Source organism: Streptomyces sp. R35 (assembly GCF_041053035.1).
Lineage (GTDB): Bacteria > Actinomycetota > Actinomycetes > Streptomycetales > Streptomycetaceae > Streptomyces > Streptomyces lutosisoli.
Genome location: NZ_CP163440.1, coordinates 10,504,092 through 10,561,762, shown reverse-complemented (window position 1 = coordinate 10,561,762; position 57,671 = coordinate 10,504,092). Strand labels below are relative to the sequence as shown.

Annotated in this window: 49 protein-coding genes and 2 pseudogenes (2 of these 51 cut by a window edge); 27 read left to right on the top strand and 24 right to left on the bottom strand. The window is 70.3% G+C overall.

What is annotated here, in order from left to right:
• Together AB5J50_RS47540 and AB5J50_RS47535 are read left to right on the top strand one after the other, a co-directional pair.
• Positions 1-53 carry the 3' portion of a hypothetical protein gene (locus AB5J50_RS47540; protein WP_369264738.1) on the top strand. The gene continues 163 nt to the left of window position 1, outside the view, so only the last 53 of its 216 coding nucleotides appear in the window; the start codon falls outside the window, past its left edge; it ends in the stop codon at positions 51-53.
• A gap of 137 nt (positions 54-190) precedes the next feature.
• Positions 191-454, top strand: coding sequence for a hypothetical protein (locus tag AB5J50_RS47535; RefSeq protein ID WP_369264737.1), 264 nt, complete (start codon positions 191-193; stop codon positions 452-454).
• A gap of 3 nt (positions 455-457) precedes the next feature.
• Here the strand turns inward: AB5J50_RS47535 and AB5J50_RS47530 are convergent, their stop codons facing one another.
• Positions 458-925 (bottom strand): hypothetical protein, encoded by a 468-nt coding sequence (locus AB5J50_RS47530; protein ID WP_369264736.1) that lies wholly within the window; start codon positions 923-925, stop codon positions 458-460.
• A 155-nt stretch (positions 926-1,080) separates the two neighbouring features.
• The gene (locus tag AB5J50_RS47525) at positions 1,081-2,520 is read right to left on the bottom strand and encodes a serine hydrolase domain-containing protein (protein ID WP_369265710.1); all 1,440 of its coding nucleotides are present in this window, start codon (positions 2,518-2,520) and stop codon (positions 1,081-1,083) included.
• A gap of 248 nt (positions 2,521-2,768) precedes the next feature.
• Between AB5J50_RS47525 and AB5J50_RS47520 the strand changes: the two genes are divergently transcribed.
• Together AB5J50_RS47520 and AB5J50_RS47515 are read left to right on the top strand one after the other, a co-directional pair.
• Positions 2,769-3,974, top strand: coding sequence for a 4-hydroxybenzoate 3-monooxygenase (locus tag AB5J50_RS47520; RefSeq protein ID WP_369264735.1), 1,206 nt, complete (start codon positions 2,769-2,771; stop codon positions 3,972-3,974).
• Between the two features lie 165 nt (positions 3,975-4,139).
• Positions 4,140-5,765 (top strand): serine/threonine protein kinase, encoded by a 1,626-nt coding sequence (locus tag AB5J50_RS47515; RefSeq protein ID WP_369264734.1) that lies wholly within the window; start codon positions 4,140-4,142, stop codon positions 5,763-5,765.
• A 30-nt stretch (positions 5,766-5,795) separates the two neighbouring features.
• On the opposite strand, the gene tgmB is transcribed toward AB5J50_RS47515, so the two are convergent.
• Together tgmB and tgmA are read right to left on the bottom strand one after the other, a co-directional pair.
• The gene (gene tgmB, locus AB5J50_RS47510; RefSeq protein ID WP_369264733.1) at positions 5,796-6,749 is read right to left on the bottom strand and encodes an ATP-grasp ribosomal peptide maturase; all 954 of its coding nucleotides are present in this window, start codon (positions 6,747-6,749) and stop codon (positions 5,796-5,798) included.
• 15 nt (positions 6,750-6,764) lie between these two features.
• Entirely contained in the window at positions 6,765-6,956 is a 192-nt protein-coding gene (gene tgmA, locus AB5J50_RS47505; protein ID WP_028804150.1) for a putative ATP-grasp-modified RiPP, read from the bottom strand.
• 252 nt (positions 6,957-7,208) lie between these two features.
• On the opposite strand from tgmA, the gene AB5J50_RS47500 reads away from it, so the two are divergent.
• Positions 7,209-8,237, top strand: coding sequence for a hypothetical protein (locus tag AB5J50_RS47500; RefSeq protein ID WP_369264732.1), 1,029 nt, complete (start codon positions 7,209-7,211; stop codon positions 8,235-8,237).
• A 79-nt stretch (positions 8,238-8,316) separates the two neighbouring features.
• On the opposite strand, the gene AB5J50_RS47495 is transcribed toward AB5J50_RS47500, so the two are convergent.
• Both AB5J50_RS47495 and AB5J50_RS47490 read right to left on the bottom strand, forming a co-directional pair.
• The gene (locus tag AB5J50_RS47495; protein WP_369264731.1) at positions 8,317-9,471 is read right to left on the bottom strand and encodes an FAD-dependent oxidoreductase; all 1,155 of its coding nucleotides are present in this window, start codon (positions 9,469-9,471) and stop codon (positions 8,317-8,319) included.
• A gap of 70 nt (positions 9,472-9,541) precedes the next feature.
• The gene (locus AB5J50_RS47490) at positions 9,542-10,264 is read right to left on the bottom strand and encodes a TetR/AcrR family transcriptional regulator (RefSeq protein WP_369264730.1); all 723 of its coding nucleotides are present in this window, start codon (positions 10,262-10,264) and stop codon (positions 9,542-9,544) included.
• Positions 10,265-10,520: 256 nt separating this feature from the next.
• On the opposite strand from AB5J50_RS47490, the gene AB5J50_RS47485 reads away from it, so the two are divergent.
• Complete coding sequence (locus AB5J50_RS47485) at positions 10,521-11,186, top strand: DUF2238 domain-containing protein (RefSeq protein WP_369265709.1); 666 nt, start codon at positions 10,521-10,523, stop codon at positions 11,184-11,186.
• 72 nt (positions 11,187-11,258) lie between these two features.
• Here the strand turns inward: AB5J50_RS47485 and AB5J50_RS47480 are convergent, their stop codons facing one another.
• Positions 11,259-12,242 (bottom strand): aldo/keto reductase, encoded by a 984-nt coding sequence (locus AB5J50_RS47480; protein ID WP_369264729.1) that lies wholly within the window; start codon positions 12,240-12,242, stop codon positions 11,259-11,261.
• A gap of 183 nt (positions 12,243-12,425) precedes the next feature.
• Between AB5J50_RS47480 and AB5J50_RS47475 the strand changes: the two genes are divergently transcribed.
• The 4 genes from AB5J50_RS47475 to AB5J50_RS47460 all read left to right on the top strand — a co-directional run bounded on the left by AB5J50_RS47475 (position 12,426) and on the right by AB5J50_RS47460 (position 19,349).
• Positions 12,426-14,153 (top strand): cholesterol oxidase substrate-binding domain-containing protein, encoded by a 1,728-nt coding sequence (locus tag AB5J50_RS47475; protein ID WP_369264728.1) that lies wholly within the window; start codon positions 12,426-12,428, stop codon positions 14,151-14,153.
• 218 nt (positions 14,154-14,371) lie between these two features.
• Positions 14,372-15,757 carry a ricin-type beta-trefoil lectin domain protein gene (locus AB5J50_RS47470; protein ID WP_369264727.1) on the top strand — a complete coding sequence of 462 codons (1,386 nt, stop codon included), beginning with the start codon at positions 14,372-14,374 and terminating at the stop codon, positions 15,755-15,757.
• Positions 15,758-15,885: 128 nt separating this feature from the next.
• A complete protein-coding gene (locus tag AB5J50_RS47465; protein ID WP_369265708.1) occupies positions 15,886-18,030 on the top strand; it encodes an RICIN domain-containing protein in 2,145 nt (714 codons plus the stop codon).
• 26 nt (positions 18,031-18,056) lie between these two features.
• Positions 18,057-19,349 carry a ThuA domain-containing protein gene (locus AB5J50_RS47460; protein ID WP_369264726.1) on the top strand — a complete coding sequence of 431 codons (1,293 nt, stop codon included), beginning with the start codon at positions 18,057-18,059 and terminating at the stop codon, positions 19,347-19,349.
• A 59-nt stretch (positions 19,350-19,408) separates the two neighbouring features.
• Here the strand turns inward: AB5J50_RS47460 and AB5J50_RS47455 are convergent, their stop codons facing one another.
• Positions 19,409-20,557, bottom strand: coding sequence for a glycoside hydrolase family 88 protein (locus AB5J50_RS47455; protein ID WP_369264725.1), 1,149 nt, complete (start codon positions 20,555-20,557; stop codon positions 19,409-19,411).
• A gap of 228 nt (positions 20,558-20,785) precedes the next feature.
• Here AB5J50_RS47455 and AB5J50_RS47450 point away from each other — a divergent pair, with 228 nt between their 5' ends.
• From AB5J50_RS47450 to AB5J50_RS47420, 7 genes are all read left to right on the top strand, one after another.
• Positions 20,786-21,709: a MurR/RpiR family transcriptional regulator gene (locus AB5J50_RS47450; protein ID WP_369264724.1), complete on the top strand. Its 924-nt coding sequence runs from the start codon at positions 20,786-20,788 to the stop codon at positions 21,707-21,709.
• 392 nt (positions 21,710-22,101) lie between these two features.
• Positions 22,102-22,485 carry a hypothetical protein gene (locus tag AB5J50_RS47445; RefSeq protein ID WP_327434223.1) on the top strand — a complete coding sequence of 128 codons (384 nt, stop codon included), beginning with the start codon at positions 22,102-22,104 and terminating at the stop codon, positions 22,483-22,485.
• A 51-nt stretch (positions 22,486-22,536) separates the two neighbouring features.
• Complete coding sequence (locus AB5J50_RS47440) at positions 22,537-23,034, top strand: MBL fold metallo-hydrolase (RefSeq protein WP_369264723.1); 498 nt, start codon at positions 22,537-22,539, stop codon at positions 23,032-23,034.
• Positions 23,031-23,384 (top strand): hypothetical protein, encoded by a 354-nt coding sequence (locus tag AB5J50_RS47435; protein WP_369264722.1) that lies wholly within the window; start codon positions 23,031-23,033, stop codon positions 23,382-23,384. Before AB5J50_RS47440 ends, AB5J50_RS47435 begins: the two co-directional genes overlap by 4 nt.
• A 99-nt stretch (positions 23,385-23,483) precedes the next feature.
• On the top strand, positions 23,484-23,798 hold the full coding sequence (locus AB5J50_RS47430; protein ID WP_330309518.1) for a YkvA family protein: 315 nt from the start codon (positions 23,484-23,486) through the stop codon (positions 23,796-23,798).
• Between the two features lie 35 nt (positions 23,799-23,833).
• Entirely contained in the window at positions 23,834-25,174 is a 1,341-nt protein-coding gene (locus AB5J50_RS47425; protein ID WP_369264721.1) for a CAP domain-containing protein, read from the top strand.
• A gap of 181 nt (positions 25,175-25,355) precedes the next feature.
• Complete coding sequence (locus tag AB5J50_RS47420; RefSeq protein ID WP_369264720.1) at positions 25,356-26,603, top strand: serine hydrolase domain-containing protein; 1,248 nt, start codon at positions 25,356-25,358, stop codon at positions 26,601-26,603.
• Positions 26,604-26,713: 110 nt separating this feature from the next.
• Here AB5J50_RS47420 and AB5J50_RS47415 read toward each other — a convergent pair.
• Positions 26,714-27,005, bottom strand: a pseudogene (locus tag AB5J50_RS47415) (nuclear transport factor 2 family protein).
• A 135-nt stretch (positions 27,006-27,140) separates the two neighbouring features.
• On the opposite strand from AB5J50_RS47415, the gene AB5J50_RS47410 reads away from it, so the two are divergent.
• On the top strand, positions 27,141-27,836 hold the full coding sequence (locus AB5J50_RS47410) for a nucleoside/nucleotide kinase family protein (protein ID WP_369264719.1): 696 nt from the start codon (positions 27,141-27,143) through the stop codon (positions 27,834-27,836).
• Here the strand turns inward: AB5J50_RS47410 and AB5J50_RS47405 are convergent.
• The 5 genes from AB5J50_RS47405 to AB5J50_RS47385 all read right to left on the bottom strand — a co-directional run bounded on the left by AB5J50_RS47405 (position 27,766) and on the right by AB5J50_RS47385 (position 34,281).
• Positions 27,766-29,598 (bottom strand): hypothetical protein, encoded by a 1,833-nt coding sequence (locus AB5J50_RS47405; protein WP_369264718.1) that lies wholly within the window; start codon positions 29,596-29,598, stop codon positions 27,766-27,768. The two genes, AB5J50_RS47410 and AB5J50_RS47405, sit on opposite strands and share 71 nt — an antisense overlap.
• Positions 29,599-29,604: 6 nt before the next feature.
• Positions 29,605-30,483: a carbohydrate ABC transporter permease gene (locus AB5J50_RS47400; protein WP_369264717.1), complete on the bottom strand. Its 879-nt coding sequence runs from the start codon at positions 30,481-30,483 to the stop codon at positions 29,605-29,607.
• 25 nt (positions 30,484-30,508) lie between these two features.
• Positions 30,509-31,486 carry a carbohydrate ABC transporter permease gene (locus AB5J50_RS47395; protein ID WP_369264716.1) on the bottom strand — a complete coding sequence of 326 codons (978 nt, stop codon included), beginning with the start codon at positions 31,484-31,486 and terminating at the stop codon, positions 30,509-30,511.
• 61 nt (positions 31,487-31,547) lie between these two features.
• On the bottom strand, positions 31,548-32,879 hold the full coding sequence (locus tag AB5J50_RS47390) for an ABC transporter substrate-binding protein (protein ID WP_369264715.1): 1,332 nt from the start codon (positions 32,877-32,879) through the stop codon (positions 31,548-31,550).
• 271 nt (positions 32,880-33,150) lie between these two features.
• Positions 33,151-34,281, bottom strand: coding sequence for an ROK family transcriptional regulator (locus tag AB5J50_RS47385; protein ID WP_327434213.1), 1,131 nt, complete (start codon positions 34,279-34,281; stop codon positions 33,151-33,153).
• Positions 34,282-34,597: 316 nt separating this feature from the next.
• On the opposite strand from AB5J50_RS47385, the gene AB5J50_RS47380 reads away from it, so the two are divergent.
• The 3 genes from AB5J50_RS47380 (at position 34,598) to AB5J50_RS47370 (ending at position 38,295) form a co-directional block, all read left to right on the top strand.
• Complete coding sequence (locus AB5J50_RS47380; RefSeq protein ID WP_369264714.1) at positions 34,598-35,506, top strand: N-acetylglucosamine kinase; 909 nt, start codon at positions 34,598-34,600, stop codon at positions 35,504-35,506.
• A 181-nt stretch (positions 35,507-35,687) separates the two neighbouring features.
• Positions 35,688-37,631 carry a phosphatase PAP2 family protein gene (locus tag AB5J50_RS47375; protein ID WP_369264713.1) on the top strand — a complete coding sequence of 648 codons (1,944 nt, stop codon included), beginning with the start codon at positions 35,688-35,690 and terminating at the stop codon, positions 37,629-37,631.
• 169 nt (positions 37,632-37,800) lie between these two features.
• The gene (locus AB5J50_RS47370) at positions 37,801-38,295 is read left to right on the top strand and encodes a methylated-DNA--[protein]-cysteine S-methyltransferase (protein ID WP_369264712.1); all 495 of its coding nucleotides are present in this window, start codon (positions 37,801-37,803) and stop codon (positions 38,293-38,295) included.
• A gap of 43 nt (positions 38,296-38,338) precedes the next feature.
• Here AB5J50_RS47370 and AB5J50_RS47365 read toward each other — a convergent pair whose 3' ends face one another.
• The gene (locus AB5J50_RS47365) at positions 38,339-39,943 is read right to left on the bottom strand and encodes an alpha/beta fold hydrolase (protein ID WP_369264711.1); all 1,605 of its coding nucleotides are present in this window, start codon (positions 39,941-39,943) and stop codon (positions 38,339-38,341) included.
• A 12-nt stretch (positions 39,944-39,955) separates the two neighbouring features.
• A complete protein-coding gene (locus AB5J50_RS47360) occupies positions 39,956-41,509 on the bottom strand; it encodes an alpha/beta fold hydrolase (RefSeq protein WP_369264710.1) in 1,554 nt (517 codons plus the stop codon).
• A gap of 594 nt (positions 41,510-42,103) precedes the next feature.
• Here AB5J50_RS47360 and AB5J50_RS47355 point away from each other — a divergent pair.
• Positions 42,104-43,303: an RNA-guided endonuclease InsQ/TnpB family protein gene (locus AB5J50_RS47355; protein ID WP_369265707.1), complete on the top strand. Its 1,200-nt coding sequence runs from the start codon at positions 42,104-42,106 to the stop codon at positions 43,301-43,303.
• Between the two features lie 56 nt (positions 43,304-43,359).
• Here AB5J50_RS47355 and AB5J50_RS47350 read toward each other — a convergent pair whose 3' ends face one another.
• The 3 genes from AB5J50_RS47350 to AB5J50_RS47340 all read right to left on the bottom strand — a co-directional run bounded on the left by AB5J50_RS47350 (position 43,360) and on the right by AB5J50_RS47340 (position 45,636).
• A complete protein-coding gene (locus tag AB5J50_RS47350) occupies positions 43,360-43,890 on the bottom strand; it encodes a hypothetical protein (protein ID WP_369264709.1) in 531 nt (176 codons plus the stop codon).
• 227 nt (positions 43,891-44,117) lie between these two features.
• Positions 44,118-45,026, bottom strand: coding sequence for a GlxA family transcriptional regulator (locus tag AB5J50_RS47345; RefSeq protein WP_369264708.1), 909 nt, complete (start codon positions 45,024-45,026; stop codon positions 44,118-44,120).
• A gap of 10 nt (positions 45,027-45,036) precedes the next feature.
• Complete coding sequence (locus tag AB5J50_RS47340; RefSeq protein ID WP_369264707.1) at positions 45,037-45,636, bottom strand: isochorismatase family protein; 600 nt, start codon at positions 45,634-45,636, stop codon at positions 45,037-45,039.
• A 238-nt stretch (positions 45,637-45,874) separates the two neighbouring features.
• Here AB5J50_RS47340 and AB5J50_RS47335 point away from each other — a divergent pair, with 238 nt between their 5' ends.
• From AB5J50_RS47335 to AB5J50_RS47325, 3 genes are all read left to right on the top strand, one after another.
• Positions 45,875-47,263: an SGNH/GDSL hydrolase family protein gene (locus AB5J50_RS47335; RefSeq protein WP_369264706.1), complete on the top strand. Its 1,389-nt coding sequence runs from the start codon at positions 45,875-45,877 to the stop codon at positions 47,261-47,263.
• A gap of 62 nt (positions 47,264-47,325) precedes the next feature.
• On the top strand, positions 47,326-48,189 hold the full coding sequence (locus tag AB5J50_RS47330) for an alpha/beta fold hydrolase (RefSeq protein ID WP_369264705.1): 864 nt from the start codon (positions 47,326-47,328) through the stop codon (positions 48,187-48,189).
• Between the two features lie 75 nt (positions 48,190-48,264).
• A complete protein-coding gene (locus AB5J50_RS47325; protein ID WP_327434204.1) occupies positions 48,265-48,819 on the top strand; it encodes an isochorismatase family protein in 555 nt (184 codons plus the stop codon).
• Between the two features lie 45 nt (positions 48,820-48,864).
• Here AB5J50_RS47325 and AB5J50_RS47320 read toward each other — a convergent pair whose 3' ends face one another.
• Entirely contained in the window at positions 48,865-49,587 is a 723-nt protein-coding gene (locus AB5J50_RS47320) for a peptidoglycan-binding protein (RefSeq protein WP_369264704.1), read from the bottom strand.
• Positions 49,588-49,751: 164 nt separating this feature from the next.
• On the opposite strand from AB5J50_RS47320, the gene AB5J50_RS47315 reads away from it, so the two are divergent.
• On the top strand, positions 49,752-52,217 hold the full coding sequence (locus tag AB5J50_RS47315; RefSeq protein ID WP_369264703.1) for a polysaccharide lyase 8 family protein: 2,466 nt from the start codon (positions 49,752-49,754) through the stop codon (positions 52,215-52,217).
• 61 nt (positions 52,218-52,278) lie between these two features.
• Here AB5J50_RS47315 and AB5J50_RS47310 read toward each other — a convergent pair.
• Together AB5J50_RS47310 and AB5J50_RS47305 are read right to left on the bottom strand one after the other, a co-directional pair.
• A pseudogene (locus tag AB5J50_RS47310) lies at positions 52,279-53,109 on the bottom strand (alkaline phosphatase family protein); the annotation flags it as partial.
• 204 nt (positions 53,110-53,313) lie between these two features.
• Complete coding sequence (locus tag AB5J50_RS47305) at positions 53,314-54,405, bottom strand: substrate-binding domain-containing protein (RefSeq protein WP_369264702.1); 1,092 nt, start codon at positions 54,403-54,405, stop codon at positions 53,314-53,316.
• Between the two features lie 205 nt (positions 54,406-54,610).
• On the opposite strand from AB5J50_RS47305, the gene AB5J50_RS47300 reads away from it, so the two are divergent.
• Positions 54,611-57,073, top strand: a complete 2,463-nt coding sequence (locus tag AB5J50_RS47300) for a SpoIIE family protein phosphatase (protein WP_369264701.1) — start codon at positions 54,611-54,613, stop codon at positions 57,071-57,073.
• A gap of 52 nt (positions 57,074-57,125) precedes the next feature.
• Here AB5J50_RS47300 and AB5J50_RS47295 read toward each other — a convergent pair whose 3' ends face one another.
• Positions 57,126-57,518, bottom strand: coding sequence for an SCO5389 family protein (locus tag AB5J50_RS47295; RefSeq protein WP_369264700.1), 393 nt, complete (start codon positions 57,516-57,518; stop codon positions 57,126-57,128).
• Between the two features lie 49 nt (positions 57,519-57,567).
• Positions 57,568-57,671 carry the end of an ATP-binding protein gene (locus tag AB5J50_RS47290; protein ID WP_369264699.1) on the bottom strand. Its footprint extends 859 nt past the window's final position, so only the last 104 of its 963 coding nucleotides appear in the window; its start codon lies off the right edge, out of view; the stop codon is at positions 57,568-57,570.

Here is a 57,671-nt window from a genome sequence, read left to right as displayed (position 1 = left end):
CGGCCTGGGTGAAGTGGCGCGGGGGGCAGGCCCACTACTACGGTGCCGCATAGTAGCGAGGCGGGCGGGCCACCTACGGGGACGGCCGCGGGGCGAGCGCCTTACTCCGATCGGGGGGGCGCGCTCACCCCAATTGGTGGGCGGCGGCACGCACACGTACCACCGGCGTGCACGGAGACGTTGCCCCGGCATGGACACTCACACAGCACTGCGACCCGCCCCGAGCCGCGCGATCACGGGCGGCCCGTACGCGGAACTGACCAACGACTACCGGAGCCATCCGCCGATCTACGCGCAGCTCGTCGCGGAGTGGCGGGCCAAGGGCCGTGGGGTTCCGGAGCGTCGCGATGTCCGTGAGGTGCTGTGGGCTTCCTTCGCGGCACCGGCTCCGGAGACCCACGAAGCCGAACCCGTGCCCGCGGTGCCCGTGCCCCGTGGCCTCCCCGGCTGGTGAGGACTACTCCGCGCTGAGCGGCGCCAGGACGGCCAGTGTTCCGTTGGCCTGACGCAGCGCCAGCTCCAAGGGGACGGCGGGATGCAGGGCGCCCGTCCCGTCCGGAGGGATGATCCACTCCAGGAACCCCGCGGACCGGTACGGCGGCGGCACGGCGATCCATGAGCCCTTGCCGAGGTGGCGCAGTCCTGACCCCACCCAGCTGCTGGCCGGATCGGGCGCCAGGAAGAAGCCGACGCGATGGGCCGCGCAGTCCACCAGCGTGGGCCCCGGCACCTGAAGCGGATCGCACCACAGGATGTCCAGGGCGATCAGACCCAGTTGTTCGGGAACGCTGAGCACGTCCCAGAAGCGCCCGGCCTCCAGGAGCACACCCCCGCTCCCCTGATCCCACTCCCGTTTGCACGCCCGGGGGTCCGTGGCGGCCGCGGCCAGCCACTCCACACTCTGCATCCACATCGCGTTCGTCATCGCCCACCCCGGGGATATTCCACTCCGCGACAGGCGCGGAGAAAGACACGGCCAGCGGGGACTGCGATTGCCCATCAGCCCCTAGGCATATGCATGTTGGTAGATATTTCTAGGCGGCGGAAGGGGTGGCGCGGCCTGGCGTTTTCCGTCGGCCGTTACGGCACGTGCCGCGGTGCGTGAAGTGAGCGCAGTCGGCCGCCGTGCAGCGGGGTCGTGTGCCACCGCGCCGTGAACGTACGGTCCGGGAGCGAGCAGGTCACCGTCAGGCGGTGCGGGGTCTCCACGAACAGCACGTCGACGTGCAGGGTCTCCGGGTCGGTCCAGCCCCCGCTCACCGCCGTGGGAACCGGCCCCGGGTCGACGGTCCAGTCGGCTTCACCGAGCCGCAGGTCGAGTCGCCCGTCGCCCTCGGCCAGCGACACCCGCCAGCCCTCGTCGCCCGCCGCGACCGTCACTCCCGTCAGTGTCCGCTGATCCGCGCAGACGCCGCCCTCCGGAAGGAACTCGGCGCCCGCCCAGGCGTCGCCGCGCGCCGGGGGCTCCGGATGCGCCTTGACCGGAGGGAGGGCGAGCCCGGCGAGACGCCGCCGCAGCCCGTCGTCCTCCCTGCCCGGCAGCGGAGCGGCTGCGAACGCGGGCAGCAGGTGACGCCACACCAGGTTCAGGAGGTCCTGCATCTCCTCGGTGGCCGCGGTCGTCGCGATCACCGCGTCGTGCTCGGGCAGGACGACACAGAACTGCCCGTACGCCCCGTCGCCCCGGTATCCGTGCCGGGACCTCCAGAACTGGAATCCGTACCCCTGCTGCCAGTCCGACAGCGCCCCCTCGGCCGTACCGTCCGCGTTGGAGATGTGCGCGCGGGTGGCCTCCGCGATCCACGAGGACGCGAGCAGCCGCCGCCCCTCCCAGACGCCGTCCCGCAGATACAGCTGGCCGAGCCGGGCGATCGCGTCGGTCGCGGCGTGCAGGCCGCTGAAGCCGACGTCGCGTCCGGCAGGGCGCTGCTGCCAGGCGGTCTCGCCGATACCGAGGGGATCGAACAGCCGGGGCCGCAGATACGCCGTCAGCGACTGGCCGGTCACGCGCTGCACGATCGTGGCGAGCGTGTACGTGGCGGGGTTGTTGTACGCGAACACGGTGCCCGGGTCGCGGTCCGGCGGGATCAGCAGGAAGCCGCGTACGGCCTCCTTCCGGTCGAGCCGGAACGCCTCGGCGTAGGTCTCGGCGAGATGACCGCTGGCCATCGACGCGACATGCCGTACGAGCATGGCGCGGCTGCGCGGGTCGGTGATGTCGGCCTCGAACTCGGGGAAGTACGAGATCACGGGGTCGTCGAGACGCAACAGCCCCTCGGCGGCGGCGAATCCCGCGGCGGTGGACGTGAAGCTCTTGCTCAGCGAGTAGAGCAGCTGGAGGCCATCGGGGGTGTACGGCGCCCACCAGCCGGAGGCCACGACGTGGCCGTGGCGCAGGATCATCAGGCTGTGCGGTTCGATGTCCGGGGCGACCTCGACGGCATCGAGGAACGCGTGAACGCCCGACGCGTCGACGCCCTGCTCGCCGGGCGAGCTGACGGGCAGGGAACGTGCGCTCATACGGGCGGCCTCCGGGCGGCTCGGGGTGGCGTGCGGTGGTCCGGGCAGTGGTGCGGACGGCGCTCGGGCCGTGGCCTTGACGCGACGGACGGACACCATGTGCATGCACCATCCTTCCCGTTCGGGCTGCCGCGCGTCCATGGGGTCTCGGCGGAGTGAAATGGTGGTGCACGCGGGCGTGCGCGCCGACGGGGCGTCAACCCGCGGGCAGATGCAGGTTGTTGACGGGCCACCGCCATAATGCTCCGGTGATCACCCCCTCCCCCATACCCGTACAGCGCGTCCCCGTCGTCATCGTCGGCGCGGGACCGACCGGTCTCACCCTCGGCAACATCCTGCGCGCCGCGTCCGTCGACTGCGTGGTCCTGGAGACCGAGAGCCGGGAGTTCATCGAACAGCGGCCCCGGGCGGGGTTCATCGAGGAGTGGGCGGTACGCGCGCTGCGGCAGCGCGGGCTGGCCGACCGGCTGGTGGAGCGGGGGCAGCCGCACAGCGAGTGCGAGTTCCGGATCGACGGCGAACGTCACCGGTTCCGGTACGCCGAACTGACCGGGGACCGCCATTTCGTCTATCCGCAGCCGCTGCTGGTGACCGACCTGGTACGTGAGTACGCCGACGTGCGGGGCGGCGACATCCGGTTCGACGTACGGGACGTGGCCCTGCACGCCATCGACGGCGACCAGCCCTCGGTGCTGTACACGGACCCGGTGACGGGTGAACGCCGGCGTATCGAGTGCGAGGTGATCGCCGGCTGCGACGGCGCGCGCGGAGTGACCCGCACCTATGTGCCGCCGGAGCGCGGCTCGACGGCCCGGTACGACTACGGCGTCGGCTGGCTGGCGCTGCTCGCCGAGGCCCCGCCGTCCTCCGACTGCGTCGTCTTCGGTGTCCACCCGCGCGGATTCGCCGCGCACATGGCCCGCAGCCCCCAGGTCACCCGCTACTACCTGGAGGTGACGCCGGGCGAGGACCCGGAGAACTGGCCGCACGAACGGGTGTGGTCGGAGCTCCACGCCCGGCTGTCGGTCACGGGTGCCCCACCGCTCACCGAGGGACGGCTGATCGAGAAGCGGGTGCTCGACATGCACAGTTACGTCGTGGAGCCGATGACATACGGACGGCTGTTCCTGGCCGGCGACTCCGCCCACCTCGTGGCGCCGATCGCCGCGAAGGGCATGAACCTGGCGCTGTACGACGCGCTGCTCCTGGCGGACGCCCTTGTCGCCTACTTCGGGACGGGTGACGGCAGCGGGCTGCGCGACTACTCGGCGGCCTGTCTGCGGCGCGTGTGGGAGTACCAGGAATTCTCCCAGTGGTTCGCGGAGTTGCTGCACGGGCCCTCGTCGGGCGATCCCTTCCGGGCGGGGTCCGCGATCGCGCGGCTGCGGCGGATCCTCGGCTCACCCGCGGCGGCGGCCACCTTCGCGGACTCGTACATAGGCAGGGCACCGTGAGGTGAACCGCCGTGGACCGCTGGCCTGAACCTTTCGCACGCCTGGGCGACGGCGACGGAGCCGAGGAAAAACAGGCCCCTGGAACCGTCGGACGTTGAACACACAACGTCACACCCTCCGTACTTCCGGGAAAGGTGAGAGCCCGGTGCGCAGCGAGGGATGACCATGGTCAAGGTGCAGGACCCCACGGGCGAGTTGGTCGCCGGAAGATACCGGCTGATCGACCTCGTCCATCGGGAAGAGGGCCGCGACGGCTGGCTCGGTCAGGATGTCGACTTCGAGCGGCCGGTCACCCTGATCCGGTCGCGGCTCCCGGAGCATCGGCGCGAGGAGGCGGAGCGCGGTACCGCGGCCCGGATCCTGCGCGCGTCCGAGCGCCTGGCGCTGGTCTGCCCCGGCCGCGTGGCCACCGTCCTCGACGTGATCGAGGCGAACGACGTCGTCTGGACGGTGACGGAGCGGCCTGCGGGCGTCCCGCTGACCGAGCTGCTCGGGCGCGGCCCCGTGAACTACGTCCGGGTGGCCCGCATCGGGCTCGGCCTCCTCGATGTCCTCACGGCCGCCCATCTCGCGGGGGTGACGCACGGCGATCTCAGCCCCGGCCAGGTGTCCGTGGACGAGCGGGGCGCCGTCGTCGTGAGCGGATTCGGCCTCATGGGGGCCACTTCCTCGCCACGCGTCACCGCACCGTCGTACGCCTCCCCGGAGCAGGCCCGCGGCGAAGGCACCGGACCGGCGGCGGACCTGTGGGCGCTGGGCGCGATCATGTACGCGATGGTCGAGGGCCGGCCGCCGATCCGGGACCGGGGACGGCTCGACGCCACGCTCCGCGCCGTGGACCGGTTGCCCATCCGGGCCCCGCTGAACGCCGGACCGCTCGGACCTGCCATTCAGGGTCTGCTGCGCTGGGATCCCCTGGAACGGGTGCCCGAGCCGGTCGTACGCGAGGCCTTGACGCGCATCCTCAAGGAGGACCTCGACGATGCGACGCCCACGGAGCCGCTGCCTCCCTTCGAGGACATCGATGTCGCCGCCCGGCGCGCGGGACGGACCTGGGGCGGGCGGCATGTCAGCCGGCCGGTCGTGCTGGGCGGGGCGCTGGCCGTCACCGTCGTCTGTTTCGCCGTGCTCACCGCGGCGGGCGGACTGCCCGACGGGGATACGTCCGCATCCGGCGCGGCTCCGGAACGGACCGCTTCCGGCAGCCCGTCCGCCGGCCCCACCGACCCCGGCACGCTCCCCCAGCAAACTCCGTCGGCGTCGCCCACGGCCTCCCCGTCCTCCTCTCCCTCCCCCTCCCCCTCGTTCACCGTCGGAGAGAAGGTGCCGTCCGGCTTCTTCCGCTACAAGGCTCCCGAAGGCTTCTCCGTCGACCTCCCCAAGGGCTGGAAACCCGTCCGGACCACGAGCTCCGCCGACGGGTCCTACCGGGTGACCTTCGGCGCGATTGGTGACCCGCGCACGCTGGCCGTCACCTACAGCACGCAACTGGGACCGGATCCCGTCGCGGTCTGGAGCGCGCTGGAGCCGTCCCTGCGCAGCGAGTCCACCGGCTACGAGCGGGTGGGCGACATCCGCGCCGTGACCTATCGCGGCCGCGAGGGTGCCGACATGGAGTGGCTGTCGGTGTCCCAGGGGGTCCGCGAGCGCACGTACGGCCGGGGCTTCCTCATCGGAGACCACCGGGGGTTCTCCCTGCGCTGGACGACCCCGGCCGACGACTGGAACTCCTCCGCCAACCGGCGGGCGCTGGACGTCTTCTTCCAGTCCTTTCAGCCGGCTTCGCAGTGATGCCGGGCCACCCGCCGGTGAAGGCCGGCCTCAACGCCCCTCGGTGATGCGGAGTTCGGGTCTTCGCTGCGACAGCCACAGGGCGACCTCTTCGGCGATGGGCTGTCCGGTCTCCAGCTCGATGAAGCCGAACTGGCCTCCCTGGTTGCCCTCCAGGAACCACCAGACGCCGTCCTCGTCCTCGGCGAAGTCGAAGGCCGCGTACGCGAGTCCGGTGTAGACGAGGTAGTCATGGACCGCGCGGGCGATGCGGTCGGGCACCGCGGTGATCTCCCAGCCGTGTCCGGTGTCGCCGAACCGCCCGTCGATCTGTCCGGGCACGGCTGCCTTCCGGGCGGCGAACAGGCGGCTGCCGATGCCGGTCAGCCGGATGTCGGCGCGTTTGGGAATGTACTGCTGGAGGAGCGCCGGACCGGCCGCGACGCCCGAGAAGTCCGCGCCGGGTCCGATCAGGGTGGTGGGCAGGGCCGCCGACGGTTCGCCGGGCGGAGGCCCCGAGGCCGATTTGACCACGACGTCCCGGTACTCCTCGACGAACTGCTGGGCCACCCGCGGAGCCGTCGTGATGATGGTGGGCGGTACCGCGAAGCCGCTGCTGTGGGCGACCCGCAGCTGCCAGGGCTTGTGCCGGGCCTGCTCGGCACGACGCGGGTGGTTCATCCAGCGGGTCGACGCGGAGTAGAGCATGCCGAACAGGGCCTGCCGGGTCTCGGCGGTGAGCCATGGCGAGGGCTCGGCGGCGTGGGCGGCCGGCTCGCCCGGCCGGCGCACCCACACGGATCGCAGGCCGCCCATGCTGAGCACATGGCCGTTCACCGACAGATAGCCGTCGAAGTCACCATGGGCGTAGTCGGCGGACAGCACCGCCTTGCCCGGCAGATCGGCGGGGTCGAGGCGCACCATGGGCACGCCCCGCTCATGCAGTTTGGCCACCACCATGTCGGCGGTGACGTCCTGCTCGGCCGTGAGAATGAGAACAGTCATGTGCGCGGGCGGCCGTCAGTCGTCGAAATGCGTCTGGGAGCCGGCTGTGGACGTCGTGGTACCGGTGGCCATCAGCAGCGCGCGGTCGCTGACGGCCGGGCGGCCATCGGGCAGCACGTTCAATTGCAGGGACACATCGAAGTGGTACGGGGGTACTGCGGCCGACTGCCCCGTGGGCAAGGCGTAGTTGAGGGTGAACGGTCGCACGAAAGATCCTCCCGCGGTCTCACGATGCTCGACGCCCACCCGTACGTGTCATGACCGTAAGGAATTCATCACTTTCCGCCACATCGGGGTGAAGGTCATCACATCGCGTCGTTTCCCGCTTGCTCGTTTCCGGTTTACTGGGGTGTCCGCTTGGTTCCGGTCCAGTCGTTTGTCTGCTTGATCCCGACCAGACCTTGGCCAATGCTTCATCCTCAGTGACATGAACGCCGCACCATCCCAGGAGAGTTCCCGGTGACCGTAGCCATCGCCCCGTCCGAAGAATCCGCCGCGCGCCAGGGCGAGTTGGCCCCCGTCGCGCGGGACGCACGCGACTTCGGGGCCTACGCGCGGACCGGCGGCTGGGCCTTCGCGCTGAAGGTGGCGCGCAGTGTGCGTCCCGGCGGGCAGTCCGCCGACGAGACGCCGAAGGTGTCCGCGAAGGAATTCGCCGAGCTGGCCGGATGCTCGCCCGAGCGTGTGATGCGCTACTACAAGGCGTGGGACCGGGCCGCCGACGACGGTGTCGTCCCGCACTTCGAACTCCTGGTCCCCGGTGCGGACATCGAGCTGCCGGACGCCGAGGTGTGGCTCACCTACTACGTCTCGCGCTCCAGCGCCGCCTCGGAGCGCGGCACCGCCATCACTCAGGCCGCGGAGGCCGAGGGCATCCGTCCCACGAAGGCTCTGGAGGTCGCCGAGAACCCGACCGCGCTGCGCGCCGCGATCCTCGCCGACCCCTCCACCGCCCAGGCCGCGCGGCACGCGCTGCTCGACCGGGTGAAGGAAGACCCGGCGCTGCAGGCCGAGTTGGCCCGGGACATCGCCCGTACCGACGAACTGAAGAAGGCGGTCGCCACCGAGAGCAGGGCCGCCGACCGCATCGGCTATGTGCGCCAGATCGCGGAGAAGGGTCAGATCAGGACGCCTGCCGGGCAGACCCTGGACGCCCCGGCCGAGCTCCGCTCCGAGGCCGAGCGGCATCTGTCCCTGCTCGACGAGCTGGACGAGGGCGAGGACTCGGGTGAGTGGGCGACGGAGGCGTACGACACCATGAAGCACCTCGTCGTCGAGACCGTCGAGGCCGACCCCGAACTACGCGTCCAGGAACGGCGGACGAAGTTCTACAACAGCCTCCAGAAGGCCACGAAGGTCTTCGAGGAGCTGACCTTCGACGACGCCGACGACATCTACGAGGACGACATGGTGCAGCGCCTGGAGGACCTCCAGCAGGCGATCGGCTCCGCCATCGCGGCGCTGCGCGGGGCGGCTCCCCGGCAGTGACCAGGGGTGGCGCGTCCTCCTCGGCGGTGGGCGGTGCACACACGCCCGCCGCCTCGTGCCGCCGCACGGCCGCTCTCCCTCAGGCGGACTCGGCGCGGTAGCCGGCCATCAGGTCGACCAGGCTCTGCGGGGCGTCCGGACTGAAGCAGATGTCGAGGTTGACCGCGGACCCGGTCGCCGCCTCCTCGGCGCGCGGGAAGAGTGCCTCCTCGTACTCGGCCAGGGCCTTTTCCACGTCTTCGGGGTGGGCGGCGATCGCCGTCGCGAGCTCGGCGGCGTCGAGCATGGCGAGGTTGGCGCCCTCGCCCGCGAACGGGGACATCAGGTGGGCGGCGTCGCCGAGCAGGGTGACGCCGGGGGTGCGGTCCCACCGGTGGCCGACGGGCAGCGCGTGGATCGGCCGGGCGACGAGCGCGCCGTCGGCGTCGGCGATGAGGGACCGCAGGCGCTTGTCCCAGCCGTCGAAGTACTCCAGGACACTCTCCTTGGCCGCTTCGGTGTCGGCAAAGTCGACGGCGCCGGCGGTGGCCCAGTCGGCGGGCGTCCTCAGGGCGGCGTAGACGTGCAGCGAGCCGTCGGGGTCGCGGTGGGCGAGGAAGCCCTTCTCCTCACCGAGCGCGAACAGCATGCCTCCGCCGACGACGGCGGCGCTCTCGGGGTGGCGGGTGTCGGCGTCGAGGAGGTGCACCTCGACGAAGGAGATCCCGGAGTAGACGGGGGTGGCGTCCGAGACCAGGGGCCGCACCCTCGACCAGGCGCCGTCGGCGCCGATCAGCACATCGGCGGTGAACGTCTCCCCGTCGGCGAGCGTCACCTCGTGGCGGCCGTCGTCGAGCGTCCGTGTGCCGGTGGCCTTGGCGCCCCAGCGGACGGCGCCCTCGGGCAGGGAGCCCAGCAGGAGGTCGCGCAGGGCGCCCCGGGAGACCTCGGGGCGCGTGCCGCCGTCGCCGTCGTCCTCCATCCGGACGGTGGCGTCCTTGTCGAGGATGCGCATGGCCTCGCCGCCGGTGTGGATGATCGCGCGGAACTGCTCGTAGAGCCCGGCGGCCCGCAGTGCGGCCTGGCCGGAGTCCTCGTGCATGTCCAGCATGCCGCCCTGGGTACGGGCGGTCGGTGAGGCGTCGAGGTCGAAGACGGCGGCCTCGATGCCGTTCAGGCGCAGGACGCGGGCGAGCGTGAGGCCGCCGAGACCGGCGCCGATCACGGCTATGGGGTGGTGGGGAGGTGTCGGCATGGCAGCTTCTCCTTGCGGATCGATATGTGGATCGATAGTGGTCGAGGGTTGGCGACGGCCGGGGCGTCCATCAAGACGTCTCGGGCGCGTCCGGCCCGGGTGCCTCCGGCCTGGGCGTGTTCAGGACGCCGTTGATCAGGACGTGGAAGCCCCAGTTCAAGCGGGCCTCGCCGGGGCCGGAGAGCAGTTCGGTGCCCAGCGCGGCGATGTGCGGGTGCCGGTGCTCGGAAACCCCGCGCAGCGCGGCGGCGAGCTCCGCCCACTCGCCCTCGGTGTCCTTGGGGTCCTTCTCCCCCGCCGCGTGCTCGGCGGCGGTCGCGGTGGCGAACTGCAGCAGCAGGTCGACCGCCCATGCCGCCCGCGCGTCGGGGACACCGCCCTCGCTCAGCAGCGACAGCAACGCTTCGAGCAGGTTCAGATAGCGCTCGCCGGACGGGCGGGCCACCAGCGCGGAGCGGGCGAGGCCCGGGTGCTCGAACAGAACGTCCGTGTAGGAGCCGAGCACCTGTACGAGCCGATCGCGCCAGTCGCCGCTCGCCCCGGCCGGGCTCAGGTCGACGGCGCCGAGCAGGTCGTCGAGCACCGCCGCGTGCAGCTCGGCGGTGTTGCGTACGTAGACGTAGAGCGAGGCCGGACCGGTGTCGAGCTCCTGCGCCAGGCGGCGCATGGTGACGCGCTGGAGGCCTTCGGCTCGCATGAGCGCGACGGCGGTATCGATGATGCCGTCCCTGGTCAGGGCCGGTTTCGCCGGGCGTTCGCGACGGCTGGGGCGGGGAGTGGGGTGTGCTGTCACTCCTCCAAGGTAACGAACATGTTCGTCACGAACAAGTACGCCACGAACATGTTCGTGAAAATCTGCACAGGCCCCGGGTGAGTAGCCGTACTCATGCCCTCGTTCCCGCGCTCCAGCACGATGGGGCCACCTGGACCAAGGAGCGCTTCCCATGCCCGGATCTGTCCTCGCCCCGCCCGCCCGCCACCCCGCATCCGGGGATCTCGTCCCGCGCCGGACGCTCCCGACCGCACTCCTCGTCATCGTGATCGCGGGCATGGCGCTCTCCGCCTGGCATCCGCACGACCCGACGACATGGCTGCTGGAGACGGTGTGGGTGCTGGTGGGTCTGCCGCTGGTCGTCCTCAGCCGACGGCGGTTCCCGCTCACCAATCTGCTGTGCTGTCTGCTCGCGGCGCACGCGCTGGTGCTCGCCGTGGGCGGCCACTACACGTACGCGCAGGTGCCGTTGGGCGACTGGGTGCGGGACGGGCTCGGACTCGACCGCAATCCCTACGACCGCTTCGGACACCTCATGCAGGGCTTCGTACCCGCCGTCCTGGTACGGGAGTTGCTCAGCCGGACCTCACCGCTGCGCGGCAGCCGCTGGCTGGCGCCGCTGACCGTGTGCGCCTGTCTCGCCTTCAGCGCGGTCTTCGAGATGTTCGAATGGGCGGCCGCGGTGATCGGCGGCCACTCCGCGGACACCTTCCTCGCCACCCAGGGCGATGTGTGGGACACCCAGTGGGACATGTTCTGCGCCCTGATCGGGGCCACCGTCTCGGTCCTGCTTCTCAGCCGCCTGCACGACCGGCAGCTCGCGGCGCTCGACGGTACGGGGGCGGAACGGCTCACGCCGGCGGGCGTTCCCGCGCAGCAGCCGAAGCGCTTCCCCCGGCCCGAGGCCGGGAGTGCGCCACGTGCGGTGGGGCGCACTCCGTGACCCGGGCCGCGCCGCTGCCCGCACTGCCGTGGATGGCCGGGACGACAGGAAGAGGGCGCGTCGAGCGGTCGCCTACCAGCGGCCCTCCACCTGCTCCTTGATCCGCCGCTCGTACAGGTCATCGATCGCGTCCAGCGTCTTCTGCGGCAGCTCGGGCAGCTTCGCGGCCGCCGCGTTGGCGCGGGCCTGCTCGGGTGAGCGGGCGCCCGGGATCACCGTGGTCACGCCGGGCTGCCTGGTGATCCAGCACAGCGCGAGCTGGGCCGGGGTGCTGCCCTCCGGGGCGAGGGCGGAGAACTCGGCCGCCGCCTCCACGCCCGTCACGAAGTCGACCCCGGAGAAGGTCTCGCCCTGGTCGAAGGACTCTCCGTGGCGGTTGTACGTGCGGTGGTCGTTCTTCGCGAAGACCGTGTCCTTGGTGTACTTGCCGGAGAGCAGGCCCGAGGCCAGCGGGACGCGGGCGATGATGCCGACGCCCGCCTTCTGGGCCGCCGGGAGCACCTGCCGCAGGGGCTTCATACGGAAGGGGTTGAGGATGATCTGGACGCTCGCCACGTTCGGGCGGGCGATCGCGGTCAGGGCCTCGTCGCACGTCTCGACGCTCACGCCGTACGCGGCGATCCGCTCCTCCTCGACCAGGGTGTCGAGGGCGTCGAACACCTCGTCGGAGGAGTAGACGGGCGTGGGCGGGCAGTGCAGCTGCACCAGGTCGATGCGGTCGACGCCCAGGTTCCGGCGGGAACGGTCGTTCCAGGCACGGAAGTTGTCGAGGACGTAGTTCTCCGGGATCTGGTCGACGCGGCGGCCCATCTTGGTCGCGACCAGTACGTGCAGGTCCGGCCGGCCGCGCAGGAACGTGGCGATCGTCTCCTCGCTCCGCCCGTCGCCGTACACGTCGGCCGTGTCGAAGAAGGTCACCCCCGACTCGGCCGCCGCCTCCAGCACCGCCAGGGCGTCCCGATCGCTCACATCGCCCCAGTCGGCACCCAACTGCCAGGTGCCGAGACCGATGACCGAAGCATGCTGACCTGACCTGCCGAATTCGCGCTCGTCCATGCCGTCAGTCTGACACTTCCCCGCCGTCGCGCAGGACGCCACCCGCCGCCCGGTGCCGGTCGCCGTTTCCCTGGCTGTATCTGTGCGTCCGCAAAGAACTCCCTGTGAGGGTTTGTCACCCGTATGGGTGAAGCGCTTCGACGAAAGACTGATTCGTGTCAACTGCCGCCTAGCGTGCAGTACATGACCGCCCCTTTAAGAAGTGAAGGGCGACCCGCCTGGTCGCGCCGTGGATTTCTGCTGAGCGCCGCCGCGCTCCTCGCCGGGCCACCGATCGTGGTGGCGGGCAGTGCCGCGGCGGCCGATCTGCCCGGGTTCCCCGAGGGCGTCGACGTCTACCGGTCGGCGTACCGCAACTGGGTCGGAGAGATCACCGCGGACGGGCTGTGGGCCTGCGCTCCGCGCGACGCGGACCAGGTCGTGCAGGTCGTCAACTGGGCCTGGCAGCAGGGCTGGACGGTCCGCGCGCGGGGCTGCTCGCACGGCTGGTCGCCGCTGACGATCCCCGCCGGGACCGGGGCGGACGCCCCCGTGCTGCTGGTCGACACGGCCACCCGGCTGACCGGTCTGTCGCTGGAGTCGACGGAGCCCGCCGCCGTACGAGCCGGTGCCGGCGTGACCCTCGAAGCGTTGCTCGGCTTCCTGGAGGACCACGGCCTCGGTCTCACAGCGACGCCCGCGCCGGGCGACCTGACGCTCGGCGGCGCGCTGGCCATCGACGCGCACGGCACCGCCGTACCGGCCGACGGCGAGAGCCGGCTGCCCGGGCACACATACGGCTCGCTCAGCAATCTCGTGCTGTCGCTGACCGCGGTGGTCTGGGACGCCGACTCGGACGCCTATGTGCTGCGCACCTACGACCGTGCCGACGCGGACGGCGCGGCGCTCCTCACGCATCTGGGCCACGCCCTCATCACCGAGGTCGTGCTGCGGGTGGGCGTGAACACCAACCTGCGCTGTGTCAGCCGCGTCGACATCCCCGCCGCCGAGCTGTTCGCCGCGCCGGGCGGTGACGGCCGTACGTTCGCGAGCTTCCTCGACGAGTCCGGGCGGGCCGAGGCGATCTGGTTCGCGTTCACCGAGTTTCCCTGGCTGAAGGTGTGGAGCGTCGCCCCCACCCGGCCGCTCACCTCGCGCCGCGTGACCGCGCCGTACAACTATCCCTTCTCCGACAACATCCCCACGGTCGTGGCCGATCTCGCCGGGCGGATGGTGTCCGACGCGGCCTGGTACCTGGCTCCGGTCCTGGGCACCGCGCAGCTCACCGCGGCCACTCTGGGGCTGACGGCCACGTTGTCGGCGGACATCTGGGGGCCGTCCAAGAACACGCTGCTCTACATCAAGCCCACCACCCTGCGCGTGACCGCCAACGGCTACGCGGTGCTGACCTCGCGGGCCGAAGTACAGCGTGTCGTTTCCGAGTTCACCGCATTCTTCCGGGAGCGGCTGGCCGCCTACGCCGTCCGTGGGAGCTATCCCGTCAACGGCCAGGTCGAGATCCGGGTGACCGGCCTCGACGATCCCTCCGACGTCGAGTCGTCCGGCGCCCGCGCCCCCCTACTGTCCGCGCTGCGGCCCCGCGCCGACCACCCCGAGTGGGACACGGCCGTCTGGCTGGACGTGCTCACCCTGCCGGGCACTCCCGATGCGGAGGCGTTCTACCGGGAGTTGGAACGCTTCCTGCTCACGACGTACGACGGCGGGTTCGCCCTCACTCGTGTCGAGTGGTCCAAGGGCTGGGGCTACACGGACGAGGCCGCCTGGACCGACACGGAGGTCCTGGGCACCGAGGTACCGGCCACGTTCGATGACGGCGTGGGGCCGGACTGGGGAGAGACGGCCGCGGTCCTGGAGCGGCTCGACCCGCATCGGGTGTACGACAACGCCCTGCTCGGGAGGCTGTTCGGCTGAGACGAGAGAGCCGCGCCACGAACTCACAGGGGATCACGCCTTCAACTCCTTGTACCGATGGAGCAATTGAAGGGTGTTACTGCTTCACATCTTGACGTGTCTGGTTCAGACCTTTAGGTTCACCGATCACCAGCGCTCCATGAATGCACTTGTCGTTCACGGACGTGAACTCGCGTGAACCCCCCACCAGCCACCTGTGAAGGGCTGTGATCCCTCTGATGGCCAGACATTCCCTTGCGCGTTCCACCGCATGGCGCGGCACTCTCACCACCGCCGTACTCGCTCTTTCGGCAAGCGCTCTGAGCGTGGCGCCCGCCTCCGCCGCCACCGGCACGATCACCGGTCTCGCGGGCAAGTGCCTCGACGTGGCCGGGGCGAACTCCACGAACGGCACGGCCGTACAGCTCTACGACTGCAACGGCACCGCCGCCCAGCAATGGACGGTCGGCTCCGACGGGACGATACGGGCGCTCGGCAAGTGCCTTGACGTCACCGGCAATTCGACCGCGGACGGGGCCAGGCTCCAGCTGTGGGACTGTACGGGCGGCGCCAACCAGAAGTGGACGGTCACCTCGGCTCGCGACATCGTCAATCCGCAGGCCAACAAGTGCGCGGATGTCACGGGCAACACGTCGGCCAACGCCACACCCATCCAGATCTGGAGCTGCACCGGCGCCGCCAACCAGAAGTGGACCGCACCCGCCGCGGACGGGGGCACGACCCCCTCCGCGCCGATGGCCGTCGCCCCGTACCTGTACAACGGCTGGGGCAACCCGCCCAGCCCCACCACCGTCATGAACGCCACCGGCGTCAAGTGGTTCACGCTGGCCTTCGTGCTCAGCAACGGCTACTGCAACCCGCAGTGGGACGGCAGCCGCGCACTGACCGGCGGCGTCGACCAGCAGACCGTCAACACCGTGCGGGCCAACGGCGGTGACATCATCCCGTCGTTCGGCGGCTACAGCGGCAACAAGCTGGAGAGCTCCTGCTCCAGCGCCGGGGAGCTGGCGGCCGCGTACCAGAAGGTCATCAACGCCTACGGGCTCAAGGCCATCGACATCGACATCGAGGCCGACGCGTACAGCAACACGACGGTCCAGCAGCGCACGGTGGACGCGCTCAAGACCGTCAAGGCCAACAACCCGGGCATCAAGGTGTACGTCACCATCGGCACCGGCCAGAGCGGTCCCGACACGGGTCTCATCAACCGGGCCGCCGCGTCCGGGCTGACCGTGGACGCCTGGACGATCATGCCGTTCGACTTCGGCGGCGCGGGCCAGAACATGGGCACGCTCACCCAGCGGGCCGCGGAGGGCCTCAAGACCGCGCTGAAGAACGCGTACGGCTACAGCGACGACCAGGCGTACCGGGACATGGGCATCTCCTCCATGAACGGCATTACGGACAACAACGAGACCGTCACCACCGCCGACTTCCAGACCATCCTCGGCTACGCGCAGACGCACCACCTCGCGCGGCTGACGTTCTGGTCGGCCAACCGTGACCGTCCCTGCCCGGGCAGCTACCCGAACGACGACACCTGCTCGGGCGTGGCCCAGAGCAACTGGCAGTTCACCAGCATCTTCGCCCAGTACACCGGCTGACGGACGCGCTCCGCCCCTCCGCCCCACCCCCATCAACACAGGAGACATCCGTGCTCAGACGGAAGAGACTGTCCGGTCGCCACCGGATACCGAGGGTTCTGACCGTGGCCGCGCTCGTGGCGACCACCGTGACCGGCGTCGAGTTCGCCGCGCAGGGCTCGGCCAGCGCGCAGGGCTCGGCGGCCGCCGCGCTACCAACCGGGTACACCACCGTGGTCAACAAGGGCAGCGGCAAGTGCGTCGACGCCCGCTCGGCCGCGAGTGCCGACGGCACCGCCGTCCAGCAGTACACGTGCAACGGCAGCACCGCCCAGAACTGGCAGTTGGTGGCCACCAGCGGCGGCTACTACCGCGTGAACAGCAACCTCGACACGACAAAGGCGTGGGACGTCACCGATGTCTCCACCGCCGACTCCGCGCCCGTCCAGCTGTGGACGTACTCCAGCGGCAACAACCAGCAGTGGCTGCCCGTCGCCGAGGCCGACGGCGCCTACCACTTCGTCAACCGCAACAGCGGGAAGTGTCTGGACGTCCCCAGCGCCTCCACCGCGGACAGCGTGCAGCTGGCGCAGTACACCTGCAACGGCACCGCCGCACAGTCCTTCACTCTGGGCGGCGGCACGACGAACCCGCCGGGCACCCCGGACTTCGGTCCCAACGTGACGGTGTTCGACCCGTCGATGTCGGCGTCCAGCATCCAGTCCAAGCTGGACTCGGTCTTCGCCCAGCAGGAGACCAACCAGTTCGGCTCGGCCCGCCAGGCCCTGCTGTTCAAGCCCGGTACCTACAGCGCCAACGCCAACGTCGGCTTCTACACCCAGGTCGCCGGCCTGGGCTTCTCGCCGGACGACGTGACCATCAACGGCGCGGTGCACGCGGAGGCCGACTGGTTCCAGGGCAACGCCACCCAGAACTTCTGGCGCGACGCCGAGAACCTGTCGGTCAACCCGACTGGTGGCACGGACCGTTGGGCCGTCTCCCAGGCCGCCCCGTACCGGCGCATGCACGTACGCGGCAACCTCGCGCTCGACGACGGCGGCTGGTCCAGCGGCGGCTTCATCTCCGACACCAAGGTCGACGGGCAGATCCAGTCCGGCTCCCAGCAGCAGTTCCTCACCCGGAACTCGCAGATGGGCAGCTGGTCCGGCTCCAACTGGAACATGGTCTTCGTCGGCGACCAGGGCGCGCCCGCCCAGTCCTTCCCGACGTACACCAACGTCGCCAGCTCGCCGACGATCCGTGAGAAGCCGTTCCTGTACGTCGACAGCGCGGGCGCCTACCAGGTGTTCGTGCCCGGCCTGCAGACCAACGCCGTCGGCACCACGTGGAGCGGGAAGACCCCGGCGGGCAAGTCCCTGCCGATCGACCAGTTCTACATCGTCAAGCCCGGCGCCACCGCCACCGACATGAACTCGGCCCTCGCGGCGGGCAAGAACCTGCTGGTCACCCCCGGCGTCTACCACCTCAACCAGACGATCAACATCACGCGCCCCGACACGGTGGTGCTGGGCATGGGCCTGGCCACCTTCGTGCCGGACGGCGGGATCACCGCCGTCACCACCGCCGACGTGGACGGCATCGAGCTGGCGGGCCTGCTGATCGACGCGGGCACGACCAACTCCGCGACGCTGATGCAGATCGGCCCGTCCGGTTCGTCCGCCACCCACGCGGCCGACCCGACGCAGCTGTCCGACGTCTTCATCCGGATCGGCGGCGCCACCGTCGGCAAGGCGACCAATTCGCTGGTGATCAACAGCGCCAACACGATCATCGACCACACCTGGATCTGGCGGGCCGACCACGGCAACTCCGGCACGGTCGGCTGGACGACCAACACGGCGGACAACGGCCTGACCGTCAACGGCAACAACGTGACCGCGTACGGCCTGTTCGTCGAGCACTACCAGAAGACTCAGGTCACCTGGAACGGTAACGGCGGCAGAACGTACTTCTTCCAGAACGAGATGCCCTACGACCCGCCGAACCAGGCCTCCTGGATGAACGGCACCGGAAAGGGCTATCCCGCCTACAAAGTCGCCTCCTCGGTGACCACCCACGAGGCGTGGGGTCTGGGCAGCTACTGCTACTTCAGCGCCAACTCGAGTGTGGTCGCCGATCGCGCCTTCGAGGTGCCGAGCGTGTCAGGGGTCAAATTCCACGACATGGTGACCGTCTCCCTGGGCGGCGTCGGCACCATCAGCCACATCATCAACAGCACCGGCGGACCCTCCAACTCCAGCACCAACGTCGCCTACCTCACCAACTACCCGTAGACAGCACGGAAAGGATCGATCACCAGATGCACATCATCAGATCCGGTTCCGCCCGCGCGGCCCTACGAGTCCTCCTGCTGCTAACGGCGCTGCTCGGCCTCGCGGTACCGCCCGCCGCGCAGGCGAGCACCGCGGCGACACCGTTCAAGGTGCTGGCGCTCTACAGCGGCACCTGGGACGCGGCCCACATCGACTTCGACAAGGAGGCGAACGCCTGGTTCCCGCAGCAGGCCGCGGCGAACGGCTTCACCTACACGGCCAGTACCAACTGGGACCTGCTCAGCAACGGCGGCGTCAACGCCTACCAAGTCGTCCTGTTTCTCGACGACTTGCCGCAGACGTCCGCCCAACGGGCTGGCTTCGAGGCGTACATGCGGGGCGGCGGTGCCTGGATGGGATTCCATGTCTCCGCCTTCACGACCGATGCCGCGAGCTGGTCCTGGTACCACAACCAGTTCCTCGGCTCCGGGAACTTCCAGTCGAACACCTGGGGTCCGACCTCAGTGACCCTGAAGGTCGAGGACCGTACGCACCCCGCCACCAAGAATCTGCCGGCCACGTTCACCTCGGCGGTCAGCGAGTGGTACAGCTGGTCCAACGATCTGCGGCAGAACCCGAACATCAAGATCCTGGCCTCGATCGACCCCAGCAGCTTCCCGGTGGGCACTGATCCCAACCAGTCCTGGTACAGCGGCTACTACCCGATCCTGTGGACCAACACGCAGTACAAGATGCTGTACGCGAACTTCGGCCACAACGCGATGGACTACTCGACCAACACGCGTCTGTCGTCGACGTTCGCGAGCGCGACACAGAATCAGTTCCTGCTGGACGGCCTGAAGTGGCTCGGCGGGGCCGACACCGGCACGCCCCCGGCGGACTCCCCCTCCGAGACCGCCTGGTACTCGCTGACGAATGCCGGCAACGGCACCTGCGTGGACGCCCGTTCGGCCGCCACGGCGAACGGGACCGTGATCCAGCAGTACGCCTGCAACGGCACTCAGGCCCAGCAGTTCCAGCTCCGTCCGACCGACAGCGGGTACCGGCAGGCGGCCATCCGTGCCAATCCCCAGCAGGTCATCGACGTGACCGGTGTCTCGACGGCCGACAACGCGCCGCTCCAGATGTGGAGTTACTCGGGTGGACAGAACCAGCAGTGGCTGCCGGTGAAGGAGAGCAGCGGGCGCTACCACTTCACGGCCCGCCACAGCGGCAAGTGCCTGACCTCGGCGAGCGCCTCGACGAACAGCGTCCAGCTCACCCAGCGCACCTGTGACGGCTCCGCGGCGCAGAGCTTCACGCTCACCGCGCAGCCCTGACCGGCCGACCCCACGGTGCCCCCGCCGCGACCCGCGACGGGGGTTCCGGTCCGTGGCCGTCAGGAGCGGGACAGGAGGGCGAGTTCCGTGCCGGCGAGCAGGAAGGCGCCGACGCCGAAACCGGCGGTGGTGTCGTAGGTGACGGGCTGGCTGGACTCCGGACGGTCGCCGACGTTCTGGACGTAGCCCAGGAAGCCGTCGGGGTGTACGGCGGTGGTGACCAGGCCGTTCCAGGCCCTGGCCGCCACCGGGAGGTAGGTGGGCCGGTCGGCCAGGCCCGCACCGATCGCGTACGACGTGCCGTAGAGGAAGAAGGAGGTGCCGCTGGTCTCGGGGCCGGGCAGATGGGTGGCGTCGGCGAGGTTGACGTTCCAGAAGCCGTCGCCGCGCTGCACGCCGGCCACGGCCGTCACCAGGCGCGTCAGGGTGTCGCGGTATTCGGCGGTGTGCGGTGCGCCGGGCGGCAGGGCCTTGAGGGTCTTGGCGTGTCCGCCCGTCACCCATCCATTGCCGCGGGACCAGACGACCGGCTTGCCCGTGGGGGAGGTGATCCCTCCGGGGAGGAAGCGTTTGTCCCGGTACCACAGGCCGGTGGTGGCGTCGTACAGGCCGGGGCCGCCCTCGATGCGCTTGGTGTGGTGGTAGAGGGCGTACAGCTTCTCCCCGTACTGGGGGTCCTGGCGCAGGACGCCTATGCGGGCGAAGGGCGGCATGGCCATGTGGAGGGCGTCGTCCCACCACCAGTCGTCGTTCTTGTCCGGCTGGTCCTCGTAGACCATGCGGTGCAGGGATGTTTCGATCGCGGTGAGCTTCTGCTCGTCGGGTTCGCGTTCGTAGAGATCGAGGTAGGCCTGCCCGGCGTTGTGGTTGTCCGCGTGGCGTGTGGTCACTCCGCCGTTGAGGCCGTACGCGTGTTTCTCCGCCCAGCCGCGCGCGTAGGCGAGGTAACGGGCGCTGCCGGTGAGGCGCTGGAGGGCGAGCAGCCCGCTGAAGAAGGTGGCGTTGGCCCAGCCGTTGTCGCCGGGATCCGTGTGGGCGCCGATCCACTGGTCGGCGACACGCCGCAGGACAGCGGTGATCTCGGCCCTCGGCGGCAGCCCGGGCGAGGCGGCACGCGGGGTGGCGTGTGCGGTGCCCGTCAGCGAGGGCACGAGGGATGCGGAGGCTGTGAGCGCGGCCGCGCCGGCGAGCAGGCGTCGTCTATGCATATGAACAACTCCTACGGATGGGGACTCCCATCCTCAACTCCCGCCTCACGCGGTGTCCATGACCCGTCGCCGACTTGTCGGCAGGCCGGCTCGGCCGCGCGCCGGCGCGGGTACCCCACGGATACGGGCGAAACGAGACCGCACGCATTGCATGCGGTGATACACGCCCAGGTCAACACGGTCCGTGAGCTATGTTGAGTTCTCATGGGGCATGAAGGAGGCGCACCGGTGCCATCGCCGCAGCAGGCACGCGCGCAGGCATCTGCGATCACTTCGGGGAAGACCGCCCCGGAGGCGGGCGCGGCACCCACGTCCCAGCTCAGGGAGCTGTTCGACGGCCCCCGGCTCTCCCCGGGACAGCGGCGTATCGCGCAGTACCTGATCGAGCACATCACCGAGGCGGCGTTCCTGTCGATCACCGATCTCGCCGAGCGCGTGGGCGTGAGCCAGCCCTCGGTGACCCGTTTCGCCGCGGCGGTCGGCTTCAGTGGTTACCCCGCGCTACGGGAGAAGCTCCAGTCGATCGCACTCAGCACCCTCGGCAGCGCGCCGGGCACGCCGGCGGAGGCCACGAGCAACGAGTTGCAGGCGGCGGTGGACGCGGAGATCGAGAACCTGGAGAACCTGCGGCGGGACTTCGCCGATCCGGACGAGGTGATCCGCGTCGGCCGGGCGCTGTCGAAGTCGACGCCGCTGACGGTCCTGGGGCTGCGGATCTCCGTGTCGCTGGCCGAGTACTTCGCGTACGCCGCGCGGCGCATCCACCCGGACGTTCGGCTGGTGACCCGGGGCGGCAGCGTCGCCTACGACGCGCTGCTCCAGTCCCGCGAGGCCGGCGGCACCTGGGTGCTGGCCTTCGGAATGCCCCGGCACGCCCAGGAGACGCTCACGGCGCTGCGGGTCGCGCACAGTGCGGGCTTGCAGGTGGCGCTGATCACCGACCTGGGGCTCGGGCCGCTCGTGGACGAGGCCGACGTCTCGTTCGCCACCGGCACCGGGTCGCGTCTCGTCTTCGACTCCTACGCCGCGCCCGTCGTGCTGTCGGCGGCACTGCTGCAGGCCATGACCGACGCCGATCCGGAGCGGACGCAGGCCCGCCTGGAGGAGTACGAGCAGGTCGCCGAGCAGCACCAGTTCTTCCTCAAGGACTGACGCTTCCCGCGCAAGGACCGAGGCCGTCTCCCCCAAGGGTCGAGGCCGCCGCCCAGGGCCGCGGCCTCGTGGCCCTTGCGGAACACCCTCCCTTGTACCGCCTGTCACCACGGCATCACGGGATCATTCACACCATTTCACGCATGAATGTTTTCATGTTCTTGCGCTACCGGCGGTATATATAAATACTGCTCGCGGATCGTGACCAGGAGGCCTCCTGGTCACGTCCCACGACCACCCGGGGCCGTCCGCTCCTACCCGCATCGGGCCCCGGGTGTTCAGACGGGCCCCGCTCGCGCGGGGCCCGTGGTGGCGGCCCCGGCCAATCCCCTAGACCGGGGCCGCCCCAGACTCCCTCCACGACCCCTTCCCGCCGACGTAACCCGGAAGCGATGAACATGGCCCTGACTTACTCACCGATCACCTCGGACTGGCCGTGCCAGGTCAAGACACCCGGCAGCTACGACTGGGAGCGATCGGCGGTCAAATGGCTGCGCGAACTGGTCCCGACCCGCTACGCGAGCTACCCCGTCCTGCTCAAGCACCCCGTGCTCCTCGCCCGTCACGCGCACATCCAGGTGCAGCACGAGATACGGGTCGCCCGGACCGCGCTGCAGACCGCCCGGGCCGAGCTGCCCGCGCTCGGCCTGCACGAGGGCGTCATCGAGCACACCATCAAGCTGTACGCCGCCGAGGTCCTTCAGCTCCAGCACATCGCCCGCAGCATCCGCGCGGTGACCCAGGCTCTCGTGGACAGCAACAGCGCGAGAAACTGAGGTCCCGGGCCCAGGTCGTGGTCCCGGCGGACCGTGACCGAAGGAGACATCGTGGACGGGACCCTCGACGTACGGTGGATTCATGGCTCGCCGTCGGCCAAGCACAACACGGATCCCGACATCCAGGTCCATATGTACGACGAGCACACGGTCGTCCTGCGGCAGAACATGGCGATCGACTACGAAGCGCCTTTCCTGTTCCTGCTGTTCGGCGAGGCACGGGCTGTTCTGATCGACACCGGCGCCACGGCTTCGGCCGCGTACTTCCCCCTGCGGCGAGTGGTCGACGAGGTGACGGCGAGGTGGCTGGCGGCGCATCCCCGAGAGGGTTACGAGCTGCTGGTGCTGCACACCCATCCCCACGGCGACCACATCGCGGGGGACGGCCAGTTCGCCGGCCGCCCCGCCACGAGGGTCGTAGACGCGGCCCTCGACAGCGCCTGGGAGTTCTTCGGGTTCCGGGACGACCCCGACGGCGTCGCCGAGGTCGATCTCGGCGGCCGGGTCTCGAATGCCTCGCCACCCCGGGGCACCACAAGGCGGCGGTGACGTTCTTCGACCCCTGGACGGGTTTCCTGCTCACCGGCGACACGGTCTACCCCGGCCGTCTGTACGTCGACGACTGGCGGGCGTTCACACGCACCCTCGACCGGTTGATCGACTTCTGCGCCGACCGGCCGGTCACACATGTGCTCGGCTGTCACATCGAGATGAGCCGGAAGCCCGGTCAGGACTATCCCGTCCGCACGACGTACCAGCCCGACGAGCCGCCGCTGCAGATGACGACGGATCAGCTGCGGGACATCCGGAGGGCGGTCGAGTCCGTCGGCGAGCGGCCCGGACGGCATGCGTTCGACGACTTCGTCATCTGCCGCCTCGACGCGTCCGGGAGAGATTAGGGCTCCGGTTCCCCTCGCACGGCCGAACCGGGGTGGTAGGCATCCGATGGGCGGGAACACGAAGGGGAAGAGCAGCCCTACATCCCCCAGGACGGACTCATGGATTCCACCGTGTGGACAGTGATCCTCATCGTCGCCGTCGTGGGAGCCGCCGCGCTGGCGGTGGCGCTCGCGCTCCTGGTCCGGCTGGTCCGCGCACGCCGTGATCTGCGGCGCGCCGGACTTCCGTCCGGACCCCGCTGGATCTTCTGGGGCGCCGTCGTCTATCTGGTACTCCCGACCGATCTGCTGCCCGACCCCATCTATCTGGACGACATCGGCGTCCTGTTGCTGGCCCTGCGCTCGCTGCGTGACACACCGAAGGAAGCGCTGCCCGGAGCGCGCGGGAACCCGCGGGCTCCGACGGGACGTTGATGCCTGTAACGAGCACCACGTCGACGGGCGGCACCATGAGCGAGCTGGTTCCCGGGGGCAACATGCCCCTGCCGGGCGGCATCCTGACCCTCAGGGTGCCGGGCCCCTTCGACGTGTCCGCGCTCATCACCGACGACAGCGGAAAGGTGCGCGGGGACGGCGACTTCGTGTTCTACAACCAGCCGACCGCGCCCGGTGCCCGTCTCGAGGGCGAGCGGCTCACCGTCGATCCGCCGAGGCTGCGGGCCGGAGCGAGCCGCGTCACCGTGGTCGTCAGCCCCGCCGACCCCGCGACGCCCCTGGGCCGCCTGCCCGCGCCCACCCTGCACGTCACCGCGCCGGACGGCCGTCCTCTCGCCCGGTTCACCCCACCACGTCCGCAGCGGGAGACGCTGCTGCTGCTCGCCGAGCTGTACCGGCGCGGCACCGTATGGAAACTCCGCGCCCTGGGCCAGGGGTACGCGGACGGACTGGCGGGCATCGCGCGGGACTTCGGGGTCGATGTCACCGAGGACGACGCCACGCCCGGTGCTGTCCCGGGTGCCGTTCCGGGTGCGGCACGCGGTGCGGCCCCCGGTGCGATAGCCCGTGGCGCGCCCGACACGGACGGGTTCCTGGGGCTGGTGAACTCCGCCCGCGCCGCCGCCGGTTCCCCGCCGGTGTCCCTCGACGCACGGCTGGCGGCCGCGGCCCGGGCCCACGCCTCCGCCATGGCCGCGCGCGGACTCCTCACCTCGGAGAGTCCGGACGGCACCTCCGTCTACCAGCGCGTCACCTCGGCCGGATACCCGTATCTCACCGTCGGCGAGCACCTGGTCTCCGGCCCGCGCACACCCGGCGAGTTCGTGGAGTACTGCCTCTCCGCCGAGCAGTCCCGGCGCACGCTGTGCGATCCCGCGTTCAGCCAGGCGGGTCTGGCGTACGTCGCCGACGACCGCTCCGGCGACCTGTACTGGACGGCACTGTGGGCGCACCCGTTCAGCTCCGCGGGCCTGACGCGGACGGCGAGTGAGGTCATCGCCCTCACCAACGCCGAGCGGAGGGCGGCCGGTCTGCCGCCGCTGTCCGGCGACCCCCTCCTCACCATCGCGGCCCAGGCGCACAGCGCCGACATGGTCGCCCGCGCCTTCTACTCCCACACCTCCCCCGACGGCAGCCAGCCGTGGGACCGGGCCGCCGCAGCGGGCTGCACCCGCCGGACCATCGGCGAGAACATCGCCTGCGGGCAGCGCTCCCCCGCCGAGGTAGTACGCGGCTGGATGAACAGCCCCGGCCATCGCGCCAACATCCTGAAGCCCGACTTCACCCACATAGGCATAGGCCTCGCGGGCGGCGGCAAGGCGGGCACGTACTGGACGCAGCTCTTCGGCGGCTGACCCGCCTCAACTGCTGACTTTCCGCCAATTCACCGATTCGAATTCACCGTTTCTGATTCATCCCCGGGCCATGCAACCCACGCGCCCCTGCGGCGCGTACAGATGGTGCCGACGCCCGCATCCGCGGCGCGGCTCGTGCCGGGCACCCGCACCGGCGGACGGAACTCGGGAGAAGAATCAGATGGTCTCAGGAACGGTGGGCACGGGTACGGCGCTGGGCGCGGTTCTGGTGTCCCTCCTGGCAGCCCCCGCGCAGGCCGCGGCACCCGCGGCCACGGACGGCGCCGGCACCGAACAGGTCGCGGCCACGGCGGCGTTGGCGGCGCCCGACGACGCGGGGCTGCGCAAGGTGCTGCGCGCGGCGCTGACGCAGGGAGCCCCCGGCGCGATGGCGAGGATCGACGACAACGGCACGGTGCACCGGCTGACCGAGGGAGTCGCCGACCGCGCGAGTGGACGGGCCATCAGCACGAACGACCGGTTCCGCGTCGGCAGCGTCACCAAGAGCTTCTCCGCCGTGGTGCTCCTCCAACTGGTCGACGAGGGCAAGCTGAAGCTGGACCACTCGGTCAACAGCTACCTGCCGGGGCTGCTGCCGGACAACCACATCACCGTGCGCCATGTGCTGAGCCACCGCAGCGGCCTGTACGACTACACCAACGACATGTTCGCGCACACGGTCCCCGGCTTCGAGGCCGTCCGCAACAAGGTGTTCAGCTACCGGGACCTGGTGAAGCTGTCCTTGAAGAAGCCGCGCACCAACGCGCCGGGGGCGGCCTATTCGTACTCGAACACCAATTTCGTCGTCGCGGGCATGCTCATCGAGAAGCTCACCGGCCACTCCGTGGGCACGGAGTACAAGAAGCGCATCTTCACGCCGCTCAACCTCACCAACACCTTCTACGTCCACCCCGACACCGCGATCCCGGGCACCCACGCCAAGGGATATCTGACCCCCGACGAGGCCGGCGCGGCGCTGGTGGACTCCACCAAGCAGACGGCTTCCTGGGCGCAGAGCGCCGGCGCGATCATCTCGACCTCGCACGACCTCGACACCTTCTTCTCCGCGCTGATCCGCGGAAAGCTCATGTCCGGCGCCCAGCTGACGCAGATGGAGAAGTGGACGACGGTCAACAGCACCACGAGCTACGGCCTCGGTCTGCGCCGCCGCACCCTGTCGTGCGGGGTCTCCGTCTACGGGCACACGGGCACCGTGCAGGGCTTCTACACGTACGCGTTCACCTCGAAGGACGGCAAGCGCAGCGTCAGCGCGCTGGCGAACACCTCCAACAACACGAATGTGCTGAACACCATGTACGGCACTCTGGAATCCGCGTTCTGCGGCAAGTCCGCGACCAAGGCCGCCACGCACGGCGTCGCGCCCTTGGAGCGGAACGAGGACATCGCCCCCGGCATCGCCCGCGACTGACCTCTCGCGCTGCGCCTCACTCCTGAGGGCCGGCCGCCGGTGCGCGGCGGCTGGTGCGGGGCGGGGCGCAGCCTCGGGTTCGGACGGGACACCACCGGTCGTACGCCAGGTCAGTCGTGCGGGAACGAGTGGTGCTCGTGGGCGACCGTCCAGCGGTCTTGTTCCTTGCGCAGTCCGAGGGTGAGTCGCAGGCGCCGGGCGGGCTTCTCGGCGAATTCCTTCGGCGTCCCGCGGCGCAGCAGGGCGTGCGCGTACGCCACCTTGTCGCCCGCGGTGATGTCGAGGGACTCGATCTCGACCGTCGCGCCCTGCGCCTGCCACTCGAAGAACGGCGGCCAGGCCTCGCACGGCGGCGGCCCAGTGCTCGATCAGAGTGCGGATCTGGTCCTCGTCTTGGCTCATGGTCCACGCATGCCCCAATACTGGGCCCATGGAATTCGCCGTTTTCATGGCTCCGCCCGGACTGGTCATCCTGGTGGCCGTCGCGGATCAGCTGCTGTTGCGGGCCGGGCGCGCGGTCGTACGGATGCCGCGGGCATGAGCTTCGACGATCTCCTGGAGCGCGCCGCGTCGCTCGTACGTCCGGGGCAGCGCGCCCTGCTCGGTATCGCCGGCAGCCCGGGTGCGGGCAAGACGACGCTCGCCGAGCGCCTGGTGCGGGAGCTGAACGGGGACGGGCCCGCCTGGGTCGCGCATGTGCCGATGGACGGGTTCCATCTCGCGGACGTCGAGTTGGACCGCCTCGGCCGCCGCGATCGCAAGGGCGCCCCCGACACGTTCGACGCGGCGGGTTACGCGGCGCTGCTGCGCCGGCTGCGCGAGGACGAGGACGACCTCGTCTACGCGCCCGGTTTCGAGCGGACCCTTGAGCAGCCGATCGCGGGTGCCGTTCCCGTGCCCCGCACCGCCCGCCTGATCGTCACCGAGGGCAACTATCTGCTGCTCCGGGACGCCGCCTGGGCTCGCGCGAGGTCGCAGCTGGACGAGGTCTGGTTCTGCGAGGTCGAGGAAGCCGAACGTCTGCGGCGGCTCGTCGCCCGGCACGAGGAGTTCGGCAAGGACCACGACACGGCGGTGGCGTGGGTGCTCGGCACGGACCAGCGCAACGCCGACCTGGTCGCCGCGACACGGGACCGCGCCGACCTGGTCGTCGAGGCGGCGGTCAACGAGGGCGGAGCTCCAGTTCGGGTTCCCCTCGCTCATCGCCCGCCGGATCACCGATCACTGCGGTGAACGCCTCCGTACGGACCATCAGTTCCGCCGATGCGCGCTCGAAGTCGGGTGTGAAGGGGCCGCCGGGGCCATAGCGCACAGCGAAGACGTGCAGGTCCTCCGGGGCTCCGGGAGCCGGGTCCGCTTCGAAGGCCGTCGAGGCGACGAGGTGCCGCCAGCCCTCGTCCGGGTTGCCGTAGCCGCGCGGGTCGGCCGCCAGGGCGAAGGCCGCCTGCTCCTGGGTCGTCTCCGAGCGGGCGTCGAAGTGGTCCGCGCCCTCCGTCGCCGGGTGGGTCAGCCGCAGGGCACCGGCGGCGGTCACATCGGCCTCCGCGGTCCTGCGCACCCGGTCGCCGTCGTCCTCGGCGTACGGCATCCCGGCGAGCAGATACGGCGTTCCGTCGAGGCGTTCCACGGCGACCGTCACCCACAGGCTCGTGCCGTCCGTGACGTACAGGGACCGGATGTGGCGCAGCACATGGTCGCGGCCGACGACCGGCTTGGTGACCAGCTTGGCAGTCAGGGCGTCGGTGCGCAGATCACGGACCCGGGTCTCGCCCATGGGCCGGCACAGCAGGAAGCCGTCGGTGACCGGTCCGAAGCCGTGCTGACGGTTGACCGCGGCGGGCAGGTAGTAGGTGCCCGCCGCCTCGACGAGCGACGGGGTCATCCGGTCGTCGAAGGCCACCGAGACGGTGCCCGCGCGGAGTTGATGGCGTACGGGGTCCTTCGACGGGGTGCGGTGCCAGCGCGTGGCGTCCTGGATCTGCCAGACCAGCATGAAGGCGAAGTGGCCGTCGATGCCGCCGTCCCGGTTGACCGCGTGCCGGCCCCAGCGGGTGTCTCCCCGGTAGCGGCCGAGGTCGGCGCCGATGCGGTGGCCGAAGTAGCGCAGGCCGAGGACCGACTCGAAGCCGGAGTGCTGCTCGCTGTAGCGGGGGCCGCCGTTGTCGTAGCCGCCGGCGGTCAGGCGCGCGTCGATGTAGCGGGCCAGCGCGTCGCCGTCCTCGGCGAAGATCTCCTCGCCGCTGATCCGGTGGGCCTGCGCGAGGAAGGAGAGGGAGATCGGGCCGTAGTTGTTGTCGTACGCGCCGCCGTGCTCCGGGGGCAGGAGGGCGCCCCGGTCCCGTACACGACGGGCGCGGATTTCGTCGACGTACAGACTCATCGCCCGCGCGTGGACCAACTCCCCGTCGGCGGGCGGGAGATGGCGGGCCAGCATCAGCCCGCCGACGATGCAGCCGATGGCCTGGTTCCCGGCCTCCTGCGGGTTGAAGAAGGTCGACTCGGTCAGCCAGTGCCAGTAGCCGCCCGCCAGCTCGACGAGTTCACGGCGCTGCCCGTCGTCGATGAGCCCGTCCGCCGCGTCCAGGACGTTCACGGCCTGGAGCAGGGCCCACACCGTGCTCGGCCAGTCGCCGATGGGGTGGGCGCCCGCTTCGAGTACGTAACGGGCGTACGGCTCGCGCGTGCCGCGTCGCCGGAGGTTCGGGTAGCCGGGGTTGTCCTCGGTGAAGACCCGTTCGCGCAGATGGAAGGCGAGGCTGCGGTGCACGGCCTCCGGCAGACGCGGGTCCTTCGCACGCTGCCAGGCGAGTGCGAGGAGGGAGGTGATGCCCAGTGACGTGTCGCCGATGTCGTCGAGGGCTGCCGGGTGTTCGAGGTTGCCCTCGGGGCTGAGACGGGCCAGGGCCTCCTCGGTGACGGCGGCGAGGACGGTGTCGTACGCGGCGGGATCGTCCGGGAGATCGTGCAGCGGACCGCGCTGGTGGGGAAGATGCACCGGATGTCAGCCCTTCATGCCAGAGGTCGCCAGGCCCTCTACCAGCCTCTTCTGGAAGACGAGGAAGCAGATGAGCGTGGGCAGGAGGGCGAGTGTCGACATGGCGAACATCGCGCCGTACGACGAGCCGCTGGTCTTGTCCAGGAAGAGCGTCAGGCCGAGGGGCACCGTGAAGCGGTCGTTCTGCTGGAGGTAGACGAGCTGGCTGAAGAAGTCGTCGTACGTCCAGATGAAGGTGAAGATCGTGGTGGTGACCAGGGCCGGGCGCATCAGCGGCAGGATGATCTTCCAGTAGATCTGGAAGGGGTTGGCGCCGTCCATCATCGCGGCCTGGTCGAGCTCGCGCGGGATGGAGCGGATGAACTGGACCATCAGGAAGATGAAGAAGGCGTCCACCGCGAGGAACTTCGGCACGATCAGCGGCAGGTACGTGTTGATCCAGGTCAGGTTGTAGAACAGCGTGTACTGCGGGATCAGCGTGGCCTGCATGGGCAGCATCAGCGTGCCGAGCATCAGGCCGAACCAGATCTTCTTGCCGCGGAACTCGAAGCGCGCGAAGGCGTAGGCCGCGAGCGAGCAGGAGATCACGTTTCCGATCACCGCGCCGATCGTGACGATCAGCGAGTTGGTGATGTAGAGCGAGAAGGAGTTGCCCGAACCGTTCCAGCCCTCGGAGTAGTTCGCGGGGTGCAGCTTGTTCGGGATCAGCCCGGGGTGGGTGAAGATCTCGGTGTCGGGCTTGAGGGAACTGCTCAGCATCCACAGCAGCGGATACAGCATGACCAGCGCGACGCCGATGAGCAGCGTGTGGATCAGGACGCGGCGGGGGCCGGTGAGCGAGCGCAGCCGCTTCAGGGGCGACACCGTCGGGGTAATGGCAGACATGGGGTACTTAACTCCTCACCGACGCTCAGTCGTCGTAGTGGACCCAGTAGCGGCTGGCGATGAAGTTGACCGCCGTGAAGCCCGCGATGATCAGGAACAGCACCCAGGCCAGCGCCGAGGCGTACCCCATCTGAAGGTCGGTGAAGCCCTTCTTGTACAGGTAGAGCGAGTACAGCATGGTCGAGTTGAGCGGTCCGCCGGTGCCGTTGCTGACCACGTACGCCGGGGTGAACGTCTTGAACGCGTCGATGATCTGCAGGACCACGTTGAAGAAGACGATCGGAGTGAGCAGCGGCAGGGTGATCTTGAAGAAGCGGGTCATGACCCCGGCGCCGTCGATGGCGGCGGCCTCGTAGACGTCCCTGGGCAGTTGCTTGAGGCCGGCCAGGAAGATGACCATCGGGGTGCCGAACTGCCAGACGGCCAGCAGGATCAGCGTGTAGATCGAGGTGTCGGGGCTGGAGATCCAGTCCTGGCCCTTGATGCCGAACCAGCCGAGGAAGTCGTTGAACAGTCCGTCGCCGCCGAAGATCTGCCGCCACATGATGGCGATGGCGACCGCCCCGCCGAGCAGTGAGGGCAGATAGAAGGCGGCGCGGTAGAAGCCGATGCCGCGCAGCGGCCGGTTGAGCAGGATCGCGACGCCCAGCGCGAGGGACAGCTTCAGCGGCACCGAGATCGCCACGTAGACGAGCGTGGCGTGCACCGAGTCCCAGAAGGTGGGGTCGTCGGTGAACATCCGGGTGTAGTTGTCGGTGCCGACCCACTTGGCGGGGGTGAGTAGGTCGAAGTTCGTGAACGACAGATAGAGCGAGTCGAGCATCGGGTAGATCGTCAGCCCGAACAGGCCGACGAACCAGGGGGCCAGGAAGAGGTACGGCCACCAGCCTCCACCGCGCCGTCTGGCAGCGCGGCGACGCATCCGTTCACGCTCGCGCTGGTCGGACGGGGTCGTGGGAGCCGTCGGCTCCTTGACGACCGCGTCGGTCTCGGTGGTGGTCATGCTCATCTCCCTGGCCCTTTCCCGGTCCTTCTGTGACTGCGGCCCACCGCCGCGCCGACGCCTACTGCGACAGAATCGATCCCGCCTGGTCGAAGAACTCGGTCAGCTGCGCCTTGATCGACTTCTTGCCGAAGGCGATGGCGAGGTTGGACTGGAACAGCAGGTCCCAGATCTGGTCGGCGCCGTTCGGCGGCGGCTGGGGGGCGGCCAGCGCGTCGGTCGCCTTGGCGACCCGCTTGGAGATGTAGTCGGCGATGTCCATGTTCTTCTTGTCCGTGTCCGACAGACCGGCGGCGATGAGGGAGCGGGCCTTCTCGGTCGGCGGGATGCCGCGCAGCAGCTGCATGTCCTTGATCGCCGTCGCGTCCTGGGCGAAGAAGCTCATGATCTTCACCGAGTCGGCGATGTGCTTGCTCGCCTTGGTGGCGCTCAGCAGGACACCGCCGTTGACGAAGTTGCCCTCGCGGGCGCCGGACCAGTCGCCGTTCGGGGTGGGCAGGAAGTCCAGGACCGCGTCGGTGATCGCGCCGCCCGCGCCGTAGACACCGGAGTCGAAGGTGAACAGGGTCTTGCCGATGACCACGCCGTTCTTGGTGAGGTCGTTGTGCGCGGCCGAGGTGATCGCGGCCGGCGGGGACGCCTTGTCCTTGCGCATCTCGGCCCAGAACTCCCACCACTCCTGGAGGGTGTCCGCGGTGAAGCCGAGCTTCTTGCCGTCCGTGGCGAAGAAGGACTGGCCCTTCTCGCGGGCGAACACCTCGAACGCCTGGAGGGTGCCGCCACCGCCGTCGTCGACGCCGAACTGCTTGCCGCCGCTCTTCGTGTTGACCTGGACGGCGACCTTCTTCAGGTCGGCCCAGGTCCACTCGCGGTCCGGCAGCTCCAGGCCCAGCTTCTTCAGGCCGGTGACGTTGACGGTGAGGATGTTGACGCCGATGCCGGACGGCACGCCGTACAGCTTGCCGTCGACCGTGCCGGCCGCGAGCAGCGTCTTGGAGAAGCCGGTCAGGTCCAGGGACTTGCCGACGTATTCGTCGATCGGGGCGAGGACACCCTTGCGGGCGTACTGGGCGACGAGCGCGGTGTCCATCTGGAGCAGGTCGGGGGCGCTGCCGCCGGCGACCTGGGTGTTGAACTTGTCGAAGTAGCCGTCGTAGCCGGAGTAGCGCTCTTCGATCTTTATCTTCGAGTTGCTCTTCTGGAACGTCGCGAGCGCCTTCTTGTAGGCGTTGTGACGGTCGTCGCTGCCCCACCACGTCATGGTCAGCTTGGAGCTGGTGCTGCCGGCGCCGGTGCCTCCGCCGCAGGCGCTCAGCGAGCCGCCGAGCGCACCGGCAACGGCGAGTCCGCTCGCGGTGCGGAAAAGGGTTCTGCGCGAGATCTGGTGACCCACCGGGTCCTCCCTGGATGTGCGTGATGGAATTCCCGGCCAGTCGCTGCGGGCACGGGTGCGTCCTTCTCGGAATGCGCCTCCCGGGGCACGGCCTCGCCCGGCCGCACCATCCTGACGGGTGGGATCCCCGGCCACCATGGCCGTCGTCACGCGAGCACGCCCTCGCGTGGCTGCCGTACGTCTCGTACGGGCGGGACGCTCACCCCAAGTCGGCGTCCCGGCCAACTTAGAAAGCGCTTGTCCGGACATTGGCAGACCGAGTCGGAGGGCGTCAATCCTTCGTCTGCGCGGCCTCGGTCACGGTTTGGACTCCGCGGGCGACCGCGAGCCGGGCGGCGCCCACGACGGTGCCGAAATCCCCGACCGTGCTGCTGACCACCTCGGTGGGCCAGCTCAGCCGCTCCAGTTCGGCCCGCACACCCGGCAGGAGCTGCGGGTCCGCGCCGGTACTGCCCCCCAGCACGATCAGTCCCGGGTCCAGCACGGCGACCACGGCGGCGGCGAGCCGGCCGATGTCCGCGGCATGGCGGCCGACGACGGCGCGGGCCGTGGCCCGGCCCTCTCCGGCGAGGGCGAAGAGCCGCTCGGCCGTGCGGGGGCATGGCCCGTCGGCGTTCTGCCAGGCCTCCGCGGCCCGGCGGAGCAGGGACCGTGCGCCGATGTACTCCTCCAGGGCCTCCTGGCGCGGCTCGCGGCCGACGTCCCAGGGGTAGGGCAGCCGGGCCAGCTCTCCGGCGGCACCGTTCGCCCCGCGCAGCACCTGACCCCCGACGACGATGCCGAGGCCGATGCCCACGCCGATCCGCAGATAGCCGAAGGTGTGGCGGCCACGGGCGGCACCCTCGTGCAGCTCCGCGAGCGCCGCGCAGTTGACGTTGTTCTCGAGGTGGACGGGAACACCCGGCGGCAGCGCGACGGCCATGGCGTCGAAGACGGGGCCGGCCTTGGCGGTCGCGGGGCGCACACGGGCGCCCTCCTCCTGCGCGGTGACGTCGCCGACGGCGACGACGATGGTGCGCAGCGGGGTGTCGGCGGGCAGCGCGACAAGGGCCTCGCGTACGACGGCGGCGGCGTCCGCGCGGGAGCCGGTGGCCTGGGCGAGCAGGGTGCCGTCGAGGGCGCAGCCGCGTACCCGGGTGAGGGCGGGGCCGAGGTCGACGGCGAGCACGGCCCCGGCGGCCGCTCCGAGACGGTAGACGGCGGCGGAGCGGCCCGTGCCGCTGGACGCGGTGCCGGAATGTGCGGCGAGCCGGGCGCTCTCCAGTTCCGAGACGGCGGAGGACACCGTCGGCTTGGACAGGCCCGCCAGGCTCGCGAGCTGCGGCCGGGTCGCACTGCCCGCCTGGGCCAGCACGGCGAAAACCGTGCTCGCGCTCTCGGTCAGGCGGGTGGCTTCCGCCACGCCATGTTCCACAGTTCCCCCACACGGGTCGAGGGCCGCGCTCCCAGGTCGATCGGCTCCGGGGATGCGGCGATGGATTGCCCTGACGTCACGCGTTTCCCGCCCCACGGCGGCCCGGACGGTCGTCCCGGTGGTCGAGTGCGCGATGCCTCTTGACGCACCATACTTCGTTAGTTAGTTTCCTAACGAACTTCACGGTACTCGCCTGCCGTGCTCCGTCAGAGGCCCGTCCCGGGGCTTCCCTAGTTCTTCTGCTCCCCTGTCCAGACACGGTTCGCCCGCCGTCGCGGCTCACTGCAACGACGAAAGAGGATCCGTGCAGGACGCACCCCCCTCGTGCCCCATCGTGGTCGGTATCGACGTGGGCGGCACCAAGACCCATCTCCGCGCGGCGGCCGAGGACGGCACGGTCACCGATCACGTCCGTACGAGCAGCGGCTGGCGGCCGCACGACCCCGAGGCCGCCGCCGCCTGGCTGGCCGCGCTGGTCCATGAGGCCCTGCCGGCGGGCACCCGTCCGTCCGCCGTCGCCGTGGGCGGGCACGCCTGCGAGACGCCTCGCCAGTGCGCCGAGATCCGTGTCGCGCTCCGGGTGCTTCTCGATGTGCCCGCACTCGTCGTCGGCGACGCCGAACTCCTGGTCCCCGCCGCGGGCCTGGACAAGGGCGTCGGCCTGGTCGCCGGTACCGGCTCGGTGGCGGTGGGCCGGCTCTCCGACGGCAGCCCCGTTCAGGTCGGTGGCTGGGGTGCGGTGCTCGGCGACGAGGGCGGCTCGGCCGGTCTCGTCCGTGAGGCGGCGCGCGCCGCGTGGGCCGCGCACGATCGCGGCGAGGACCCGGACGAGCTGGCCCTGGGACTCATCGCCGCGTTCGGGGTGAGCGAAGTGCCCGCCCTCGGCGCGGCGTTGGAGAGCGCCACAGATGTCTCGGCCGAGTGGGGCCGGCACGCGCCGGTCGTGTTCGCCGCCGCCGGGGCGGGTTCAGCCCTCGCCCGCCAGGTCATTGCCGAGGGCGGACGCTCGCTCGCCGCGCTCGTCGTGCGACTCGCCCAACGCGGGGTCGCCGTCGACGACGTCGTCGTGGCCGGCAGTACCGTGCTCGCCCAACCCGCCCTGTACGACGCCTTCGTGGCATGGCTGGCCGAGGCCGTGCCGGGGGCGCGACCGAGGCCCCTGCGGGTGCCGCCGGTCGAAGGGGCCGTGTCGCTGGCCCGTTCACTCGTATGACATGTCTCGGACGCCGAGCCATACCCAGCCCGACATGACTCGGCCGTAGATCTTCGCTCGTACGACACATCCTCGCCACGGGACACCTGCGACTGACAGGTCTCACACGCCCCTTGGCGTCCGGTTGCTCGAACGACCTCCCACCGGCCGCACGGCCGAAGAACTCAAGAGAGGCACACCCATGCCGTCACCAGCCGGGCACCACTCCACCTCGTCGGCCGGTCGACTCACCGTCAACCGGCGGGGGTTCCTCAGAACCTCGCTGGGCGCCTCGGCCGGTCTGCTGGCCGCGCCGACCCTCGTCACCTGGCTCGCCGCCGCGGACGCGAAGGCCGCCACGAGCCCCGCCGCGTTCGTCGACGACTACACGACCAACGTCCTCACCAACCTGACGCCCGAGACCAACGCGGTGGTCCGGATCCTCGGCGGCATGGCCGAGGTGTGGAAGACGGGCGGCGCGTGGAACACGGGCACGCCGCTCATGCCCGAAGTGCTGCGCGCCAACATGCGCTACTGCGCCCGGATCACGGCCGCCCGCACCGACGCGCAGGCGAAGGAGGCGTTCATCTACGACCGGCAGCACCAGAGTTACGCGATCATCGCGGGCATGGGGCCGCTGGCCGACCTCTACAAGTCGGGCGCCCAGGCGGTCACGTCGATCACCAGCGCACCCGACGGCACCCCCTCCGGGAAGATCAACGACGCCGTGCCGTCCGGCGCCCCGGCCGGTTCCGCGCTCGGCGCGGGCTCGCACGGCTCGGCGCTCGGCAAGGTGGCCGAGCTGGTCGACACCGTGCGCGGCAACTACGCCTCGGGCAACCCGTCCAAGTACGCGTACCAGTACCCGCGTCCGTGGCGCATGAACGAGGACAGCGAGGTCGTCGACACGGGCAAGGTCGACGCGCTCGGCTACCCCGTGTACGACTCCGCCGTGGTGGTCGCCCCGCAGTTGCTGTGGCAGCGCAGCACGGCCCCGGTCGACGACGGCGGCTTCCCCAGCGGGCACACCAACGCCTTCCATCTGGCGGCGCTGGCATACGCGTACGCCGTTCCGGAGCGTTTCCAGGAGCTGGTGACCCGCGCCTTCGAGCTCGGCCACACCCGCATCATGGCGGGCATGCACTCCACCGTCGATGTCGTCGGCGGCCGCATCATGGCCACGGCGCTGGCCGCCGCCACGCTGGCCGACCCGGCCAACGCCGCCCTCAAGGCAGCGGCGCGCGCCCAGGCCGCCGCGTACTTCCAGCAGCAGACCGGGACGACGGCGGACACCCTGTACGCCTACGCGCACTCGGCGGGCGTCGAGGCCGACCCGTACGCCGACCGCACCGCCAACGCCCGCGCGCTCACGCCCCGGCTGACGTACGTCCTGACCCGGCACGGCCGCTCCGAGGACCTGACCGTGCCGAAGGGCGCGGAGGTCCTGCTGGAGACGCGGCTGCCCTACCTCGACGCCGCGCAGCGCCGCGAGGTGCTCCGCACGACCGCGCTCCCCTCCGGGTACGTGCTGCTCGACGGCTTCGAGCAGTGGGGGCGCCTCAACCTGTTCGCCGCCGCCGACGGGTACGGCGCCTTCGACTCCGACGTGACCGTCACCATGGACGCGGCCGCCGGGGGCTTCGACGCGGCCGACACCTGGCGCAACGACATCTCCGGGTGCGGTGGCCTGGTCAAGCGCGGCAGCGGTGCGCTGACCCTGACGGGAGCCAACTGTCACACGGGCGGCACGGTGCTGGAGGAGGGCACACTGACGGCCGGTTCCGCGAGCGCGCTCGGCCACGGTGACGTCCGGGTGGAGGGCGGCACGCTGCGGGTGGCTCCGGGCACGGCGGCCCGGGTGCGCGGCGCCTACGCGCAGGCGTCCGGGGCGACCCTTGAGGTGACGCTCCGCGAGGGCCGCATACCCGCGCTGGTGGTGGACCGGCGGGTGCTGCTGGGCCGGGACAGCATGCTCTCGCTGCGGCTGGACGCCGACCGTCCGCCGGCCTCGGGAACCACGGTTCCGGTGATCTGGGCGCCCGCGCTGCGGGGCCAGTTCGGTGGGATCACCGTGCAGGCCGACGGATACCGGGCAGTGCCCGTGTACACGGGCGAGGGGCTGTCCGTACGACTGATCAAGCGCTGATCCCCACACAGACGTGAGGGAAGGGCCGACGGCAGACGCCGTCGGCCCTTCATCCGTTCCTGCGCCAGGTCGGTGTCCGAATCCCGCCGGACGGAGCGCCGGAGAAGCGGCAACATTGCTGGTGAAGCGATGCCGGCAGCGCTTGAGGACTCTCGAAAGGACACTTCCGATGACGGTCTACACGACCATCGACAGCCCCTTGGGCGAGCTGCTGCTCGTGGGCGAGGAGTCGGCCACCGCGAAGGGCGGCACGGCACTGGCCGCCCTGTCCATGCCCGGCCAGAAGCGCGCGGCCGTCGTCCAGGACGACTGGGTCGAGGACGCGGACGCGTTCGCCGAGATCGCCTCCCAGCTGCGCGCCTACTTCGACGGCACGCTCACCGACTTCGACATCGAGTACGTCACGAGCGGCAGCGACTTCCAGCAGCGGGTCTGGAAGGCCCTGGAGGCCATCCCGTACGGGACCACGCTCAGTTATGGCGAGATCGCCACGCGGATCGGCGCGTCGAGGGCCGCGGTGCGTGCCGTGGGCACGGCGATCGGCGCGAACCCGCTGCTGGTCGTGCGCCCCTGCCACCGGGTGATCGGCGCGAACGGAGCCCTCACCGGCTATGCCGCCGGGCTGGAGCGCAAGCAGCAGCTCCTTGATCTGGAGATCTCCTAGCTTCCTCGTCCAGGACGGCCATCGAGGCGGACCAGGAGCGGTTTCAGGGTCCGATCTCGAACTCAGGCGGCTCAAGGCTGTTCAGGCATCCGGTCTTCGGCGCGGCCGGGGTCTCGAAGAACGAGACGGCGATCTCCTGGGCGCACTTCGACGTGGCGAACACCACGTGCGGCTCGTAGGGGACCGTGACGACCTTGGCCTTGCTCAGCGTGCGGGCGACATACGGCCCGTTGTCCGCCCCGGTCTGGGCGTCGAACGCACCCGACAGGGCGAGGGTGGGGATGTCGCTGCGCGTGACGTCCCGGATCGAGGGCGCAGCGGCGGGGACGTTCCAGACGTCGCAGTCCGGATGGAGGAAGGTGAGCAGCGGAGCCTGGGCCTGCACCGAGCGGGGGAACGACGGGAATTCCTTCTGTCCGCCCTGGAGCGCCGCGTCCTTGCTCTCGTACGGCGTCCACTCGCTGCAGAAGATGCCGTAGGAGAGACCGTGCGAAACCACGCCGATGCCCTTGGGGTTGGTCCTCCAGCCCGCCCACTGCTGGGCGATCCGCTGCGGCTTGCCGTTCGCCAGCTCGTCGAGGGAGAGGGGTACGACCTCTGCCGTGTGGGTGGCGGAGGTCAGCCAGTTCACCAGGGTTCCGCCGTCGATCACGACCTTCACCGGCTTCTCGCTGCCGGGGACGGTGACGGTGGTGGTGACCGGCTTGGCTTCGAGGTCGCTGACGAGCTTCTCGAAGGTGGCCGACAGGTTCGGATAGCGCTTGTTGCACGCCGGCTGGTCCGCGCAGGCCTTGAACAGGCCGTCGACGCCCTGCCGGAAACTGCTCCAGGTCGAGGCCGAGCCGGACCTGGACGGCGGCAGTATGCCGTCGATGCCCACCGAGCGGAGCCCTTCGGGGTGCAGGCGCATGTAGACGAGCGCCAGGTGGGTGCCGTAGGAGATGCCGTACAGGTTCCACTGCTCGACGCCGAGCGCGGTGCGCAGGTCCGCGTAGTCGGCGGCGCTCTCGGTGTCGTTGTAGGCGCTGAGGTCGATCCCGCGGCCCGCCAGCTTGTCGCGGCAGGCCTTCGTGGCCTCGACGTGCTGGCGTTCGGTGGACGGAGCGTCGTAGACGAGGCCGACCACACGTGCGTTGAACTCGTCGATGTTGGGGCAGAGGAGTTCCGGGTCGGCCGAGTACGTGCCGCGCTGGGACATGAAGATCACGTCCCGGTCGCGGTTCAGGCCGCCGTCGACGGCCATCTTCGCCTCCCCCACCGCATCGTCTCCGGGTCCGCCCGCGAGCCACACGATGGGGTCGGGTTTCGGCTTGTCGGTCGCGGCGGGCACGATCGCGACACCGAGTTTGATGGTTTTACTGCTCGGTTCGGCGCGGTTCTCGGGCACGGTGAGCGTTCCGCAGCGGGCCTCTTTCAGCTCCTCGATCGGTTCCGGTGTCTTCGGGCAGGGGCCCGGTTCGAAGCGGGCGTCACCCACCGTCCTGGCTACCGTGCCGATCGGCGCTCCGGGGCTGGTGTCGGTGCGGGACTGCGCCTGGGCGGGCGCTGCGAGCAGGCCGGTGACGAGGATGCCGGTAGCCATGCCGGCCGACGTGGCCTGGAGTCGTCGTACGGTACGCCGACGACGGGGCGCGTGGTGGAGTGCCATCTGCCCTCCCGATCATTTCGGGATGATCGTGAACGGTTGGGGCTCGAGGCCGTCCACACAACTGGTGTCGGGCGCGGTCGGGCGAGCGAGGAACGAGGCCAGCACGCTTTGCGCGCAAGGCGACTGCGGGACCACCCAGTGGCCGATTCCGGGGATCTGCACGGCGGTCGAGTTGGACAGGTCACGGACCACGCCCTGCGCCCAACTCGCCCCGGTCTTCACGTCGAACGTGCCGGAGATGACGAGCGCCGGCACCGAGCTGACCGTGGCCACCCGCTGCACGGAGGCGCGGTCCGGAACGTTCCAGATCCGGCAAGCCGGGTACTGGAAGGGAAGTTGCGGCACCTGGGCCAGGACCGTGTCCGGCCACCCGGGGAAGGCCTTGCGCCCCGCTTTCAGCACGTCGGGTTCCGAGTACCCCGGCGCCCACTCGCTGCACGCGATCGAATTGGTCAGGCCGTGGGCGAACACGCCGACGTTCTGGACCGAGCCGGCCGCGCGGGCCTTCGCGAAGCGCTCCGGGTTTCCGTGGCTGAGTTCGTCGAGCGCCGCAGGGAGGTCCTTGGGCCGGGGCTTGAAGGCGATGATCTGGTCAAGCAGCGCGCCCCCGTCGAGGACGACCTTGACCGGCTTCCCTCCGCTCGGCGGCGGGACGTTCAGCGTCAGGGGGTGTGCCTCCAGCTTGCGCACCTGCTCCGTCAGCGTGCGGGGGAGGTCCGGGTACCGGTCCTTGCAGGCGGGCTGCGCCGCGCACGCCTCGAAGATGGTGTCGATCCCCTCAGCGGCGCTGCTCCATCCCCACGGCAGGACCGCGGACTGGGGAGGTGTTATCGAGTCGATCGCCACCGCGCGGATCCCCTCGGGGTGCAGGCGCAGGTACGTGAGGGCCAGGTCGCTGCCGTAGGAGTACCCGTAGACGTTCCACCGGGGGAGGTCCAGCGCCTTGCGCAGGTCGGCGAAGTCGGCGGCGTTCTCAGTGGTGTTGTAGGCGCTCAGGTCGATGCCGTCGGCCACCAGGCGGTCCCGGCACTCCTTCACCGTCTTCAGCATGAGCTGTTCCGTCTGCTGTGTGCCATAGCGCAGGCCGACGGCCTGCGCGTTGAACCGGTCGATCTCGGGGCAGGCGAGGTTCGGCTGGTCGTAGAGGTTGCCGCGCTGGGCCATGATGATCAGTTCGCGGTCCTTGTTCAGGCCGGAGTCGACGAGGAACGGGATGTCGTCGAACGTGTCGCCACCGGGGCCGCCCGCCATGAACACCACGGGGTCCTGTGCGGGCTTCGCCGGGGTGACAGCCGGAATGACCGCCACGGCCAGCTTGATGGTCCGGCTATCGGGGCGGGAGCGGTTCTCGGGGACTTCGAGGAAGCCGCACCGTGCGTTGCTCAGCGCGTCGATGGGCTCGGGCGGCTTCGGACAGAGGCCGGGCACGAACCGCGACGGGGCTGCCGGGCTGGGCCCGGCGGACTGTGCGAGTGGTGACGCGGCGCTGGCGGGTGCGGGGCCGAATGGTGTCAGGCAGAACAGCGCGGCCGCGGCAGTCACCGCATGGATGCTGCGCTTTGGCATGTGATCCCGTTCCTCAGCCGACATCGGCGGCGGCCCTGCCGGGCCAGGCCGCAGCGGTTTTGGGCGGAACGCGCGCTTTCGACGCTACCGGGTGGCACGTTCGCGCGCACGCGGAGCGGTCGCAACCCGTGGACGGGGCCGTCCCCGGCCGTCCGACATGATGGGAGGCACGGCGTCCCGACGGCGGACGCGTCCTGGTGACATGAGGGACGAGGGATGGCGATGATCATGGATCTCGTCGTGGACGGTGCGAGGTTCACGGTTACGGAACGCCCGGGCAGCCCGGGCGTTCACGACTTCGTGTGGCAGCCGGGCCTCAACCCCGGCTACCAGGATTCATTCGTAGTGCTCCGGCCTTCAGGCCGGGGGTGAAGCGAATCAGATGGTGGCGACGCGGAGCGTCGCGGATTCTGGTCCGGCGGAGCCGGATGCCGCGTGTTCACCACCGTGGCGCGGAGCGCCGCGAGGGCCGGTGCCGGCGGGGCCGGGCGATGCTCACATCGGCCGGTTCTGCTGTTCGATGGACTGCTTGACCACGGAGAGCGGGGCGCCGCCGACGGATCCGGCGAAGCAGGACCCGTACCAGGCTTTCGCCTGTACCCGGACTCCGGCCAGCGTGCCGCGCTGGCGAGGGCGTTCGGGTGCGCCCGCGTCGTGTTCAACGACGCCGTGCGCACCCGGGAGGACGCCCGCCGGGCGGGCGAGGCCTTCCCGGCGCCCGGTGAGCTGTCGAAGAGGCTGATCACCGAGGCGAAACGGACCAAGGCCCGCTCGTGGCTGGGCGAGGTCTCCTCGGTGGTGCTTCAGCAGGCGCTGCGCGATGTGGAGGCCGCCTGCCGGAACTTCTTCGCCTCCCTCAAGGGCCAGCGCCAGGGCGCGAAGATGGGTGCGCCCCGGTTCAAGTCCCGCAAGGACACCCGGCAGTCGATCCGCTTCACGGCCAACGCCCGCTGGTCGATCACCGACAACGGGCGGCTGAACCTTCCGAAGATCGGCGCGGTGAAGGTGAAGTGGTCACGGACCCTGCCCACACGGACCTCCTCGGTCACCGTGATCAAGGACGCGGCCGGACGGTACTTCGCCTCCTTCGTCATCGACACCGACCCGCACGCCGACGCCACCCGGATGCCCGACACCCACCAGATGCTCGGCATCGACCTCGGGCTGACCCACTTCGCGGTCCTCTCCGACGGCACGAAGATCGACTCCCCCAGGTTCCTGCGCCGCGCGGAGAAGAAACTCAAGAAGGCCCAGCGGGAGATGTCCCGCAAGCAGAAGGGATCCAAGAACCGTGAGAAGGCCCGCCTGAAGGTCGCCCGCGCCCACGCGCAAGTGACCGATGCCCGCCGGGAGTTCCACCACCAGCTCTCCACGAAGCTGATCCGCGACAATCAAGCGATCGGTGTGGAGGACCTGGCGGTCAAGGGACTCGCGCGCACCAGAGTGGCGAAGAGTGTGCATGATGCGGGCTGGGCGCAGTTCGTACACACGCTGGAATACAAGGCGGTCAGGTACGGGCGGACCGTGGTGAAGATCGGCCGGTTCGAGCCGACCAGCCAGGTCTGCTCGGAGTGCGGGGCCAAGGACGGGCCCAAGCCCCTGCACATACGGACTTGGACCTGCACCGCCTGCGGTGCGGTCCATGACCGGGACCACAATGCCGCGATCAACGTGAAAACGGCCGCCGGACTGGCGGTTGCAGCCTGTGGAGCGCAGATAAGACCAGGACGCGTCCTGGCACAGCGCGACGAAACAGGAAGCCACGGATTCTCCACCGAACCCCGTGCCGCGTAGCGGCACAGGGTCGGACGAGAAGGCCAGAATCCTCGGGCTTCAGTCCGAGGAGCAAGTCAATTGATGAGCGCGTTGGCGATGACGACGATCACCCCGAGCAGTGCGTCGACGCAGCCGATCGCCAGCGCCGTACGCCAGGGCCGCCGCGCGGCGCGTGCCGCGGTCACGCCCCAGCCGAAGAGGAAGACGATGTTGAACGCGAAGGCCGCGTACTCGATGTCCTCTGACGGCCACCAGCCCCAGCCCGCGCCGAGCAGCATCACCACCGTGGGCAGGGTGGCCATGACCAGGGGCCATTCGTCGAGCAGCAGCCGCAGCGCGCCGGTCAGCCCGGGGTGGGAGCCCTCGCCGCGCTGGGCAATGATGTGCGCGTATCCGTGCGCCGACGCTGAGGCGAACGCGGTGACCAGCAGCCACTGGGCGTCGTACAGCCGGACCTCGCGCGCCGTTTGGCCGTACTGGGTGAGCGCGGCGACCATCGAGCTGGCCAGCACGGCACCGTACACGCCGCCGAACAGCACGTTGGGGCGCGTGGCCTCGCGGCGCAGGGCGCGACCGCCGCGGCGGAGGATGTGCGGAGTGTGCATCGTGGACGTCCCTCGACTGTCGGCGTCTGTCATGTGCGGGCAGGAATCATCTACCTGAACCCATGACAATCGAGTCATTGAGGACGCCACCATCCGTCGCGCCGCCGGAAGCCGTCGACGACGGAGAGGCCGCCCGCGTGGGACGGCTCACCGAGCGCGAGCGCGACGGCTGAGCGTCGACACGCTCGACGAACTGCGCCACCCACTCGGACTGATGTCCGGCGCGGTCAGGCCGTGCGGGCGCGGAGGCGGCGCAGCATGCGCGGGTCCTCGAAACCGACTGAGCGGGCGGCGGCGTCGATCGTCGCGCCGTGGCTGATGAGGTGCTGGGCGCGCTCCAAGCGGAGGGTCTGCTGGTAGCGCAGTGGGGTGAGCCCGGTGGCGCGGCCGAAGAGGCGGGTGAGGGTGCGTTCGCTCACGCCGACGGCCGAGGCGAGGGTGGGCAGGGGAAGCGGTTGGTCGAAGCGGGCGTCGATGAGGTCCTGGGCGCGGTGCACGGTGTCGTCGAGGTGGGACCGGTGCCGGAGCATCGCGCTGGATTGCGGTTCATGGCCGTTGCGGCGGGCGTAGACGACCATGTCGCGGGCGACTTGGGCGGCGGCTGCCGGGCCGTGCCGGGTCGCGACCAGGTGCAGGGCCAGATCGATGCCGCTGGCGATGCCGGCCGAGGTGATCACCCGGTCGTCGGCGGTGAACAGGACGTCGCGGACGACCAGCGCCCTGGGGTGGCGCAGGGCCAGCTCGTCCTGCACGTCGTGATGGGTGGTGCAGTGGCGGCCGTCGAGCAGACCGGCCTGGCCGAGCGCCTCGGCTCCGGCGCAGACGCTGGCGACCGTCCCGCCCCTGGCGTGGTGGTCCCGGAGGACCTGGAGGGCGGCGGCGCCGACGGCGGGACTGTCGGCCAGCGCGACCGAACGCCAGCCGGGCACCACGATCAGATCCTCCGGCCCGAGCTCCGGCCAGTCGAGCCCGGCCACCAGCGGCAGCCCCTGGGCGGTGCAGACCTGGGGCTGCTCGGCGACGTAGGAGAGCGTGTAGGGGTGCCCGAAGTCGGCGGCGGTGGAGAAGACCTGCGCGGGACCGGCCAGGTCCAGCAAGTGGACTCCGGGCACCAGGAAGAAGACGATATGGCTCACGATTCGGTCATCATGCCCGAGGTTCCGCCGAGGCCTCCAGCTCGTCGACCGTCGCGATGGTGGCGAAGCGTCCGGCGAGGGCGTACTCGGTGCGCCTGATGACCTCGTCGGCAGGCAGTGTGCGGGGGTCGGCCAGCAGTTCGGCGACGCTCTGGCCGGCGGGAGCGTCGCGGTGCGGGATGGGATTGGTCGCGGTCGCGTCGACGACGAAGGTGACCTGGTAGCCGAGGTCACTGGCGACGCGGGTGGTGGTCTCCACGCACTGCTCGGTGCGGATGCCGCAGACGGTGAGCTCGCGGATGCCGCGTTCGGTGAGGAGTTGCTGCAGGTTGGTGGTGGTGAAGGCGTTGTGCGAGGTCTTGTGGATCAACGGCTCCCCGTCCGCCCGCTCCAGCTCCTCCATCAGCCGGACATGGCCGAGGGCCGGGTCGAAGACATCGCCGCTGCCGGGCTCGGAGTGCAGCACCCACACCACCAGCTCCCCGGCCCCGCGGGCGAGCCGGACCAGGCGGTTCACCTGGTCGGCGATCTTCAGGTCGGAGGTGGTCTCCCACAGCGGACGGGCCCGGAAGGACTCCTGGACATCGATGACGATCAGTGCTCGGGTCATGCCCCAAGCCTGAGCCGCGCGGACAGGGCGGCGACAGGCCGCATCGGGTCCGGCAGCGGACCGATCCGGTCAACGCCGAGGACGCAGCCGTGATGGGCGCTGATCCGAGCCGGGGGCTCACATTCGGCCGATCTCGTCCCTCCGCTCGTCCGACCCCGGGGAGATGCCTTACGGTGCGCCACTGAACCGGTTCAGTGTCATCGCCGGAATCCCGGGAAACAGGGAGGGCGCACCATCCATGAATAGAAGATCGTCGCTCGTGAGCCTCGTGGTCGCGGGGATTCTCGCGGCCTCCGCCGCCTTCACTTCTCACTCCGGCCTCACTCCTCACGCGGTTTCCGCCCCTCACGCGGCCTCCGCTCCTCACTCGGCCGAGACCACTGACTCCCCACGCGGGAACGCGCATTGGGTGAACACCTGGGTGTCCATGCCGCAGCTCACGGAGCCCGGCAACATGCCACCCGCGCCGTTCACACAGGACAAGCGCGTACTGGCCGACGCCACGGTGCGGCAGACCGTCCAGGTGTCGGTCGGCGGACGGCACATGAGACTGCGCTTCTCGAACGCGTTCGGGGGTGCGGTGCTGCCGCTCACCGCCGTCTCGGTGGCCTTACCGGTCGACGGGCGGGCGGGCGTCAGTGCGATCCGGCCGGGGACCTCCCGGCCGGTGACGTTCCACGGCCGGTCCTCGGCGGTGGTGCCGGTCGGAGCGCAGCTGGTTTCCGATCCACTGGACTTCGACCTGGAGCCGGGCTCCAATCTCACCGTGACGACGTACCTGGCCCAAGGGCAGGCGTCCAACGACATCACCTCCCATCCCGGTTCCCGGACCACCTCCTACCTGCAGGCCGGAAACCACGTCACGGACGACGACTTGGCCGGCGCCACGCCGACCAACCACTGGTACTTCCTGAGCGGCGTCGAGACGTGGTCCAGGGCCGGCACCGCGGCGGCCGTCATGCTGGGCGACTCGCTGACGGACGGCCGCGGGTCCACGACCAACGGGAACAACCGCTGGCCGGACCAGCTGCTCAGACGCCTGCAGTCCCAAGCAGACACGGCCGGCACCGCGATCCTCAATCAGGCGGCGGGCGGCAACCGGGTGCTCAACGACGGTCTGGGCCCGAGCGCGCTCGCGCGCCTCGACCGGGACGTGCTGGCGCAGAGCGGAGTCGACTGGCTGCTCGTCTTCGAGGGCGTCAACGACATCGGGACCGCCGAGCCCACGCCGGCCGCCCAGAAGCAGGTCACGGACGACCTGATCGCGGCCTACGACCAGATCGTCGTCAGGGCGCACGCGCAGGGCATCCGGGTGTACGGGGCGACGCTGACTCCCTTTGGAGGCAACGCGCTCTATGACGACGCGGACGGGTACCGCGAGGCGTCCCGGCAGGCCGTCAACCAGTGGATTCGCACCAGCGGCCGGTTCGATGCCGTGGTCGACTTCGACAAGGCGGCCCGAGATCCGCTGCAACCCGCACGGCTCCTGGCGACGATCGACGACGGTGATCATCTGCATCTCAACCCGGCCGGCTACCAGCTCCTCGCCGACACCGTCCCTGCCCGGCTGTTCCAACCCTGGCCGCTCCCCAAGGACTTCGGACTCGATGAGGCCTCGCCGTCCTGAAGTGATGTCACACTTCGGCCGCTTGGCGTCCTCTTGGTGGGAGACACTCACAGGAGGCCCGTATGCAGGAGAAGGTCCGCGCCACGGTCGAGCTGTCCGCCGGGACGATCGAGTACGAGGACACCGGCGGTGACGGTCCCGTGCTGGTGCTGCTGCACGGTCTGATGATGGACGCCTCGCTGTGGGACGGGCCTGTCGCGGACCTCGCCGCCGACCATCGCTGCGTCGTCCCGACGCTCCCCCTCGGCGCCCATCGCCGGGCGATGCACGCGGACGCCGATCTTTCACTGCCCGGGGTGGCCCGTCTGGTCGCCGAGTTCCTCGACCGTCTCGGCCTGCGGGATGTCGTCCTCGTCGGCAATGACACCGGCGGGGCGCTCGTCCAGCTGCTGATGTGCGACGACGCGGATCGCGTGGGCCGGGCCGTTCTCGTCTCGTGCGACGCGTTCGACAACTTCCCGCCCGGGCTGACGGGCAAAACGCTCGTGCTCTCCGGCAAGCTGCCGCCCCGGCTGTTCGGGCTGTTCATGCAGCAGATGCGGCTCCGGATGCTCCGACGGCTCCCGATCGCCTTCGGATGGCTGACCCGACGAGGGGACGCGGCGACAGCGCGTTGGATCGGGCCGGTCCTGCGCCGCCCCGACATCCGCCGCGACACCGTACGCGTCCTGCGGGCCGCGGCGGCCGACACAGGCCTCCTGCTGTCCACAGCCGCACGCCTGCCCGGCTTCAAGCGTCCCGCCCTGGTGGTCTGGGCCGCCGAAGACCGGGTGATGCCGCCCGAGCACGGCCGACGCCTCGCCGCACTCCTGCCGCAGGGCCGGCTGGCCGAGGTCGCGGACAGCTACACCCTCGTCCCACTGGACCAGCCGGCGGAACTCGCCCGGCTGATCCGGGAGTTCACCCGGGCACCGCACACCGACTGACCATCACGCCCACGACATCCGGCCGTTCCCCTCCCGATCACCTCGCCCCGAGCAGGGCGCCGCTACCGTGGCGCCATGCCTCACACCTCCGCCCTCCTCGTCATCGACATGCAGAACACGCTGATGGCCATCGCGCACCGGGCCACCGAGACCGTCACCGTGATCGCCGGGCTGCGCGAACGCGCCAAGGCGGCCGGTGTGCCGATCGTGACGATCCAGCACCGGGGTGACGGTCTGGAGGCCGGCACCGAGGGCTGGCGGATCGCGCCCGCACTCGCCCCCGCCGACGACGAGACGGTCGTCCACAAGACCACGGTGGACGGCTTCCTCGACACGGACCTCGACAAGACCCTCAAGACCCTGGGAGTCACCGAGGTCGTCGTCACCGGGTTCGCCACCGAGATGTGCGTCGACACCACGGCACGACAGGCCCTGAGCCACCGGTACGACCTGGTACTCGTCGCCGACGGACACACCACGTCCGCCCGGCCCGACACGGGCGAGCTTGTCTCGCCCGAGCGGTCGATCGCGCATCACAACGAGCTCTTCCGGCATATCGGTTACCCCGGGCGGAGCATCCGTGTGCTGCCCGCCTCGGAGGTGGACTTCGCCGCGGGCCGGAGCGCCTGACGACGAGGTCGTCCCCCATCAAGGCCATGCCACACAGGGGTCGCGCTACTGCCCCGTACGGGATTCGAGGTCGGCCCGGGTGTCGTTGCCGTAGACGCCCGTCTCGTCGCCCCGGATGCCGTACCAGAGTTGGAAGCGGGCGACGGCGGCAGTGAGGGTGGCGTCGTAGGTGCCGCTGGTGCTGCCGTTGTCGTAGACGTTCGGGATGCGGAGCAGCCGTTGCTGGAGCTCCGTCACTTCGGGGCCGCTGTCGCCTTCCCGGAGGGTGCCTGTGCCGTCCGGGTCGGCTGCCCCGGACGGGGCTCGGGCCGCGGGCGTGGCCGATGGCTGGGCCCCGGTACTGGGTGCGTCGTCCTGGGCGCCGCCCGGCAGCAGGAGCGCGAGGGCGAAGCCGACCAGGGCCGCCGCGGTGACGGCGACGGCGATCGCGGCACGCCGCAGGCCGAAGCCGCGCCCGGGTCCGCGCCCACTGCCGTACCGCCTCCCGGGCGCGGGGGACTGCCCCGCTGCGCCCCCGGCGTAGTTCTCCCCCGCCAGGACCGGCGGCAGCTCCTGGGTCTCGTACTCCTCCGGGGGCGGCAGAAGCCTCGTCGCGGTCGAGGGGACCGCGATCGACTCGTACCCCTCGTCCGAGTCGGCTCCACCGTCGTCCTCGCGCACCTGCCTCACCAGTTCCGCGAGCGCCTCCGAGCGGCGGCGGCGCTGGACGTGGGTGGGTTCGAGCGCCGGGCGCCGCACCGGCTGCCCGGGCTCGGTCGGTATCGACACAGTCTTCTCCTTCCGTGCGCGCGGTCTCCTTCCATCCCCGTGGAGTGATACGAGGGTGCGCGCCCGGTGGTTCAGCCAAGGCCACACCCCATCAAACGATCGATACGTTCAATTCGGTAAGACTTGTTGAGCGTTTGAGCGTCCGCGTGCTAGAAAGCGCCGTCATGACGACTCGTTGGTCACGCCGTGGCTTCCTGGCCGCAAGCAGCGGTACCGCGCTCGCGCTCGGGATGCACACCACCGCCGATGCCCTTCCCCTCACCTCCGCCGAGATCTCCGAGAGCGCCCAGACCGCTGAGGCCGCGGACGAGTTCGCGACCCTGCGGGCGAAGTGGCGCACGCTGATCCTGGGCGAGGGATTCAGTCCCACCGCCGAGCCCTTCACGACCCGGCTCACCGAACTGGGCACCACCGCAAGCCAGTTGCAGTCGACGATGGCGCCGACGACCGGCTCGCTCTGGCCGGATCTGGTGTACGCCGATCCGGAGCCCGACACCGACCAGGAGTCGTACAGCTACTCCGGCAACCTCAACTCCAGCTACAACCGGCTGAGCACGCTCGCCCAGGCCTACTCCCAGGCAGGCACCGGACTCACTGGCGACAGCGGCCTGCGGGACAACATCCTGACCGGTCTCGATCACCTCTACTCCGAGGTCTACAACGAGAACCAGACCCGCTACGGCAACTGGTACAGCTGGCAGATCGGCGCACCGCAGGCGCTGCTCGACGTGTGCGTGCTCATGTACGACCAGCTGTCGGCCGCGCAGCTCGCCGACTATGTCAACGCGGTGGACCACTTCGTTCCGGACTCCGCGGTCTCCACCTACAGCGGCACGAGCACGGGCGCCAACCGGGTGGACCTGTGCCGGGTACTGGCCCTGCGCGGGGTCGTCGGCGCGAGCTCCGCGAAGATCGCGCTGGCCCGGGACGCACTCTCCCCCGTCTTCCCGTACGTCAGCAGCGGGGACGGGCTGTACACCGACGGCTCGTTCGTCCAGCACACCACCGTCCCCTACACCGGTTCGTACGGTTCGGTGCTGCTGGGCGGGCTCGGGATGCTCTTCGCGCTGCTCGCCGGGTCCACGTGGGAAGTCACCGACTCGGGCCGGCAGATCGTGTTCGACGCGGTGGAGAACGCCTGGGCGCCGTTCCTCTACAACGGTCTCGTCATGGACGGCGTGTCCGGGCGGGCGATCAGTCGCGGCCTGTCCGCGTCCGACGCCAAGCAGATCCAGCAGAACGACCATCTGCGCGGTCATCCGATCCTCGCGTCGATCGTGCTGCTCGGGCAGGGGGCGAGCAGCACGGAGAACACCCGCTGGCGCGGTCTGGTGAAGGGCTGGATGCAGCGCGACTACTACAGCCCGCCCATGAGTGACCCCTCACTGGGTCTCACAAGTCTGGCCCGGCTCAAGGGAGTTCAGGACGACACCACGGTCTCCGCGATCGCCGAGCCGACCGGGCACCGGCTGTTCACCAACATGTCCCGGGCCACCCACCGCCGCCCCGGCTGGGCCGCGTCGATCAGCATGGCGGACCGGCGGATCACGTACTACGAGACGGGCAACGGCGAGAATCTGCACGGCTGGCACACCGGTTCCGGAATGCTCTACTGGTGGGGCGACACCTTCTGCAACGGCCAGTACAGTGACGCGTTCTGGCCCACCGTCGACCCGTACCGTCTGCCGGGCATCACGGCCTCCCGCAAGGTCCTCGCGGACGCGGCGGGCGGTGACTGGGGCGCCTCGCTGCCGGATGTCAACTGGGTCGGTGGCACCACCGACGGGCAGCGGGCCGCGATCGGCCAGTACCTCAAGGGCCTGCAGAGCACACTGCTGGCGAAGAAGTCGTGGTTCTGTCTGGACGACTCGATCGTGTGTCTCGGCGCGGGGATCAAGTGCACGGACGGCACGGCCGTGGAGTCGACGGTCGAGAACCGCAACCTCGGGCCCACCGGAAGCAGCGCCTTCACGGTGGACGGCACCGTCAAGTCCACCACCTACCCCTGGTCGGAGACGCTCACCGACGCGGCCTGGGCGCACATCGGCGGCCACGGCGGCTATGTCTTCCCCGGCGGAGCCACCGTCAAGGCGCTGCGCGACGCCCGCGACGGCACATGGAGCGCCATCAACAAGGGCGGCGCGACGACCGTGCTGAACCGCAAGTACCTGACGATGTACGTCGACCACGGCACCGACCCGACGGCCGCCACGTACGCCTATCTGGTCATGCCGGGCGCCACCGCCGCGCAGACCCAGACCCGCGCCGCCGCGACGACCTGGCTGACGATCCTCGCCAACACGGACAGCCAGCAGGGTGTGAGCGTCCCCTCGCTCGGCTTCACCGGCGTCAACTTCTGGTTCGGCGGCACGGTCGGCTCTCTCACGGCGAGCAATCCGTGCTGCGTGATGATCAACGAGAAGAGTGACGGCACCGCGGTGATCTGTGTCAGCGACCCGATGCGCATGCAGACCAGCCTCACCCTCACCTGGAACAAGGCGGTCTCCTCGGTGACTTCGAAGCCGTCCACGGTCACCTCGGCGACCACCGGCTCCGCCCTGACGCTCACCTTCGGCGACCTCAGCACCACCGCGGGCGTCACCCAGAAGATCACCGTCAAGCTCGGCTGAACCGAAGGGAATCGGCATGGCCGAACTCGCGTGAGGCTCGGCCGTACTGCCGCAACGGCCGGCCGTCGAGCGTCCAGTGCCGGTCGGCGTCGACGCCCAGGGACGCGAACACCTGGGCGGCGACGTCGACATGGCGTATCCGCTCGGGTGCCGCGCGGAGGCCGGGGCCGGTGGCGATCAGCCAGGCGGTGCGTTCCTCCTCGGAGCGGCCGCCGTGGCCGCCCGCGTCGACATGGCCGTGGTCGGTGACGACGAGGACCGTCCACCGCTCACTGTCGTACGCGGGCCGCGAGCGTACGGCGTTCAGCAGGCGCCCCACGCGCTCGTCGGCGCGCAGCACCGCCGCCTCGTACGCGTCGCCGCAGCCGAGGAAGTGCGCGGTCTCGTCGGGAGAACCGAGGTAGACGAACGACGCGTCCATGTCGTCGCCCCCGAGGACGCGCACCGCCTCCTCGGTGATCCGTTCGTCGCAGGTCTCCCATGCTTCGGGGGTGTCCGCGACCGGGGAGAGGTAGGTGCTCCTGGACGGAGCGCGGAAGAGCGGGCCACCGTCGCGCACCTGCATGAAAGGCTGCCAGCCCGCCGCGACGAAGGTGCGCCGGCCGCCCTGCGTGGCGAGCCGGGTGGCGAAGTCGGGGAAGACGTCGAGACGGTGGCCGCCGAAGTCGTTGCTCCACACGCCGTGCTTCTCCACGCCCACTCCGGTGACGATCGTCGCCCAGCAGGGGCCCGACATGGTGGGCGTGCGGTCGTCGACCTCGATCGGCGCAAGGAAGCCGTCGGCCGCGAGGGTGTCCAGGTGCGGGGTCGGAAGGCGGCGCAGCGTGTCGAGGCGGACGCCGTCGATGCCGACGACCAGGACACGGGAAACGGCAGAGGAAGGCAAGGGCATTCCCTTCGGTACGGCGGTCACAGGCTGCGCAGGACCAGGTGGGCGTCGACGTCGTGGCGCCGGTCCTGCGAGCGAGAAGTGCGCGACATGGCACGGCTCCTACGAGACCTCGTGCGGGAAGAGGCGGACGCAGGACATCTTTTGTGCGCACACGATCAAAGTCAAGAGCGTTCGGCCGATACGATCAAAACGATCTCCCAACGCTCATGAGTCGAGCGCTTCACCCCCGCAGGAGGAACGGATCCTCAACTCGGGAAGAAGTTCGAGGTGTTGACGGGGCGCCGGGCGCCGCCCACTCGTGCGCTCCGCGAGCCGTTGGAGCAGCAGCTTCGCGGCCAGTTCTCCCACCGAGCGCTTGGGCGGGGCGATCGCCGTGAGGGGGACGTCCGAGAGGCCCGCCACCTCGTCGTCGTACGCGATCAGCGCGAGGTCCTCGGGCACGCTGATGCCGCGGGCCTGGAGCTTGGGCACCAGCACGATCGCGTCCTCGTCGCTGTGGACGAGCGCCGCCGTCACGCCGCGCTTCTCGACGGCCTCGACGAGGTAGTCGATGCTGGCCTCGTAGTCCCCGTGCTCGCGGACCGACGGCGCACCGGAGTCGACGTCCAGCCCCAGGGACTGCACGGCCGCCAGATAGCCCGCCGAGATCTGCGTGGCGTGCGGGCCCTCCTGGAGTACCGCGGTGATCCTGTGGTGTCCGAGGGACGCGAAGTGACCGACGGCCACGGCGGCGCCGTGCGCCCGGTCCGTGCGCACCCGGTCGAGGCCGGCCGCGGGGTTCCCGGCCGGCGCGGAACGCTCGACCAGGACGGCCGGCACCGCGCATTCGAGGAGCCACTTCTCCTGGCCTCCCAGGGGCACGCCACCGAACCAGCTGGGCGCCACGAGCAGCCCCTCCGCACCGCCCGCGATCAGGTGTTCCGCCTGTACGGCGTCCTCGGAGTCGACATATCCGGTCATCCCGAGAACCAGGCGGCCGCCCTGGGCCCCGATGGCCTCGCGAGCCCCTCGGACGATGTCGGCGAAGATGTTCGTGGTGGTCGGGACGATCATTCCGATCACCACACCCTCGGCGGACTCCTGCCGGGGCTGGACCTCGGCGGCCGCGTCGCCCGGCCACACCACCGCGCCGTGCAGCCGCCGCACCCGGCCCTGCGCGGCGAGCGCCTCCACGTCACGCCTCAAGGTCACCGCGGAGACGCCGAGTTCGGCCGCGAGGTCGGCGACCCGGAGGCTGCCGCGCTCCCGGACGAGTTCGAGCACCCGCTCATGGCGCTGGTCGACGTGCAGTCGCATGGGCTCCCCCTGAGGCAAGGCCGGACGGACGAATTACGGGCGATCGCGGAGCGTGATCCCGTGTGGTCACTGTACGCCCACAATCGTATCGATCGTTTCCGATCGATACGATCAGATGGGCCCGAACGGCCCGCTCACCGGTCATACAACGTGAAGAATGGGCAGCACGGGGTAAGACCACCTTCGGGGAGCGGAGAGGGTCGCAGTGGGTGCGAGCGAGGAACGAGATGTGCTGGCCCGTCGGCGCTTCGACATGGCGGACGCCGCGCCACTGCTGCTCGACGCCCGTATGGCGGTGACCAGCTGGACCGCGGATGCCGAGCGGCTGCTGGGGTACCCGGCCGCCGAGGTGCTGGGACGACGCGCGGCCGATCTGCTGCTCCCCGAGGACGCGGCGCGGATCCCTGAGCTGACCGAGCGGTGCCGCGACGGCAGCGGCTGGACCGGACTGATGTCCGTGCGCCACCGGGACGGGCACGCGGTCCTGCTGATGGTGCGGGCCGTTCCGGTCCAGCGCGGCGACGGGCCGACGCACTGGGTGGTGCTGCTCGCGGATCTGGAGGGCGGTCCCGGCTGGGACATGAGCCGTTCGGTGCTGGAGCGGATGGCCGCGCGCTCGCCGGTGGGCACCGCGATCGTGGACACGGACCTGCGGTACGTGTGGTCGAACGCGGCGCTGGAGCAGTTCGGCGGGGGACCATCGCGTCAGCGGCTGGGCCGGAGGCTCGCCGATGTGCAGCCCGGCCTGGACGCCGAGCGGCTCGAGGCGCAGATGCGCCGGACGCTGGAGACCGGTGAGGCGGTGGTCGCCTACGAGCACGTGGGCCGGGTGCGGTCCGCGCCGCACCGCGAGACGGCCCATTCGCTGTCGTTCATCCGGCTGGAGGACGACCTCGGCAACCCGATCGGCGTCTACTACACCGTCTTCGACGTCACGGAGCGCTACCGCGCCCGGCGGCGGCTCGCCCTCCTCGACCGGGCCGGTGAGTGCATCGGCCGCAGCCTGGACGTCCTGCAGACCGCGCAGGAACTGGCCGACGTGGCGGTGCCGGGGCTTGCCGACTTCGTCGCCGTGGACCTGCTGGATTCCGTCCTCAAGGGAGTCGAACCCGCGCCCGGTCCGCAGGACGACACGGACGTGGTGCCGCTGCGGCGCGCCGGGCATCAGTCGGTGCGGGGCGGGCTTCCCGAGACCGTCGTGGAAGTCGGCGACGTGGCCAGCTACCCGGCCGGGTCTCCCCCTCTCCGGTGTCTGGCCGACGGCGAGTCCTGGCGCGAGGAGCGGCTGGACCCGCTGGCCACGGAGTGGGCCACGGGCACCCCCGCGGGACGGGCCACCTCCTTCCTCGACGTGGGGCTGCACAGCGTCATGATCGTGCCCCTGCGCGCCCGCGGGATCACCCTGGGCATCACCACGTTCTTCCGGAGCGGCCGCCAGGACCCGTTCGACGAGGACGATCTGAGCCTCGCCGAGGAGTTCGTCGGCCGGGCGGCCCTGTGCGTGGACAACGCCCGCCGGTACACCCGCGAGCGCGACGCAGCCCTTGTCCTGCAGCGCAATCTGCTCCCCCACCGCTTCCCCGAGCAGCACGCGGTGGAGGTCGCCGCTTGCTACCGGCCCGCCGACGAACTGACGGGACTCGCGGGCGACTGGTTCGACGTCATCCCCCTGTCCGGCACCCGGGTGGCCCTGGTGGTCGGCGAGGTCGCCGGGCACGGCATCGACGGGGCCGCCGCGATGGGACGACTGCGGGCCGCCGTGCAGACCCTCGCCGACCTGGACCTGTCTCCCGAGGAGGTGCTCGCCCACCTCGACGATCTGGTCAGTCGCGCCGCCCGGGAGGAGGGCTCGGGTGCGGACACCCTGACAAGCGGCATGCAGGCGGTGGGCGCGAGTTGTCTGTACGTGGTGTACGACCCGGTGAGCGGGCAGTGCACCATGGCGAGCGCGGGCCATCCCGCACCCGCGATCGTCACCCCCGACGGCACCGTGACGTTCGCCGACCTCCCCCACGGCCCCGTACTCGGCGTCGGCGGTCTGCCCTTCGAATCGCTCGAGTTGACCCTGGCGGAGGGCAGCGTGCTCGCCCTGCACACCGACGGTCTGATCGCCACTCCCCGTACCGGACGGGATCCGGAGGCGGGCCGGCAGCGGCTGCGCCGCGCGCTGGCCGCGCACCCGCAGCCGCTCGACGGAGTGTGCCGCACCATCGTGGACGATCTCGTGCCGACGCGTCCGTACGACGACGTGGCGCTGTTGATGGCCCGCACCCGGCGTCTGGGGGCCGCCCAGGTCGCGACCTGGGACCTGTCGCTCGACCCGGCCGTGGTCGCCGATGCCCGGAAGGCGACGACCGCGCAGCTCTCCGCCTGGGGCCTGGACGAGCTGGCGTTCACCACCGAATTGGTCGTGAGCGAACTCGTCACCAACGCCATCCGGCACGCCTCCGGCCCGATCCGGTTGCGTCTGATCACCGAACAGGCCCTGATCTGCGAGGTGTCCGACGGCGGCGCCACCGCCCCGCATCTGCGCCATCCGAAGACGACCGACGAGGGCGGCCGGGGTCTGTTCCTGATCTCCCAGTTCACCCAGCGGTGGGGCACCCGCTACACCCCGGAGGGGAAGATCATCTGGGCCGAGCAGTCCCTCACGGAGCCACCGATCTGACGTATCCGGCGACGTCTGACGTCTCCGGCGACGAACCGGTGGCTCACGGGAGTCAGCAGTCGCGGAACTCGGGTGACTGGTTGAGGATCTGCGAGCGCAGGGAGGTGAAGCGGGCGTAGGTGTCTCCGCCCTGGGCCTCGGGACGGAAGACCGCGACCCGGTGGCAGTTCATGAAGGCCAAGGTCACACCGAAATGCCGTTCCAGGCTGCCGCGGATCGCGTCACTGGCCAGCGCCCGCAAGAGCTGCCCTCGCTCCCTCTCGGAGGGCGGCGGGGTGTGGTTGTCGGCGAACTCCTTGGCTCCGTCCCGGAGTTGGCCGACCAGGCCGGCGATGAGGTCGTACGCGTACGGCAGTGACGTACGAACGGTTTCCACGAAGTCCTCTTCGCGGACCTGACCGTGTTCGGCTTCGGCGAGCAGCTTCGGGGAGACGTCGAGTGACATGAAGAAGGCAGTCCTGTCGCTAGATGGTTCGGTGGCGCGTGGTCGGTGCTCAGGCGGCGGTCGGCCCGAGGGCGTCCGGACCGTGCCGGAAGCCGGGGTCGATCTGTGCGGCGAGGTCGCTGCCGGTGGCCCGGTCGGCCCAGGCCGCGGCGT

Coding starts and splice junctions, on each gene's coding strand:
- AB5J50_RS47360 (WP_369264710.1), bottom strand. CDS start 41,509: ATGCCAAAGCGCAGCATCCATGCGGTGACTGCCGCGGCCGCGCTGTTC.
- AB5J50_RS47410 (WP_369264719.1), top strand. CDS start 27,141: ATGAGCTTCGACGATCTCCTGGAGCGCGCCGCGTCGCTCGTACGTCCG.
- AB5J50_RS47375 (WP_369264713.1), top strand. CDS start 35,688: ATGCCGTCACCAGCCGGGCACCACTCCACCTCGTCGGCCGGTCGACTC.
- AB5J50_RS47400 (WP_369264717.1), bottom strand. CDS start 30,483: ATGTCTGCCATTACCCCGACGGTGTCGCCCCTGAAGCGGCTGCGCTCG.
- AB5J50_RS47305 (WP_369264702.1), bottom strand. CDS start 54,405: ATGCGACTGCACGTCGACCAGCGCCATGAGCGGGTGCTCGAACTCGTC.
- AB5J50_RS47365 (WP_369264711.1), bottom strand. CDS start 39,943: ATGGCACTCCACCACGCGCCCCGTCGTCGGCGTACCGTACGACGACTC.
- AB5J50_RS47530 (WP_369264736.1), bottom strand. CDS start 925: ATGACGAACGCGATGTGGATGCAGAGTGTGGAGTGGCTGGCCGCGGCC.
- AB5J50_RS47340 (WP_369264707.1), bottom strand. CDS start 45,636: ATGACCCGAGCACTGATCGTCATCGATGTCCAGGAGTCCTTCCGGGCC.
- AB5J50_RS47315 (WP_369264703.1), top strand. CDS start 49,752: ATGACGACTCGTTGGTCACGCCGTGGCTTCCTGGCCGCAAGCAGCGGT.
- AB5J50_RS47295 (WP_369264700.1), bottom strand. CDS start 57,518: ATGTCACTCGACGTCTCCCCGAAGCTGCTCGCCGAAGCCGAACACGGT.
- AB5J50_RS47485 (WP_369265709.1), top strand. CDS start 10,521: ATGGCGCTCTCCGCCTGGCATCCGCACGACCCGACGACATGGCTGCTG.
- AB5J50_RS47425 (WP_369264721.1), top strand. CDS start 23,834: ATGAGCGAGCTGGTTCCCGGGGGCAACATGCCCCTGCCGGGCGGCATC.
- AB5J50_RS47495 (WP_369264731.1), bottom strand. CDS start 9,471: ATGCCGACACCTCCCCACCACCCCATAGCCGTGATCGGCGCCGGTCTC.
- AB5J50_RS47445 (WP_327434223.1), top strand. CDS start 22,102: ATGAACATGGCCCTGACTTACTCACCGATCACCTCGGACTGGCCGTGC.
- tgmB (WP_369264733.1), bottom strand. CDS start 6,749: ATGACTGTTCTCATTCTCACGGCCGAGCAGGACGTCACCGCCGACATG.
- AB5J50_RS47515 (WP_369264734.1), top strand. CDS start 4,140: ATGGTCAAGGTGCAGGACCCCACGGGCGAGTTGGTCGCCGGAAGATAC.
- AB5J50_RS47350 (WP_369264709.1), bottom strand. CDS start 43,890: ATGCACACTCCGCACATCCTCCGCCGCGGCGGTCGCGCCCTGCGCCGC.
- AB5J50_RS47395 (WP_369264716.1), bottom strand. CDS start 31,486: ATGACCACCACCGAGACCGACGCGGTCGTCAAGGAGCCGACGGCTCCC.
- AB5J50_RS47455 (WP_369264725.1), bottom strand. CDS start 20,557: ATGCATAGACGACGCCTGCTCGCCGGCGCGGCCGCGCTCACAGCCTCC.
- AB5J50_RS47475 (WP_369264728.1), top strand. CDS start 12,426: ATGACCGCCCCTTTAAGAAGTGAAGGGCGACCCGCCTGGTCGCGCCGT.
- AB5J50_RS47525 (WP_369265710.1), bottom strand. CDS start 2,520: ATGAGCGCACGTTCCCTGCCCGTCAGCTCGCCCGGCGAGCAGGGCGTC.
- AB5J50_RS47460 (WP_369264726.1), top strand. CDS start 18,057: ATGCACATCATCAGATCCGGTTCCGCCCGCGCGGCCCTACGAGTCCTC.
- AB5J50_RS47430 (WP_330309518.1), top strand. CDS start 23,484: ATGGATTCCACCGTGTGGACAGTGATCCTCATCGTCGCCGTCGTGGGA.
- AB5J50_RS47535 (WP_369264737.1), top strand. CDS start 191: ATGGACACTCACACAGCACTGCGACCCGCCCCGAGCCGCGCGATCACG.
- AB5J50_RS47335 (WP_369264706.1), top strand. CDS start 45,875: ATGAATAGAAGATCGTCGCTCGTGAGCCTCGTGGTCGCGGGGATTCTC.
- AB5J50_RS47370 (WP_369264712.1), top strand. CDS start 37,801: ATGACGGTCTACACGACCATCGACAGCCCCTTGGGCGAGCTGCTGCTC.
- AB5J50_RS47325 (WP_327434204.1), top strand. CDS start 48,265: ATGCCTCACACCTCCGCCCTCCTCGTCATCGACATGCAGAACACGCTG.
- AB5J50_RS47480 (WP_369264729.1), bottom strand. CDS start 12,242: ATGGACGAGCGCGAATTCGGCAGGTCAGGTCAGCATGCTTCGGTCATC.
- AB5J50_RS47420 (WP_369264720.1), top strand. CDS start 25,356: ATGGTCTCAGGAACGGTGGGCACGGGTACGGCGCTGGGCGCGGTTCTG.
- AB5J50_RS47330 (WP_369264705.1), top strand. CDS start 47,326: ATGCAGGAGAAGGTCCGCGCCACGGTCGAGCTGTCCGCCGGGACGATC.
- AB5J50_RS47470 (WP_369264727.1), top strand. CDS start 14,372: ATGGCCAGACATTCCCTTGCGCGTTCCACCGCATGGCGCGGCACTCTC.